Below are 57,671 nucleotides of genomic sequence, written 5' to 3' on the forward strand. Positions count from 1 at the left end.
GCGCCGGAGTCGGTTGTCACCCACCGGTCACGGAGCGAAGGAGAACCATCAGTGGCCGCGACACCCCTTCTGGAACTGCGCGGGATCGACAAGAGTTTCGGTCCGGTCCAGGTCCTGCACGACGTCGGCCTGAGCGTCTATCCGGGCGAGGTCACCGCGCTCGTCGGTGACAACGGCGCCGGCAAGTCCACGCTGGTCAAATGCATCAGCGGCATCTACACGTACGACGCGGGCACGGTCACCTTCGAAGGCCGGCCGGTCACCATCGGCACCCCCCGTGACGCCGCCGCCCTGGGGATCGAGGTCGTCTACCAGGACCTCGCGCTCTGCGACAACCTGGACATCGTCCAGAACATGTTCCTGGGCCGGGAGAAGAAGCGGGGCGTGGTCCTCGACGAGGCGACCATGGAGGAGATGGCCGGCGAGACGCTGCGGAGCCTCTCCGTGCGTACCGTCAAGTCGCTCCGGCAGTTGGTCTCCAGCCTCTCCGGCGGCCAGCGGCAGACCGTGGCCATCGCCAAGGCCGTGCTCTGGAACAGCAAGGTCGTCATCCTGGACGAGCCGACCGCCGCCCTCGGTGTCGCGCAGACCGCCCAGGTGCTGGAGCTGGTCCGGCGGCTGGCCGACAACGGCCTCGGCGTGGTGCTGATCTCGCACAACATGAACGACGTCTTCGCGGTCTCGGACCGGATCGCGGCGCTGTATCTGGGCCGGATGGCCGCCCAGGTCAAGGCCGCCGACCTGACCCACTCCCAGGTCGTCGAGCTGATCACCGGGGGCCGTAGCGGGAACCTCGGCCTGCCCCCGGAACGGCCCTCCGACTTCATCGACATCACGCCGGGAGAGGTCAAGTGACCACCACAATGAAGACGGCCGGTGGCATCCAGGCCGTCAAACCCACGGTCGGCAGCCACTTCCGGGACTACTGGGCCCGGGTTCGCGGTGGTGACCTCGGCACCCTCCCGGCCGTACTCGGGCTGCTGGTCCTGATCCTGATCTTCGGCACCGCCCGCAGCGAGACCTTTCTCAGCGCGCTGAACTTCGCGAACCTGTTCAACCAGAGCGCCCAGATCGTCTTCATCGCCATGGGCCTGGTCTTCGTGCTGCTGCTCGGCGAGATCGACCTGTCCGCCGGTTTCGCCAGCGGCGTGTGCGGCGCGGTGATGGCGATCCTGCTGACCAACCACGGCCTGCCCTGGGCGGTGGCGATCCCCGCGGCGATGGCCACCGGCGTCGTCATCGGCATCGCGCTCGGCCTGCTGGTGGCCAAGCTCGGCATCCCGTCGTTCGTGGTGACGCTGGCCGCCTTTCTCGGCTTCCAGGGTGTCCTGCTGACCCTGCTCGAGGGCGGCAAGAACATCTCGATCAACGACGAGTTCGTGAAGTCGCTGAACAACGGCACCCTGTCGGTGCGCGACAGCTGGATCCTGGCCGTGGTCGGGGTGGCCGGTTTCGGTCTGGCCCAGTTCCTGCGCTGGCGGGGGCGGGTGTCCCGGGGCCTGATCGCCGAGCCGATCGGCATCGTGCTGGCCCGGGTGGCCGGCGTCGCGGTGCTGGCGTTCGCGGCGACCTACGTGCTCACCCAGGAGCGGGCGGTCAACGTGTTGATCACCTCGCTGAAGGGCACCCCGATCGTGGTGCCGGTGATCCTGGCGTTCCTGGTGGTCTGGACCTTCGTGCTGAACCGCACCACCTACGGCCGGCACGTCTACGCGGTCGGTGGCAACGCCGAGGCGGCCCGGCGTGCCGGCATCCCGGTGGACCGGATCCGCATCTCGGTCTTCGCCATCGCCTCGTTCATGGCCTCGATCGGTGGAATCCTCGTCGTCAGCCGACAGAGCTCTGTCGATCCCAACACCGGCGGCAGTAACATCCTGCTCTATTCGGTCGGCGCCGCGGTCATCGGCGGGACCAGCCTGTTCGGCGGCAAGGGCAAGATCATTTACGCGGTCATCGGTGGTGCGGTGATCATCGTCATCGAGAACGGTATGACCCTCTTGGGCCTCAACTCCGGCGTCAAATTCATCTTCACCGGCCTCGTGCTGCTGGCGGCGGCGAGCGTCGACGCGCTGGCCCGGCGCAGAGCAGCGGCATCGGGCGGCTGATGAGGGCGGGGCCGAGCCAGGAGGAGGTACGCCGGCACAACCTCGGGACACTCCTGCGGTACGTGCACGTGAACGGCGCGACCTCCCGGGCCGAACTCACCAACCGGCTCGGCCTCAACCGCAGCACCATCGGGGCACTCACCGCCGACCTGATCGGGGCCGGCCTGGTCAGCGAGGCGGCACCCCGCGAGACCGGCCGGGCCGGGCGGCCATCACTGGTCGTCCGGCCCGAATCCGGACGGGTGTACGCCTACGCGCTCAGCATCGAGGTGGACCGCCTGCGCGCGGCCCGGGTCGGGCTCGGCGGCCGCATCCTGGAACAGTACGAGGCCGAACGCCCACCCGGGATGACCGCCGCCGAGGCGGTCCGCCCACTGGCCCGGTTCGTGGCGACCATGCGCTCCGGGGTGCCCGACGGCGCCCGCTGCGTCGGCAGTGGCGTGGCGGTGGCCGGCATGGTGCGCCGGGAGGACGGCATGGTCCGGCTGGCGCCCACCATCGGCTGGGTCGAGGAGCCGGTCGGCGCCGAACTCCGCTCCGAACTCGGCGGCTTCGGCCAGCTCAGCGTCGGCAACCACGCCGACGTGTGCGCCCTCGCCGAACACGCCCGGGGCGCCGCCGTCGGCTCGGACAACGTCATCCACCTCTACGGCGACGTCGGGGTCGGCGCCGGGATCATCGCCGGGGGACGCCGGATCACCGGGCACGGCGGCTACGGCGGCGAGGTCGGCCACATGGTCGTCAACCCGTACGGCCGCCCGTGCAGCTGCGGCTCGCGCGGCTGCTGGGAGACCGAGATCGGTGAACACGCCCTGCTGCGGCTGGCCGGGCGCGCCGACCGCAGCGGCCGGGACGAGGTGCTGGCCGTGGTGGACGCCGCGATGCGCGGGGACAGCCAGGCCCAGCACGCGTTGCGGCAGGTCGGCGACTGGATCGGCTTCGGCGTCGGCAACCTGGTCAACATCTTCAACCCGGAGGTGGTGATCTTCGGGGGTACGCTGCGCGACGTCTACCTGGGCGCCGCCGCGCAGATCCGCAGCCGCCTCAACGCGATCGGGCTGCCCGCCTGCCGCGAGCACGTCCGGCTGCGCACCCCCGAACTCGGGCCGGACGCCGCCCTGATCGGCGCGGCCGAACTGGCCTTCGACCGGCTGCTCGACGACCCTCTGGTGTCCTAATTAAACGATCATCCGGAGACAGCGCGTAGTCGATGCTTGTTCACGACCGGCCGGGACCAGCGCATCGCCGCAGCTCAGCCGCATTATGTCTACCGTCGTGAATAAGTATCGCCGTGAAAGATCTATGCTGCCGCCCATGCTCCTGGACCCGGCCGCGGCGTACCCGAAAGTCGCCGTTCTGCGTGACGCCCTGGACGCGGGGGACTGGCCGGCCTGCCGGGAGACACTCGACACCGCCGAACCGGTGGAACGCACCTGCCTCACCACCGTCGCCGCGGACACCGAGGGCGTCACCGACTTCCTGCGCGGTGTGCTCTCCGGCGATCCGTCCGACGGGGCGGCCGGGGCGCTGCTGGGCCGCCACCTGGCCGGCGCCGGTGACTTCGTGGGCGCCGAGCGGGTGCTCGTCGACGCCGCCGCCCGCAGCCCCCGCGACCCGGCGATCTGGACCGTCCGGCTGCGCACCGCCCGGAGCCTGCGACTCGGCCCGTCCGAGGCGCGGCGCCGCTACGACCGGCTCGCCGAGATCGACCCGCACCACGTGCCCGGCCAGTCCCAGTTCCTGCGGTACCTGTGCGGGCACGACCCGGCAGCCGCGCACGAATTCGCCCACCAGGCCGCGGACGCCGCCCCGCCCGGCTCGCTCAACCCGGTCCTGGTCGCCGAATACCACCTGGACCGCTACCTGGCCGAGGGCCGCCACCACTTCGACGACACCACCGTCCGCGCCGAACTGACCGAGGCCGCCGACCGCTCGGCCCGGCATCCGGACCACCGCCACACCCACGGGTGGGTGCGGGTGACCAGTACCTTCGCGATGGTGTTCGCTCTCCTCGGCGACCACCCGGCCGCGGCCGGATTCTTCGGGACACTCGGTGACCTGGACTCGGCACAACCGTGGGATCGCCTGGGCGACCCGGCCACGGTGATCGGCAGGTACCGCAAGCGGGCGACGGGAGGCGAGCAGTGATCACGCGACTCGAAGTCGACGGAGTGCCGGCCCTGCTCGCACCCGCGGACGGCCCGATGCACGCCGGCCTGGTCTTCCGGGTCGGCACCGCCGACGAGACACTGCCCCGGCGCGGACTCACCCGACTGGTCGAACACCTGGTCACCGACGAGCCGGGCAGCACCGGAGCGGAACACACCTACTTCCACACCAGAGGTACGCCCGGCGAGATCGCCGACTACCTGAGCACCGTCTGCGCGGCGCTGCGGAACCCGCCCGCCGACCGGATCGCCGAGGTCCGGGACCGGATCGCCCACACCCGGGAACGCGATCCACTGCCGATGTGGCGGTACGGCGCCCGCGCGTACGGCGTCGCCAGCTACCCCGAATGGGCCCTGCCCGGACTCACCGACGAACAGGTCCGGGAATGGATCGCCGGCTACTTCACCCGGGCGAACGCCGCGCTCTGGGTGGCCGGCGACACCATCCCGGACGGCCTGCGCCTCGACCTCCCGGACGGCACCCGGCGGCCCGCGCCCACCTCGGTCACCGTGCTGCCGGCCACCCCGGCCTGGTTCACCGGCCCGGACGGCGCGGTCGGCTGGGACAGCGTGGTACGCCGGGACGCCGCGGCCGCCGTCTTCGCCACCGTCCTGGAACGACGGTTGCAGGACGAACTGTGCGACCGGGCCGCCGTCGCCGACCGGGCCCGCACCGAGTACGAGCCCCGCGCCGACGGCACCGCCCGCGTCCTGGCCACCGTCGAACCCACCACCGGCCGGGCCGACGGCGCGCTCGGCGGACTCGTCGACGTGCTGGCCGCGCTCCGGGCCGGGCGGATCGACCCGGACGAGGTCGGCGCGGTCGTCAAACTCACCGGCGAAGGCCTGCGCGACGCCGAGTGCCGGGGCGCCCGGCTGCCCGGACAGGCGTTCAACCTGCTTGCCGGCCGGCCGGTGCAGACCCTCGACGAGGCACTCGCCGAGGTCCGGGCGGTCACCGCCGACGACGTGGCCGGGGTGGCGGCCGTCGCGTACGGCTCCGGGCTGCTGATGGTCCCCGGCGGTGGTGGAGCCGACTGGGCCGGATACACCGCCGCGCCGACCATGTCGGAGACGGTGCTGGAGGGGCGAACCCACCGCGGCCGGGGTGACCGCAACCTGCGCCTGATCAGCGGCGCGCGGGGGATCAGCGTGGTCGAGGGCGACGTGGTCGGCACCGTCCGCTACGACACCTGCGCCGCCGTGCTGGCCTGGCCGGACGGCGCCCGGCAGCTGATCGGCGAGGACGCGGTGATGGCCCGGGTCGAACCCACCCTCTACCGGGACGCCGAGCAGGTGGTCCGCGACGTCGACGAGTGGATCCCGGCCCGGCTGCGGATCGACATGCCACCCCGCGACCGGGACCGGATCCCGCAACCCCGGCCGGCCACCGACCGGGTGGAGCCGGCGGCGGACAGCCGGCGCCCGCTGATCACCCTGATCGCCGCCGGGATGGCCACCCTGTTCGTGGTGGCCGGCGGTCTCGGCGTGCTCACCATGATGCTCACCCAGCGGCCCGGCGACACCGGTCTGCTGGCCGGTCTGGGCGAATACGGCCTGGTCGCGGCGGCGAGCATCCTCTTCGGAACGTTCGCCGGCCGGATCGCCGTGGACGCCGCCGTGGAACTGCGCCGCCAGCAGGCGGAACGGCGGGCGGCCCGGCCGGACTGAGCACCCGGATCCGGGCTGCCGATTCCATGATCGACGATCTATGCTGCCCGGCATGTTCACAGCCTCCGACGTGGTCTTCGACCGCGCGGCAGTCCACCCCGAGGCGGCCCCGCTGCGCGCCGCCCTCACCGCCCGCGACTGGCCGGGCGCCAAGACCGTGCTCGACGCGGCCGCACCGATGGAGCGGACCGGGCTGATCAGCCTCGCCGCCGACGAGCCGGACATCGAGGACCTCCTGCGCGAGGCGCTGCGCGCCGACCCGGCCGACGGCACCGCGTCCGCGCTGCTCGGCCGGCACCTGATCCACGGTGGCTGGGAGATCCGGACCTCCTACCGGGCGCAGTACGTGAGCCAGGACCAGTTCACCCGGTTCCGCGAATGGCTGTGCCGGGCCGAACAGGTGCTGATCGACGGCGCGCAGCACAACCCCGCCGACCCGGCCATCTGGACCGCCCGGCTGATCTCCGCCCGCGGGCTGGAACTCGGGCTGGCCGAGACCCGCCGCCGGTACGACCGGCTGATCGCCGCCGACCCCGACCACCTGCCCGGCCAGCTCAGCATGGTGCAGAGCCTCTGCCCGAAGTGGAGCGGCACCTGGGAGCTGTTGCACGAGTTCGCCCGCGAGGCGGCGGAAGCGGCACCGCCGGGTGGCGCGCACGGCACCCTCGTCGCGGAGGCGCACATCGAGCATGGACTCGACGAGGTCGGCACGGACCAGAGCAACGCGCACGGGCTGATCACCTACCTGTCGCAGGAGCACGTGCGGGCGGAGATCTACCAGGCCGCGCGACGCTCGATCGGCCACCCCGACTTCTCCGGCGGATACGGCTGGCTCCTCGCCCTGAACATGTTCGCGCTGTGCTTCACGCTGATCGGTGACAAGCCGGCCGCCGCGGCCGCGTTCCAGCAGATGGAAGGGCTGGCCACCAAGGATCCCTGGCACTGGCTGGGCGATGCCGCCACCGAGTTCCGCAAGTCCCGGGACTGGGCGCTGGGCGGTGCCCGATGATCACCGAACTCGAGACCGGTGGCATCCCGGTGCTGCTCGCGCCGTCCACCGGGCCGATGCACGCCGGGCTGGTCTTCCGGGTCGGCACGGTGGACGAGCCGCTGTCCCGACGGGGCATCACCCACCTGGTCGAGCACCTGGCCCTGCACTCGATCGGGGTGGCCGACCACCACTTCAACGGTGCCACCGGGCCGGAGTTCACCTTCTTCCACATGCGCGGCGCGGAGACCGACGTCGTCGGATTCCTCAACGGGGTCTGTGCCGCTCTGCGGGATCTGCCGATGCAGCGCCTCGCGGTGGAGAAGGAGATCCTGCGCACCGAGGAGAACAGCCGTGGCGACGGGGCCGGCGAGGTGCTGGCGCTCTGGCGGCACGGCGCCGTCGGGTACGGGGCCGGCACCTACCCGGAGTGGGGCCTGCGCGGGATCACCGCCGACGACCTGCGGGGCTGGACCGCCCGCTATTTCAACCGACAGAACGCCGCCCTGTGGATCACCGGATCCGAGGTGCCCGCCGGACTGGACCTGGACCTGCCGGACGGCGACCGGCAGCCGGTCCCGGCCCCGTCCTCGGCGCTCCCGGTCCGCCCGGCCTGGTTCCCCGGCCACTCCAACATCGTCGCGTGGGACGCGGTGGTCCCACGTGGGGCGGCGGCCACCGTCTTCGCCGGAGTGCTGGAACGTGTGCTGTTCCGTTCGCTGCGCCAGGAGAGCGGCCTGTCGTACACGGTCAAGAGCGACTGTTCGACGCGTGCCGACGGCACCACGGTGGTCACCGCGCTCGCCGACGCGCTGCCGGAGAAGCAGGGCGCCGTCCTCGGCGCGTTCGTCGACGTGCTGGCCGGGATGCGGCTCGGCCTGGTCGACGAAGCGGACGTCACCGCCGTCGTCAACCGGCGGGCCGCCGAGGTGATCGAGGCCGCGGAGAACGGCGGCCGGTTGCCCGGGCAGGTGTTCAGCCTGCTCACCGGGCAGCCGGTGCAGAAGAGCGACGACGAGTTCCTGGCCGGGCTGCGGGCGGTCAGCCGGGCGGACGTGGTGGCGATCGCCGCGGCGGCCACCGCGGACGGCCTCCTGATGACCCCGGGCCGGCATCGTGCCGACTGGGCCGGATTCACCGCTGCCCCGACCCGCTCGACCGACGTCGTCTCGGGGAAGTCGCACCAGCAGTTGGGTCACCGGTCGGTGGACGAGCCGAAGGTGCTCCTGACCATCGGCGCGGACGGGGTGACCATCGGCACGGACGACGACCCGGCCACCGTCCGATTCGACCAGTGCGTGTTGCTGCTGGCCTGGCCGGACGGTGCACGGCGGCTGATCGGCCCGGACGCCATCCAGGTGCACTTCGAACCCACCCTCTTCCGGAACGGGACGGCGATCACGGCGGAGATCGACGCCGGATTGGATCCCGCGTTGCGAGTCGTGATGCCGGTCCGGAACCCGGAGTCCGTGCCGGTTCCGAGGAAGGCGCCACCCCCACCGAGCCTGGGCGCGCGGGCCCGCTGGATCGCCCGGAACGGGCGCCTCGTCTACTCCCTGATCTTCAACGCGGTGATGACACTGGTGGTCGGAGTCTTGGCGATCGCCGGTACGGTCGCGCTGTTCAGAGACGGTGAATTCGCCTTCGGGCTGGGTGCCGGGGCGGTCTTCCTCGGGTTGGCCGGGGTGTTCGGTTTGTCCCTGCGCAACACGATCCGGGAGATTCGGAGGAGCTGAACGGTCCGCCCGCGAGGGAGGATGGCCGGGTGAATCCTTCGATACGGGCCGGGCTGTCCGGGGTGGCCGCGGCCGGGGCCGCTCTCGGGGTGGCCGAAGTCGTCGCGGCGGTGACCGGGACACGGTCGTCGCCGCTGGTGGCGGTGGCCGGGGTGGTGGTGGATCACGTGCCGGCCGTGGTCAAGGACTTCGGGATCGCCGTCTTCGGGGTGCACGACAAGACGGCTCTGCTGGCCGGGACGGTGGTGCTGCTCGCCGCCTACGCCTTCGGGGTGGGGGTGCTGGCCCGGCGGTGGTGGCCGGTCGCGGTCGGTGGGGTGGCGCTGTTCGGGCTGGCCGGGGCGGCGGCCGCGGTGACCCGGCCGGATGCGGGGGTGGTGGCCGCGATCCCGTCACTGGGTGGCGCGGTGGTGGCCGTCCTGGTGCTGTGGCACCTGACAAGAGTGGCGGCGGCGGTGACCACCGCATCCGGCCCGGAAGCGGTGGACGGTCCGGTGCGCGGCGGACCTGATGAGCCCGGGGCGGGACGCCCCGGTGCGGTCGGTGACCCGCGAACCCCGTACGACATCGAAAGGGATCGTCGTCGTTTTCTCCGTGATCTGGGGATCGTCGCGGCGGTGTCGGCGGCCTCGGGTTTCGGTGGGCGGCTGCTGACCTCGCGGCGCGCGGTGACCGCGGCCCGGGACGGCGTCGTGCTGCCGGCGCCGGTGGAGCCCGCCCCGGCGCTGCCGCCCGGCGTACAGACGGACGGGGCGGTCTCCTGGGTGACCTCCAACCGGGAGTTCTACCGGATCGATACCGCCATCGTCACCCCACAGGTGGACCCCGCCTCCTGGGAACTTCGCATCCACGGAATGGTGCGCAACCCGATCACGGTCACCTGGGCGGATCTGCTGCGGCTGCCGATGATCGAACGGCACCTGACGATCGCCTGCGTTTCGAACGAGGTCGGTGGTGATCTGGTCGGCAACGCGCTCTGGCTGGGCACGCCGATCAAGGCGCTCATCGATCAGGCCGATCCGCTGCCGGGGGCCGATCAGGCGGTGCAGCGGTCGGCGGACGGCTGGACCTGCGGCACCCCGACGGCGGTGCTGCGGGACGGCCGGGACGCGCTGCTCGCGGTCGGGATGAACGGTGTGCCGCTGCCGGTCGAGCACGGATTCCCGGTCCGGATGATCGTTCCCGGGCTGTACGGCTACGTCTCCGCCTGTAAATGGATCACCGAGATCGAGCTGACCCGGTTCGCCGACTTCGACGCCTACTGGGTGCCCCGGGGCTGGTCGGCACAGGCGCCGGTGAAGACGCAGGCCCGGATCGACACCCCGCGGGCGGGTGCGGTGCGCCCGGCCGGCACGGTCACGGTCGCCGGAGTCGCATGGGCGACACATCGGGGGATCGCCAAGGTCGAGGTGCAGGTCGACGAGGGGCCGTGGCAGGAGGCGTCACTCGCCCCGGAGGTCTCCGCGGACACCTGGCGGCAGTGGAGTCTGACCTGGCCCGCCTCGGCCGGTCGGCACACCCTGAGGGTCCGTGCGACCGATCTCGACGGGGTGACACAGACCCCACGGGAGGCGCCGCCGGCACCGGACGGGGCGACCGGATGGCATCAGGTCAGCATCGAGATCGAATAGGGGGAAGCCGCACTTCCGGTCCGACTCGGGAAAGCAAGTCGCTCATACGGTGGCTTGCATGTCCACCAATGCGGTTGAAGAACCGCTGAACCACTCGACACGGCCCTCCGGGGAGGACCGTGTCGGAAGCCGTGTGGTGATGCCGCGCGCCGGCCGGCGTCAGGCCGCTGGGGCCTGCCGCTGCGCGGGCACCGCCGACTTGTGGGGCCGGCCGAGGCGTGCCTCGAGCCGTAGCAGGTCGACGCGTCCGTGACGATCGGCAAGGTCTTCCCAGCCGACCGCGAGCAGCCGCAGCCGCTCCGATTCGCTGAAACCTCCCCAGACCCCGTACGGCTCGCGAACCGCGAGAGCGTGTGCGGCACACTCCGCCCGGACCGGGCAGGCACCGCACATGGTCTTGGCCTTGACCTCACGGCGATTGCGGGACGACCCGCGCTCACCGTCGGGGTGGAAGAACTGCGCGCTGTCCCGGCCACGGCAGAGACCGAGTCGCTGCCAATCCCAGATATCGGCGATGGGACCGGGCAGCCTGCGAACGTTCGACATCTACACCCTCCTCCTGCGCGGCACCGCGGAGCGTTCGTCGTGAGGGGCCTGGCAAAGGCCTGCCGCCGGTTTACCCCGGCAGCACGCGGCTCACACGTAACAGGTCGATGTCTTCGCGAGCGGTATGGCAAAGGGGTGGCAAGTCATACCTTTCTTTCCCGTTTTTTCCATCTAAAGCGCGTAATGCTGCGGCCCTCGCGTGATCTCCTCTGAGAGAGAAGGAGGATCACTGTGCGTACCGTCCTCGTGTGCGTCCGAACCCCGCTGGCGGCCCAGACCGTCGCGTCCACCGCGGCCCGGCTCGGGATGACCGGCGTCGTAAGGACCGCGGTCAGCGAGACCGAGGCCATGATCCGACTGGCGGAACGGCCCGCCGAAGTGGTCCTGGCCGACACCGCCGTGACCCGGCCCGACAGCGTCGGCTTCACCCGGCGCGTACTAGCCCGTGCACCTCAGGCGCAGGTGGTGCTCTTCGGTGCGGAAGACCCCCGGGTGGCCGCGGCAGCCGTCGCCGCCGGTGCCCGCGGCGTCATCCGTGGCGTCGAACACGACCTGGTCAGCGTCGTGGCGAAGGCGCTGCTCCTGCTGCTGTTGCCGGTGCGCCCGCAGGGCATGCCGATCAACGGCGCCAACGCGCAGCCGGCCACCGTGGCCGGTGGCGTCCGGAACACCAACTCGCCCGGAGCCCGGGGGCAGTACCAGCAGGGCCCCGGCGGCATCGGCGTGCACAACGCGGCGGCGGTCCCGGCGATGCTGGGCCCGAACGCGCCGATGGTCCCGGCACAGCGCGGCGACGCTCCGATCGATCCGGCCACCGGCCGGCCGATGGTGGCGTGGCCGGGCAACGAGATGGGCGAGGCGGCCCCGACCGGGCGGCGGCTCACCCTCACCGAACGTGAACTCCAGGTGTTGCGCGGGATGGCCGACGGCAAGAGCAACGCCGAGATCGGCCGGGAGCTCTTCGTCTCCGAGGACACCGTGAAAACCCACGCGAGGCGGTTGTTCCGCAAGCTCGGCGCGCGCGACCGGGCACACGCGGTGGCGGCGGGCTTCAGAGCGGGGCTTGTCGCTTAACCAGCGGCGGGGTGGGTGGTGAAAACCATCCACCCCAATTTTTTGTACGAACACCGTAAAGCGGGCGTGGCTACCCCGCGAGGTGGTCCCTTCCCAAGATCAAGACGCGGCCGCCGGGCTTATGCGGGCTCGTCGTCACTTCCTTCCGTCAAGGTGTCGTGGACGCCGTCGGCATAACCACGCGCGTACTCCCACGTCACGTAGTGGTCCGGGTCCGGGTCGTAGGCCGGCTCGTGCACCCGTGGCCGCCCGCTGCTCAGCAGGTGCCGCAGGTTGCCCCGGAGCAGGTCCCAGTCGAAATAGTGCGGCTCGTGGCAGTCCTCACACTCGATCACCAGCCCGCGGATGCCCGTCGGACTCAGCAGCGCCTGATAGATCTCCAGGTCGGAGAGGTCTTCCAGGACGTCCTGCCGCTCGTCCTCGGTCAGCGGTTCGGACTCGGCGTCCTCGTTGAGGTCGTCGAGTCCGGCGGCCGGGTCGGTCGGGTCGCCGTTGAACGGGTCGATCGGCTCATCTTGCACCCCCATACCGTACTCACCTCTCCCGCAAGTGTGCTGGCCCGCACGTTCTGTCCGCCGCCCGGGTGGCCGTCGCGTGATGGGTAGGATGATGGACTCCGCCTCTTCTCTAGGGATGATTTGTGGAAACTGACAGCGCTCGCACCGTTCCCCTCGGCCTCACCTTCGACGACGTGCTGCTGCAGCCCGGCGAGTCGGACGTGGTGCCCAGCCGGGTCAACACGGTCACGCGACTGACCCGCAACGTCGAGCTCTCCATCCCGCTGCTGTCCGCGGGCATGGACACCGTCACCGAGGCCCGGATGGCGATCGCCATGGCCCGGCAGGGCGGCATCGGCGTGCTGCACCGCAATCTCTCCGTGGAGGACCAGGCGGCCCAGGTCGACCTGGTGAAGCGCTCCGAGTCCGGCATGATCACCAACCCGGTCACCTGCGGGCCGGACGACACCCTGCATCAGGTCGACGCGCTCTGCGCGCGGTACCGGATCTCCGGCGCCCCGGTCGTCGACGCCGAGGGTGTGCTGGTCGGCATCGTCACCAACCGGGACATGCGGTTCGTCAGCGACTTCGACGCCAAGGTCCGCGACGTGATGACGAAGGCGCCGCTGATCACCGCCCCGGTCGGGGTCTCCAAGGACGAGGCGCTGGTCCTGCTCAGTCGGCACAAGGTGGAGAAGCTGCCGCTGGTCGACGAGGCCGGCCACCTGCGCGGGCTGATCACGGTGAAGGACTTCACCAAGTCCGAGCAGTACCCGAACGCCGCGAAGGACCCGCAGGGCCGGTTGCGGGTGGCCGCCGCGGTGGGTGTCGGCGACGACTCCTACAAGCGGGCCCGCGCCCTGGTCGACGCCGGGGTGGACGTGGTCATCGTGGACACCGCGCACGGTCACCAGCGGGCCGTGCTGGAGATGGTCGCCCGGCTGAAGAAGGACGTCACGATCGACATCGTGGGCGGCAACATCGCCACCTACGCCGGCGCCAAGGCGCTGGTCGAGGCGGGCGCCGACGCGGTCAAGGTCGGTGTCGGGCCGGGCGCGATCTGCACCACCCGGATCGTCGCGGGCGTGGGCGTGCCGCAGATCACCGCGATCATGGAGGCCAGCCGGGCGTGCGCCCCGGCCGGTGTGCCGGTGATCGGCGACGGCGGCATCCAGTACAGCGGCGACATCGCCAAGGCGATCGTGGCCGGCGCCAGCACGGTGATGCTGGGCAGCCTGCTGGCCGGTTCCGAGGAGAGCCCCGGCGAGCTGATCTTCGCCAACGGCAAGCAGTACAAGTCGTACCGTGGCATGGGCTCGCTGGGTGCCATGCAGTCGCGCGGTCAGGCCAAGTCGTACTCCAAGGACCGGTATTTCCAGCAGGATGTGAACGAGGACAAGCTGGTCCCGGAGGGCGTCGAGGGTCAGGTGCCCTATCGTGGTCCTCTGTCCAGGGTGGCGCACCAGCTCATCGGCGGGCTGCGCGCCTCCATGGGCTACGTGGGCGCGGAGACCATCCCCGACCTGCAGGAGCGGGGACAGCTCATCCGGATCACCGCGGCGGGTCTCAAGGAGAGCCACCCGCATGACATCCAGATGACGGTCGAAGCTCCTAATTACCACTCTCGCTAGACAAGGGCGCCCCAGACATGCGTGACGTAGTGGAGATCGGCCTCGGCAAGACCGCCCAGCGCGGCTACCACCTGGACGACATCGCCATCGTTCCGAGCCGTCGCACCCGCGACGTGGACGACGTGTCGACCGAGTGGAAGCTCGACGCGTACCCCTTCAAGATCCCCTGTGTCGCGCACCCGTCGGACGCCACCCAGAGCCCCGAGTCGGTGATCGCCCTGGGCCGCCTCGGTGGCCTGGGGATACTGAACGCGGAGGGGCTCTGGACCCGCTACGAGGACCCCACCAAGATCCTCGAAGAGCTGGCCTCGCTGGACGAGGACGCCGACGCCACCAAGCGTCTCCAGGAGGTCTACGCCGAGCCGATCAAGCCGGAGCTGATCGCCGAGCGGGTCCGCCAGATCCGCGCGTCCGGCGTGACCACAGCGGTCCGGGTGTCGCCGCAGCACACCCTGGCGCTCGCCCCGGTGGTGCTCGACGCCGGTGTGGACCTGCTGGTCATCCAGGGCACCCTGGTCTCGGCGGAGCACGTGTCCACCACGGACGAGCCGCTGAACCTCAAGGAGTTCATCGCCGACCTGGACCTGCCGGTGATCGTCGGCGGCTGCACCGACTACAAGACGGCCCTGCACCTGATGCGCACCGGCGCGGCCGGCGTGATCGTCGGGGTCGGCGCCGACGAGTGGTCCACCACCGACACCGTCCTCGGCATCCGGGTGCCGATGGCCACCGCGATCGCCGACGCCGCGGCCGCCCGCCGTGACTACCTGGACGAGACCGGTGGCCGCTACGTGCACCTGATCGCCGACGGCGGCATCGCCACCTCCGGGGACATCGCCAAGGCGATCGCCTGCGGCGCCGACGCGGTGATGCTCGGCGAGCCGCTGTCGCTGGCCGAGGGCGCGCCCGCGGGCGGCGCCTGGTGGCATTCGGCGGCGTCGCACCCGGCCCTGCCGCGTGGTGGCTTCTGCATCGCCGGTGAGCCGGACGGCACCCTGGAAGAGGTGCTGTACGGCCCGGCGAACAGCGCGAACGGCCAGCTCAACCTGTTCGGTGGCCTGAAGCGCGCGATGGCCAAGTGCGGCTACCGTGACGTCAAGGAGTTCCAGAAGGTCTCGCTGGTCCTCGACCACTGACCCACTTCCAGCGTGGTGACAAGCGGTGCGCTCCGCGCCGCAAGTCACCACGCTGCTCTGTGTGCCGCAACGCGGTCCGTTTCGGACCGCAACGCGGCACGCGGTCTCGGTTGTGCCGCGACGCGGTCCGAAACGGACCGGAGTGCGGCACGCGGTCTCGGTTGTGCCGCAACGCGGTTCGTTTCGGGCCGGAGTGTGGCACGCGGTCTCGGTTGTGCCGCAACGCGGTCCGAAACGGACCGGAGTGTGGCACGTGGTTTTGGGTGTGCCGCGGCGCGGTTCGGATCGGACCGCAGTGCGGCACGCGGGTTTGGGGGGCCGCATTTGCCCGGCGGGCGCCGGGCGGTCCGGTGTGCCGCCTGCGTCGCGGGGACGAGGCGGTGGCGTTTTCTGGTGGAACGTACTAAATCTTCGGTCTTGACGTGCCGTTGAGCCACGCCTCGAAGAAGCCGTCCAGGGACCGTCCGGCGGCGGTGTTCGCGGCGGTGATGAACTGCGCGGTGGTCACGTTGCCGTCCCGGTGCTCGGCGGTCCAGCCCTTGACCAGTTTGAAGAACGCCTCGTCGCCGATCTCCTTGCGCAGCGCGTGCACGGTCATGCCGCCGCGCTGGTAGACGGCCTCGCCGAAGAGCCGTCGCGGGGTCGGGTCGCCGGGCGGCTCGGACCAGTTGAAGGCGCGGTACCGCTCGTCGAAGATCTCCTGCGCGGTCTGTTCGCCGGAGTGTTCGGACCAGAGCCACTCGGCGTAGGTGGCGAAACCCTCGTTGAGCCAGATGTCCTGCCAGCGGGTCAGCGCCACGCTGTCGCCGAACCACTGATGGGCGAGTTCGTGCGCGACCACCCCGGTGTTCTCCCCGCCCAGGAAGAACGTGTTGCCGTAGACCGGCCGGGACTGGGTCTCCAGCGCGTAGCGGATCCGCTCGTCGTCGACCACCACACCACCGTTGGCGGCGAACGGGTACGGCCCGAACTGGGTCTCCAGGAAGTCGGTGATCTCGCCGGTGCGGGCCAGGGATTTCGCCGCGGGCCCGTCCTCGGGCATCGACTCGGGGACCGCGGTGACCATCGGGCGGCCGCCGTGGGTGCCACTGGTGATCCGGTACTGACCGATCACGACGGTGGACAGGTAGCTGGCCATCGGCGAGGTCTCCGACCAGCGCCAGGTCGTGCGGCCGCCGCTGGTCTCGTGCGCGCCCGGCACGCCGTTGCTGAGCACCTCGACCCCCTCCGGCACGCTCATCGCCAGCGTGAAGGTGGCCTTGTCGGACGGGTGGTCGTTGACCGGGAACCAGGTGCTGGCCGACTCCGGCTGACCGAGAGCGATCGCGCCGGCCGTGCCGGAGCTGAGCCAGCCGGAGGTGCCGAGCGTGTCGTTCTCGGTCGGGCCGGGTTTGCCGCCGTAGGTCACCACCACGGTGAACGGGCGCCCGTTGACGATCCCGGTGGTCGGGGTGATCACCAGCTCGGCTCCCTCGGCCTTCGACGTCGCGGCGGCGCCGTCCACGGTCACCGCTGAGGCGGTCAGGCCGGCCAGGTCCAGATTGAACCGGGACAGGTCCTGGGTGGCGGTGGCGGTGATGGTGGCGGTGCCGGACAGCTCGTTCGACGACGGCTCGTAGTCGAGGTCGAGGTCGTAGCCGGCCACGTCGTAGCCGCCGTTGCCGTACTTCGGATAGTACGGATCACCGGCCCCGTCGGCGCCGGCCGAGAACACCGGCGCCGGTTTCGGCTGCTCCTCGGGTGTCGAACACCCGGCCAGCATCAACAGCAGAACCAGCCAGCCAGCCCGTCGACTCATGCCCCGAGGTTACTTGTCGACCAGTTTGGGGTGGTCGGCGAGATACTTCACGTGGGTGCCCGCGGCGACCGCCTTGATGAAGCCCTCGCCCTCCGATTTGAGCTGTTCGCCCAGGTAGCGGCCGCCGCTGGTGACCCCGTCGCCGGGCAGGCCGACGGTGGTGATGCCGTCCGGGGTCAGGTCCCGGAGGGCGTACGCGTACTCGAACGGTGTACGCCCGCCGACGTAGACGAGGGTGTCCCCGAGCGTGTTGATCACCGCGCCGAGCTTGACCGGGTCGGACATGTCCTGCGCCAGCGCCTTGTCCAGGATCGCCTCGACCAGCTGCCGGTGGTGGCGCTGCCGGTCGTAGTCACCGTTCGGCAGGCCGTACCGCTGGCGCGCGTAGTCGATCGCCTGCCAGCCCTCCAGGTGCCGCTCGCCGGGCTGGTAGGTGGCCTGCGGCCCGATGTAGTTCCCGCCGGAGAGGGTCCGCATCGAGCCGTCCGGTTTGCGGTGCCGGGACTTGACGGTCCGGTCCACCGTGATGTCGATCCCACCGAGCTGATCGACCAATTTGTCCAAACCGCCGAAATTGAGAATTGCGCCGCCCTGGAATGTCTTGATCCCGGTATACGCACTGAGAGTTTTCGTGAGCAGTTCGTAACCCTGCTGCACGTCCTTCTTCTGCGATCCGGGAATCGCGGCGCCCCGGCTCATCGCCTCAGTGATCTTGTGGCGGCCGCCCTTGAAGCCGGCCGGCTTGTGCGCGGGCATCTCCACCCGGAGGTCGCGGGGCAGCGAGTAGAGGTACGCCGACTTCAGATCGGCCTCCACGTGCAGCAGCATGATCGTGTCCGCGTGCGGTGGGTAACCGGGGATGCTCACCCGGGTGTCCACGCCGACCAGCACCAGGTCAAGTGGCCCTTTGATGTCCGCGCCGGGCGGCGGTGCGGGCGACTGGCTGGGTGTGACGTCGATCGCCGGAGCGGCGCTCGCCGGGGCGCTCGCGGGCTCACCGGAACCTCGGCTGACCGCCACGGCCACCCCCACACCGGCCACCAGGGCCAGCGCTGTTCCGCCGACGATCGACCAAGTGATCTTGCTGTTCCGCATAGCGGAACAGTAAATGACATCGTGTCCACCCTCAATGGCCCGGCAGATCTCGATCAATGCCCGGGTCTATTGCCAGATTTAAGATCGCCGGTACGCTGTCCCGGCGATTCACCGGTCCGCGGTGCGTCGCTCCACGGGGAGGCATGTCCAAGAATGAAATCCCTCCATCGACGGATCGTCGTTGGTCTGTCCGCCACCGCTCTCCTGGCCGGAGGTGGTGTCGCGGCGGTCTCGGCGAACGCCTCGGTGATCAACGCCGCGAACAAGACGGCGTCACCGGTCCGTCTGCTGGTCGGCCTGCGGGCCGGCGTGGCGGCTGACGCCGAAGTGTCCACTCTGGGCCGGTTCGGACTGTCCGACGCCAGTGCCCTGACGAAGAACCTGCTCAGTGAGATCCGGGCGAAGTCGGTCGAGGTTCCGGCCGACCGCGCCGCGGCTGTCACGGCGGCCCTGAAGCTCGACCCGAACGTCTCGTACGTCCAGGTCGACCCGAAGGTCAAGAAGTTCGACGTGGCGCCGACCGACCCGTTCTACACCGCCGGGCGCCAGCCTGAGCTGGCCCAGCTCAACGTGCCCGCCGCGTGGGACAGCGTGAACAGCGCGAAGATCCGGGTCGCGGTCCTGGACACCGGCGTCAACGCCGTCGGTGACCTGGCCGGCAAGGTCGTGGCCGGCAAGTCGTTCGTGTCGGGCGTCAAGTCCACGTCCGACCCGGAGGGCCACGGCACCATCGTGTCCTCGCTGATCGCGGCCAAGCACAACAGCACCGGCATCGCCGGTGTCTGCGCCCAGTGCGAGATCCTCCCGGTGAAGGTGCTGGGACCGGACGGCGGCTACGACTCCTGGGTCGCCTCGGGGATCATCTGGGCGGTCCGGAACAACGCGAAGATCATCAACATGTCGCTCGGCGGCTCGGAGTGGTCGGCGGTCCTGCGGGACGCCGTCAACTACGCCAACGCCAACGGCGTCCTGGTGGTGGCCGCGGCCGGAAACGACGGCAGCTCCACCAAGAGCTACCCGGCGGCGTACGCCGACGTGCTCGCGGTCGGCGCCACCGACACCCGTACCGGCGGCACCGCCCGGACCAGCTGGTCGAACTACGGCAGCTGGGTCGACGTGGCCGCGCCCGGCATCACGGCGGGCATGAACCACAAGGGCCAGTACTGCTGGGACAGTTCGGCCTCGCCGTGCTGGAACGACGAGTACTGGGAGTACGAGGTGCAGGGCACGTCCTTCTCCTCGCCGCTCGTCGCCGGGGCGGCAGCGCTCCTCGCGTCCAAGAACCCGTCGTGGAAGGGCTGGTCGCTGATGCGGGCGATCACCAACTCCGCGATCCCGAACGGCACCTGGAACCAGTACGGCCGGGTGGACGCGGCCGCCGCGCTCACCATGACCACCGACCGCACCAAGCCGACCGCCACCGGCTTCAGCCCGGCGGCCAACGCGAAGGTGCGCACCGGCGCCACGGTCACCCCGAGCGGGCTGAAGGACAACTGGTCCGGCGTCGGCCGGGTCGACCTGTACGTCAACGGCGCGTGGAACAACGTGGACTACGTCGCCCCGTTCGCGCCGGCGCTGAAGGTGCCCGGTAAGAACGGCAAGATCACCGTCCAGCTCAAGGTGACCGACAAGGCCGGCAACGCCCTCTGGCTGCCCAAGCGCACCCTGGTCGCCGACACCAAGGCGCCCTCGGTGTCGATCACCAAGGCTCCGGCCAACAAGAAGAAGGTCAAGGGCACCGTCAAGGTCTACGCCAAGGCCTCCGACGCGTCCGGCATCAGCAAGGTTCAGCTGCTGGTGAACGGCAAGGTGGTCGCGACCGACACCAAGGCGGCATACGTGCTCAGCTTCAAGGTGTCGAGCCAGAAGAAGACGATGAAGGTCCGGGTCCGGGCGTACGACAAGGCGGGGAACTCCAAGTACACCGCCATCCGTACGTACTACCGAGCCTGACCGATCCGGGGTACTCAGCCGGTGAGTAAACTCGCCGGGTGAGTACCCCGCGTCCCGTGCTCGTCGTCGACTTCGGCGCCCAGTACGCTCAGTTGATCGCCCGCCGGGTCCGCGAGGCCCGTGTCTATTCGGAGATCGTTCCGCACTCGATGCCGGTGGCCGAGATGCTGGCGAAGAACCCCGCCGCGATCATCCTCTCCGGTGGCCCCTCCAGCGTCTACGAGCCGGGTGCGCCCACGCTCGACGCCGGGCTCTTCGACAGCGATGTCCCGGTCTTCGGCATCTGCTACGGCTTCCAGGCGATGGCCCAGGCCCTCGGTGGCACGGTGGCCCACACCGGTTCCCGGGAGTACGGCCGGACCCTGCTCTCCTCCGACGGCGGCACCCTGCTCCGGGACCTGCCCGCCGATCTGCCGGTGTGGATGAGCCACGGCGACAGCGTCTCGATCGCTCCCGCCGGGTTCGCCGTCACCGCCTCCACGCCCGGCGCCCCGGTCGCCGCGTTCGAGGACCTGACCTCGCGCCGGGCCGGTGTGCAGTTCCACCCCGAGGTGGCGCACACCGAGCAGGGGCAGGAGATGCTGAAGCGTTTCCTGTACGACATCGCCGGCCTCGAACCCACCTGGACCCCGAGCAACATCATCGAGGAGCAGGTCGCGCGCATCCGGGAGCAGGTCGGGGACAAGCAGGTCCTCTGCGCCCTGTCCGGCGGGGTTGACTCGGCGGTCGCCGCGGCTCTGGTCCAGAAGGCCATCGGTGACCAGCTGACCTGTGTGTTCGTCGACCACGGTCTGCTGCGGTCGGGTGAGGCGACGCAGGTTGAGAAGGACTACGTCGCCGTGACGCAGGTCCGACTTGTCGTGAAAAATGTGGAAGAACAGTTCCTGGGGCATCTGGCCGGTGTCACCGACCCGGAGCAGAAGCGCAAGATCATCGGGCGGGAGTTCATCCGGACGTTCGAAGAGGCCGCCCGTGAGCTGGACGCCGAGCGGCACATCGAGTTCCTGGTGCAGGGCACGCTCTACCCCGACGTGGTCGAGTCCGGTGGCGGCACCGGCACCGCCAACATCAAGTCGCACCACAACGTCGGCGGTCTGCCCGACGACCTCCAGTTCTCGCTCATCGAGCCGCTGCGCACCCTGTTCAAGGACGAGGTCCGGGCGATCGGCAAGGAGCTGGGCCTGCCCGACGAGATCGTGCAGCGGCACCCGTTCCCCGGCCCCGGCCTGGCGATCCGGATCATCGGCGCGGTCGACCGGGAGCGGCTCGACATCCTGCGCGCCGCCGACCTGATCGCCCGCGAGGAACTGGCCGCCTCCGGACTGGACCGGGAGGTCTGGCAGTTCCCGGTGGTGCTGCTCGCCGACGTGCGCAGCGTGGGTGTGCAGGGCGACGGGCGGACCTACGGGCACCCGATCGTGCTGCGCCCGGTCTCCTCCGAGGACGCCATGACCGCGGACTGGTCCCGGCTGCCGTACGACCTGATCGCCAAGATCTCGAACCGGATCACCAACGAGGTCCGGGAGATCAACAGGGTGGTTCTGGACGTCACGAGCAAGCCGCCGGGCACCATCGAGTGGGAGTGACGGACAGTAGTGGATCAATCGCCCAGGGCGGCGTAACCCGCCCTGAGCTGCGATTACAGGCCGTTATCCTACTGTCAGGAACCCGACAGAAGTTCTGGAGAGGTAACATAATCCGGGCAGAATGCCGCCCGTGACCCCCGCACTGGAACCGCTCCGCAGGATCGCCGCCTACGCCGTCGCCCGTGACGGCGAAGGCCGCGTCCTCCTGGTCCGGGCATCGTCCAAATCCGGCACTCCCGGAGTCTGGTCGCTGCCCGGCGGCGCCGTCGATCACGGCGAAGATCCCAACCACACCGTCGTCCGCGAGACCGCGGCGGAGACCGGGCTCTCCGTCGCCGTCACCGGGCTGCACGACGTCCTCGCCGACATGCGGTCCATGCCGCACCGAGGCGTCACCATCCACACCGACCGGCTGATCTACGCCGTGTCGGTGCGCGGTGGCAACCTGGTCGACCGGGTCGGCCGGCCCACCGACCTGGCCCGATGGCACACCCTGGAAGAGGCCGAGAAACTCAAGCTGCGCCCGTTCACCGCGGCCGCACTCGGACTCTCCGACAACGCCGGCGACCTGCGGCCCGAGGAGGCCCCGGTCTTCCCGTCGTTCTACGCCTACGAGGGGCCGGACGGGCTGCACCGGGCACAGCGGTTCGCGGCGTACGCGATCGCCACCGACCCGTACGACAATCTGCTCCTCACCCGGATCTCCGAGGGCTACCCCGGAGCCGGCTGCTGGCACCTGCCCGGCGGCGGCACCGACTACGGCGAACAGCCCGGCACCGCGCTCATCCGCGAACTCGTCGAGGAGACCGGACAGGAGGGCCACCTCGTCGAACTGCTCGGCGTGGCCAGCCACCGGGACGCCGCCTCACTCGGCCCCGAGGGCTACCCGATCGACTGGCACGGCGTGCGGGCCTTCTACCGGGTCGTGGTGGACAAGCCGACTGAAGTGATCATCCACGATGTCGGCGGCTCCACCTGCGAGGCCCGGTGGATGCCGCTCAAGGAGGTCGCCGAGCTGGCCGGCGAGCAGCTCACCGAGGTGACCGCCGATGCGCTGCGGGCGGCGAAGCTAATCTAGGCGCGGTGAGGATCAGAAGACGGGCCGCCGCGTACGGCGTGTGCCGCTCCGCCGACGGCAGTGTCCTGCTCACCCGGGGTTCGGAGGCCTGCGCCTTCCCCGGGGTGTGGTCACTGCCCGGCGGTGGCATCGACCAGGGCGAGCACCCGGATGACACCGTCGTCCGGGAGTTCGTCGAGGAGACCGGCCTCGACGTGCGGATCACCGGTGTCCGGGCGGTCCTCGCTGACCTGGCCCGGCTGCCCGACGACTCGATCGAGCACACCGACCGCATCATCTACGACGTCGAGGTGACCGGCGGCACGCTGCGGCCCGAAGCCGTCGGCACGAGCGACCTCGTCGAGTGGGTCGCCGACCCGTCGTCGCGCCCGCTGCTGCCGTTCGTGGCCGGCGTCCTCGGCGTCCGGTTCGACACCACCGAGTTCCAGGGCCCCTTCGGTGTCCTCGACCGGGCCGAGAAGGTGCAGCGCTTCGGAGCGTACGCGCTGGCCACCGACCCGGCCGGCCGAATCCTGCTGACCCTGATCGCGGACGGCTACCCGGGTGCCGGGCAGTGGCACCTGGCCGGCGGCGGGACCGACTTCGGCGAGACCCCGGAACGCGCGCTGGCACGGGAACTCCACGAGGAGACGTCGCAGCGGGGCCGGATCACCGGGCTGATCGGCGTCTCGCACCGCTACGACCCGGCCGCCCTCGGACCCGAAGGAGTTCCGATGGACTGGCATGTGATTCGCGTCGTATACCGGGTAACAGTGGAGGACCCGGTCGCCGCGGCGGTCACAGAGTCGGCCGGCGGTTCCACCGCGCAAGCCGCCTGGTTCACCCCCGAGGAAGCCCGCAACCTGCCTCTCACTGAACTGGCGCGGGATGCGCTGGTCCACGCGGGCTAAAATCGGGGACGGAAGGCCGAGGGCCCGTCCCTCGGGCGGCCCCACGTAGTGGCACTTCGGGACCGTCCGCCCTCTCGCCAAGGCCGTCCGGCTGTGCGATGGTGTAGTCCGCAATTTCGCCGGGATCGTTATCCAGGCGGAACAACCGAGCTCCATGGAGGAAGCACGTGCCGAGTACCCCTTGGCGCCGGCGTCGATCGACGGATAGTCCCCGTCCCGCCGGGCGTCGTTGGGCAGGCCGGCTACGCCGCGGCGGGACTCTCGCGCGGCAAGCCCTGATGGTTCGGGTGGGCCGCCGCTCCGCAGAGACCGGACGGGCCGCCACCGCGACCCGCGCCGAGGTGCTGCACGTCGGCTCCGACCCGGTGCGGGCCGTGACGATCCCCGCGCCCGGGGTTCCGGCCGACTCGGTCGTCGACACGGAGCCGGCCGCGGCTTCCATCCCCCTGCTGCCCGGTGAGCACACCATGTCCCGCCGTGCGAGTTTCGCGCTGGTCAACGCCTGCACCCTGTCCAGCCTGGCCCTCGGCCTGCTGGCGATCTTCCTGGCGATGGACGGCCAGGTCCAGCTCGCCGCCGCCTGCCTGGTCGCCTGCGTCGTCTTCGACGGCCTGGACGGCGCGCTGGCCCGCAAGCTGGGTGTCGCCAGCCCGTTCGGCGCGCAGATGGACTCGCTCGCCGACATGTGCTCGTTCGGCCTGGCCGCCCCGGTGGTCGTCTACGCGTCCCTCGCCAGCGAGGTGCCGCAGGCCGCCGCCGCGATCGCCACCGCGCTGGTCGCCGGCTGTGCCGCGATCCGCCTGGCCCGCTTCAACGTCTCACCGAAGGACGGCCGCTTCTTCTGCGGCGTCCCCACCACGATGGCCGCCGCGGTCCTCGCCCTGACGGTGCTGATCGGCCTGCCCCTGCCCGGCATGGTCCAGCTCGCCGGTGTGACGCTGCTCGCTTTCGCGATGGTGTCCAGCTTCCCGTACGCGAAGCTCGCCCGCCTGATGAAACTGCCGCTGTGGCTGTGGCTGCTCCCGATCGTCGGCGCCCTGATCCAGCCCCGCATGACGTTCGTCCTGATCGTCGCGACCTACCTGGCCAGCGGCCCGATCCTATGGATGCGGGCCCGCCGCACCACCGCCTGACCCACACAGCACAAAAGGCCGTCTCCCCGCTGGGAGGCGGCCTTTCGCTGTCGATCGCCGGCCACCGCCTTCGGCCCGGCGGCCGCGAGTCGGCCTCGGGCAGGGAAACGCCGCGGGGTAGCCACGGCGCTTTCCCTACCCGTACAGAATCGGTCAGTTCTTCCAGCGGGCGATGACCGTGGCGCCGCCGACCACCCGCTCGTCGACGCTGACCAGGGCCTCCGCCTTGTCAGCGGGGAGGTAGACGTCGGTGCGGGAGCCGAAGCGGATCAGGCCGTAGCGCTCGCCCTTGGCCAGCAGGGTGCCGACGGGGGCCCGCTGCACGATCCGGCGGGCGATCAGGCCGGTGCGCTGGGCCACCACGACCGTGCCGTGCTCGGTGTCGAGCAGCGTGTACGCGGCGACGTTGTGTTCGGCGGCGGCGGTCGCCGCGTTGGCGTAGCCGCCCTCCTCGACGAAGTAGTCGGCGACCCGGCCGGCCACCGGCGCGCGGTTGACGTGCACGTCGAAAACGGACAGGAAGACGGCGATGCGCAGGAACTCGCCGTCACCGAAGCGCTCGTCGCGCAGCCGCTCGACGGACAGGACCTTGCCGTCGGCGGCGGCGATGATGGCCGACGGGTCGCCGGGGACGTCGCGCTCCGGGTCGCGGAAGAACGCGGCGACCGGTGCGGCGGCGAGCGCGGGCAGCAGCCACAGCTTCGACTTCGGCCGGGCGCGGCGGGCCAGGACGGCCAGGCCGAGCGCGATGCCGGCGGCGGCCACCCCGTTGGAGTCGATGTGCATGCTGCGGGTCAGCGGCACGCTGGACGTCCGGAACGCCGGGGCGAGCGCGGCGGTGGTGGACACCTCGGCGGGGCTGAAGCGCAGCTTGTGCACCCGCAGCGGCGGCTGGTTGCGGACCACCAGGTCGGAGCCGACACCGAAGAGGGCGCCCTGCCGGAACAGCTCGGCGGCGGCGCCCTGGGTGCGGCCGGGGCCGGCCGGAACGGCGATGGAGAGCACGGCGCCGTCGGCCAGATATTTGGAGAGGCGCTCGATCAGGGTGCGGGCCTCGTCGGCGGTGCCGGTCAGGGGCTCGCCCACGATCAGCACGTCGGCGGGCTGGGCCTCGTCGAGGGACTCGACGACCTTCACCCGGTCGGCGACCCAGCTGCCCAGGCCGGTGATGTGCCCACGGAGCAGGTCGCTGCTGCTGTTGACACCCGGCACCAGGGTGAGGGTGTCGCCGGGGAGCAGCGCCTCGACGGCGGCGGCCACCACGGCCGAGGCGTGGTCGGCGCTGACCAGCAGAGCGGACGTCGCCGCGTTCTGCCGGGCGAACTCGGCGGTCAGGGCGCGGGCGGCCCGGGCACCCACGCCGGGGACGGGCGCGACGGAAACACTCGGAAACGCGGTCATCCGTCGAGCATATTGCCCCGCCCACCGGAGTCGTTCCCGTGGGCGGGGCAAACAGGTCCGCTCAGTGCCCGGCCGGGCGGTCCGTGGCGGGATGCTCGCGGGTGAACTTCTCGGACGGGTCGTCCAGCAGCTCCTTGACGATCGAGGCGTGCATCTCCGGCGGGAGATCACCGGGCGTCTCGACGGTGGCGGCGGCCGGGACCGGTGCGGACGGCACCTCGCGCCGGCCGGAGCGGATCGCCCCGAGCAGGCCGGCCACGCCGAAGAAGATCAGTCCGCCGGCCACGATCCAGCCCACCGCCGGGAGCTGGAGGGTGATCACCTGGGAGAGCGCCCACCAGAAGGCGATCAGCAGGAAGATCAGGCCGAAGCTGAGGGAGACTCCGTCCATGCGGTGCGGCTTCATCGGATCACCTCCAGGTTCCCGGCTTCCATCCGGATGTCGAGCACGAGCGTGCCGTCGTTGGTGCCCTGCGAGCCGGCGTTGGTCACCTCGTGCAGGGCGCTGTCGTTGAACTCCTCGTTGAAGAGGACCATCCGGCCGCCGTCGACACCGGCGGTGACCGTGGTGTCGACCGCGTCGGGCAGCAGCACCCTCAGCTGGCCGAGTTTCATGCCGATGCCGATGGTCTGGCTCTGGCCGGTGAAGTCGACGGCGCGCAGGTCCAGCGTGACGTTGCCGACGTTGAAGTCGTACTGATCGGCGACGGCGGTGATCGCGGCCGGGCGGTAGACGCTGGGCGTCCAGTCCTGGCCGAACCGCTCCAGCCCGGACGAGACGCCGAGGGCGAAGCTGAGCACCAGGGCCAGCGCGATCAGGCCCCGGGCCCGGCCGAACCAGGTGCCGACGATCAGGCCGAGCGCGGTGGTGACCAGGGCGGCGGCGAAGTAGGCCGAGATGCTGACGTCGACACCGCTCATGTCGACCGCGGCGATCAGGCCGGTCACCATGACGACCGCGAAGAAGGTCAGCCGGCCCAGGATGGAGCGCTCCTTCGGCGGTTTCGGCGCCTTCGGCGGGGCCGTCGGCGCGGGTGGCGGCGGTGGCGGGCCGGCGAACGGGCCGTGCGGTGCGAACGGCGGGCGGAAACCACCGGTGGGCGGGGCCGCCGGAGGTGGCGGGGTGTACGCCGGAGGTGTGTACGCGGGCGGCGGGGTGTACGCCGGAGGTGGCGTCGCCGGCGCACCGGCCGGTGCGGACGCGGGCGCCGCCGCGAACGGCACGGTCGGCTCCGCCGGGGCGGCCGGGCCCGGTGCGGGACCGGGCGGCGCGGGTGGCGCGGGTGGCGGCTGTGGCGCCGAGCCCGGGAAGGACACCGCACCACCCCGCTTGATCAGCAGGAACGCCCCGAGGACCACGACCGCGGCGAGCATGCTGGCCCGGGCGCCGGAGTTGACGATGAAGGCGAAAGTCAGCAGGGCGCCACTGCCGAGCAGCACCACCGAGAGCGGTGCCATCCCGGACTGGCCCTTGCCGAGCAGGGACTCGATCGGGGATGCGGTGTCACCCTCGGACGGGATGATCAGCCAGCCGATCAGATAGAGCAGGACCCCGGCGCCGCCGAGGACACCGAGCACGGCGAGCAGAACCCGCCAGAGCACCGGGTCGGTGTTGGTGGCCCGGGCGACGGCGCCGCAGACACCGGCCACATAGCGCCCCTGATGAGGGCGGACCAGTTGCTGACGGGCCCAGGCCGCCGAGGCCGCGGACACCCAGGGCGGCACGTTGGAGCCGGGCGGAAAGCCGCCGGGCTGGTCGGAAGGTGCCTGGTCGCCCTTCGCGGGACCGGCACCGGACGCTTCGTCGTTCATGCTTTCGATCCTGCTCGCGCCGCCACCCGAGCCGCTTCCGGAACCGACCCTGAGGCCACCCTGAGAAATAGGGCCGCTAGACCGGGGAACATCCCCGTGGCCCGAGCCCGGCTCACGTGTGACGATCGGAGGGTGACCACCACTGCCGTGAACCCACCGCGCCGGCTCTACCGGCCCCGCGACCAGCGCATCGTCGCCGGAGTCGCGACCGGGCTGGCGCGCCATCTCGGCATCCCGGTGCTGGCCGTGCGCATCACGCTCGTCGTCCTGCTCGGCTTCAACGCCCTCGGCCTGCTGCTCTACGCCGCCTACTGGGCGGTGCTGCCGCAGGAGGCGCGCGCCGACGAGGAGGCGCCCCGCCGTGACATCGGCGCCCTGCTGCCGTTCGCGGCGATCGGCATGGGCGTGATCCTGTTGCAGGCCCTGGTCTTCGAGGACCAGGTGGCCACCACGGCCGGCTGGATGATCGCGGTGATCGCGGTCGGCGCCGGCGTGATCTGGCACCAGTCCGACCCGAGCCGCCGCGACCTGCGCTCGGAGAATCTGGCGGCCACCCCCTGGTTCACCGCGATGGTGTCGGAGAACGACAGGCGCTCCTTCCTGTTCCGGTTCATCGGCGGCGGCATCCTGGTCGCGGTCGGGATCATCGGGGTGGTCGCGGTCTACTCGCCGTCCGAGTCGATCGGCGCGGTGTTCAACGGTGTGATCTTCGCCTTCGTCGGTCTGCTCGGCGTCGGTGTGGTGGTCGCCCCGCTGGTCTGGCGCACGTTCGGCCAGCTGCGGGCCGAGCGCGAGGGCCGGATCCGGGAGCAGGAGCGGGCCGAGCTGGCCGCGATGATCCACGACCAGGTGCTGCACACCCTGGCCCTGATCCAGCGCAACTCCACCGACATCAAGGAGGTGCAGCGGCTGGCCCGGGGGCAGGAGCGCAGCCTGCGCAACTGGCTCTACCGGCCGACCGCCTCGCCGGCCGAGCGGTTCGCCGCCGCGCTGGAGCAGGCCGCGGCCGAGGTGGAGGACACCTACGCGATCACCGTGGAGACGGTGGTGGTCGGCGACACCCAGTGCGACGAGAAGGTGGCGGCGCTGGTGGCGGCGGCCCGCGAGGCTCTGGTGAACGCGGCCAGGCATGCCGGGGTGCAGACGGTTTCGCTCTATGCCGAGGTGGAGGAGGATGAGCTGAGCGTGTTCGTCCGGGATCGGGGCGCGGGCTTCGATCTCGGCGGCGTGGCGGAGACCCGCCACGGGGTCCGGGGGTCGATCATCGGGCGGATGCAGCGCCACGGAGGGCGCGCCGAGATCCGGAGTGCCCCCGGAGACGGTACGGAGGTGCGGCTCATGCTTCCCGTGATGAGGGAGAGCGTGACCGCTGGTAAGGAGTCAGTGCGATGACCGAGCCCGTGATCGAGCCGGAGGCCCGGCGACTGAACGTCTTCCTGGTCGACGACCACGCGATGTTCCGCGCCGGAGTGCGTGCGGAGCTGGGTGCCCACGTCGACGTGGTGGGGGAGGCGAGCACGGTGAGCGAGGCGATCAGCCGGATCGGCGCGATCCAGCCGGATGTGGTCCTGCTCGACGTGCACATGCCCGACGGCGGTGGCCGTGCGGTGCTGGAGTCGGTGCGCCGCACCCACCCGCAGGTGCGGTTCCTGGCCCTGTCGGTGTCGGATGCCGCGGAGGATGTGATCGGTCTCATCCGGGCCGGGGCCCGTGGCTATGTGACGAAGACGATCTCGCCGGACGAGCTGGCCAAAGCGGTGCGCAGAGTGGCCGACGGCGACGCGGTGTTCAGCCCGCGGCTGGCCGGTTTCGTGCTCGACGCGTTCGCTTCCCGGCCCGATGTGCCGGTCGCGGACCCCGAGCTGGACCAGCTCACCAACCGCGAACGTGAGGTGCTGCGGCTGCTGGCGCGGGGTTATGCATACAAGGAGATCGCTAAAGAGCTCTACATCTCCATCAAAACCGTTGAGACGCACGTCTCCAATGTGCTGCGTAAATTGCAGATGAGTAACCGTTACGAACTGTCACGCTGGGCGGCCGATCGGCGCCTTGTCTGACCCCTCAACGGTTGCTCATCGGAGCCATTCGGCTAGGCTGCGCTCCGTGCCGTGATGAAAGCCCCCCGGAGTTTTCCCAGCTCAGAAGCGACGAAAACGGCTTGACGGGATCTATGAGGCTAATATCGGCTTGATAACGGGGCTCCGGGTTTTCGTGTCTCTGTGTCACAGTGGCAGCTACTCACACACCCCCTCGTGAGCGCTCCTGAAGGAGGCACCCCCGATGCTCGGGAAACGCCCATGGAAGCTGGTGGCCGTTCTGGCCGCCATCTCCCTGATGATCGCCGGTTGCGGCGGTGGTGACTCGGATGACGAGGCCGCCAACTCCAACACGGTGGTGATCGGTCTCTCCGAGCCGTTGCACCTCCTTCCCACGAACGCCACCGACGTCAACGCCACCACGGTGCTGTACTCGCTGTTCTACCCGCTCGTCGAGTTCAACTCGCGCAAGGAGGCGATCGAGGTCGCCGCGGAGTCGATCACGCCGAACGCCAGCAACCGGGTCTGGACGATCAAGCTGAAGCCCGGTTTCACGTTCCACAACGGCGAGCCGGTGACCGCGCAGAACTACGTCGACGCCTGGAACTACGGCGCCTACGCGCCGAACGCTCAGACCGGCAGCTACTTCTTCCAGCGCATCGCCGGCTACACCGACGTGAACCCGGAGGACCCGGACAAGAACGGTCCGCTGAAGGCGCCGGCGCCGACCACGGACAAGATGTCGGGTCTGCAGGTCATCGACGACCTGACCTTCAAGGTCACCCTCTCCGCGCCGTTCTCCAGCTTCAAGACGGTGCTCGCCTACTCGGTCTTCTACCCGCTGCCGAAGGCCGCGTTCGCCTCGCCGGGCGTGATCGCCGAGGGCTTCGAGGAGTCGATCATCGGTAACGGCCCCTTCAAGATGAAGGGCAAGTGGGAGCACGACAACCAGATCGTGGTGGAGAAGGTCGCCGACTTCAAGGGCAAGGTCCCGAAGATCGACGGTGTCACCTGGAAGATCTACCAGGACGAGCAGACCGAGTACGCGGACCTGGTCACCGGCAGCCTGGACGTGCAGACCAGCATCCCGATCGAGGCGCTCTCCAGCGCGCCGGCCGACCTGGGTGAGCGGTTCCAGCGCAGTGAGAACTCGGGCTTCGACGCCCTCGGCTTCCCGGTCTACGAGAAGGCGTACCAGAACAAGGACGTCCGCCGGGCCATCTCGATGGCCATCAACCGCGATGAGATCGCCGAGCAGATCTTCCTCGGCTCCCGGTCGTCGGCGACCGCGTTCGTCTCCCCGGTGGTCCAGGGCTACCGGGAGAACAGCTGCGGCGAGGCCTGCGTCTACAACCCGAAGAAGGCCAAGGACCTCTACGACGCCGCCAACGGCCCGAAAGAGATCCAGATCACCTACAACGTCGACGGTGGTCACAAGGCCTGGGTCGACGCCACCTGCAACCAGATCACCGCCGCGCTGAGCGTCAACTGCGTCGGCAACCCGGTGGCGAAGTTCGCCGACCTGCAGACCATGGCCAAGGCTCGAGAGCCGATCGGCATGTTCCGTCTCAGCTGGTCGATGGACTACCCGCTGATGGAGAACTACCTGGGCCCGCTGTTCAGCACCAACGGCTCGTCGAACTTCTCCGGCTACTCCGACGCCACCTTCGACAACCTGATCAAGCAGGGTTCGGCGGCGAGCACCCCGGCGCAGGCGATCAAGAAGTGGCAGCAGGCCGAGGACATCCTGGTCCGGGACATGCCGTTCATCCCGCTGCGCTTCTCCAACAACGTGTACGGCTACTCGGAGAAGGTGCAGAACGTCGAGGTCGACCTGTTCATGAAGGTGAACCTGTACGACATCGAAACGGTCGCCTGATCTGACCGCCTGAACACTGGTGGCGTCACGGGGAGCATGCGACCGTGGCGCCACTACTGTGTCGTCGCCCCACTGATCTCCGTCGCGAGGCTTAACCCGAATGTTCCGCTACATCGTGCGGCGCTTACTACAGATGATCCTGACCTTCTTCGGGGCCACCTTCGTAGTCTTCGCGCTGATGTTCGCCAACCAGGACGACCCGATCCAGGCGCTGGCCGGCGAGAAACCGGTCAGTGACAGCGTCCGCGCCGTGCTGACCGAGCGCTACCACTTGGACGAGAGTTTCCTGGTCCAGTACTGGTACTACATGAAAGGCCTGCTCACCGGCGACCTGGGTCGTTCGATGACCGGCCGGGACATCTCCGACATGCTGCTGGACGCCTGGCCGGTGACGCTCAAGCTGGCCCTGCTGGCGGTCGGCATCTCGGCCCTGATCGCGGTCACCGCCGGTGTCTGGTCGGCGATCCGGCGCGGCGGCCTGTTCGACAACGGCACCCTGCTGGTGACGCTGCTGCTGCTGGCCATGCCGATCGTGGTGCTCGCCCCGGTGGCCCAGCTCGTCTTCGCCATGGAGTTGCAGTGGTTCCCGGCGACCACCACCCGCAACGCCACCCTGTACGCGTTGCTGCTGCCCGCCCTGGTGCTCGCCACCACGGTGGTGGCCACCGAGCTGCGGGTCACCCGTACCTCGGTGGTGGAGAACCTCCGGGCCGACTATGTGCGCACCGCCCGGGCCAAGGGCCTGTCGCCGCGCCGGGTGACCTGGGTGCACGTGCTGCGCAACTCGCTGATCCCGGTGATCACCCTGATCGGTGTCGACCTGGGCGCCCTGATGTCCGGCGCGATCATCACCGAGGAGGTCTTCAACATCCCCGGTGTCGGGTTCAACCTGGCCCGGGGCATCCGCACCGAGGACGGGCCGCTGGTGGTCGGTTTCGTCAGCGTCCTGGTCATCGTCTTCCTGGTCGTGAACCTCATCGTCGACCTGCTCTACGCCGCCCTCGACCCCAGGATCCGTTATGAGTGACCCCAACATGATCGCCGCGGCCGAGGTTCCCGCGAGGACGCGCAGTCTGGCCGGGGACGCCTGGGCCGACCTGCGTACCAACAAGATCTTCTGGGTCTCCGGGGTGCTGGTCGTCCTGATCCTGCTGATGGCGGCCGTCCCGTCGCTGTTCACCTCGGCCGACCCGGCCTCGTGCGCGCTGTCCAACCAGCACAAGGGCCCGGGCGGCGGAGCCTGGTTCGGGTACGACTTCCAGGGCTGCGACGTCTTCGCCCGGACCGTGTACGGCACCCGCAACTCGATCGAGGTCGGGCTGCTCGCCACCCTGCTGGCCGGGGTGATCGGGATGTTCTTCGGGCTGACCGCCGGCTACTTCGGCGGTGTGGTCGACGCGGTGCTGTCCCGGCTGACCGACGTCATGCTCGGTGTGCCGCTCCTGCTCGCCGCGGTGGTCCTGTCCGGCCGGCTGACCGGTCCGGCCGACGACGGGGTGAGCGCGGTGACGCTCACTCTGGGCGTGCTCACCTGGACCGCCTCGGCCCGGGTGATGCGGTCGGCGGTGATCGCGGCGAAGAACCAGGACTACGTGGCGGCGGCCCGGATGCTCGGCGCCGGCCCGGCCCGGCTGATGTTCCGGCACATCCTGCCGAACTCGATCGCCTCGTTCATCGTGGTGCTCACCATTCTGCTGGGCACCAACATCGCCGCCGAGGCGACCCTCTCCTACCTCGGGGTCGGCCTCAAGGGCCAGGCGATCAGCTGGGGACTGCAGATCGCCGAGGCCCAGGACTACGCCCGGATCGCGGCGCACCCGCTGGTCTGGCCGTCCGTCTTCCTCGCCGCCACTGTGCTGGCCTTCATCATGCTGGGCGACGCGATCCGCGACGCCTTCGACCCGAAGCTGCGGTGACCCGACCCATGACCGACCTCAAGGCGCAGATCGACGCCCTGCCCGGGCTGGACCCGCGCGCGCCGCTGCTCCAGATCAACGATCTGCACGTCGAGTTCCGCACCCGCGACGGCGTGGCCAAGGCCGTCAACGGGGCGAACTTCTGGCTGAACCCGGGGGAGACCCTGGCCATCCTGGGCGAGTCCGGCTGCGGCAAGTCGGTGACCGCCCAGGCGATCATGGGCATCCTGGACAGCCCGCCCGGCTTCATCACCAGGGGCGACATCCGCTACCGCGGTGTCGACCTGCTCAAGCTGCCGGAGGCCGAGCGCCGGAAGGTGCGGGCCAACCGGATCGCGATGATCTTCCAGGACGCGCTGTCCGCGCTGAACCCGGTCTACAGCGTCGGCTTCCAGCTGGCCGAACTGTTCCGGGTGCACCGGGGGATGTCGCGCCGGGACGCCAAGAGCCGGGCGATCGAGCTGCTCGACCAGGTGCGGATCCCGGGGGCGCGCAGCCGGGTGAACGACTACCCGCACCAGTTCTCCGGCGGCATGCGGCAGCGCGTGATGATCGCGATGGCGCTGGCCCTGGACCCCGAGGTGCTGATCGCCGACGAGCCGACCACCGCGCTCGACGTCACCGTGCAGGCGCAGATCATGGGCCTGCTCGCCGAACTGCAGCGCGAACGCAACATGGGCCTCATCCTGATCACCCATGACATGGGTGTGGTCGCGGACGTCGCCGACCGGATCTCGGTCATGTACGCCGGCCGCGTGGTCGAGGAGGCGCCGGTCTACGACATCTACGCGCGCCCCGGTCACCCGTACACCCGGGCGCTTCTCGAATCGATTCCGCGTCTTGATCTCAAGGGCCGGCAGCTCAGCGTGATCCGGGGATTGCCGCCCGTGCTGACCGACATCCCGGCCGGGTGCGCGTTCAACCCCCGTTGCCGGTACGCCAAGGATCCGTGCCGTCAGGATCCGGCGCCACCGGCGTACTCGATCGCCCCGCATCGCACCGCCCGCTGCCACTTCTTCCGGGAGGTCCTCGGTGAGTGACGTCGTCCTCGAGACCAGGGGCCTGGTCAAGCACTTCCCGGCCAGGAAGAGCGCGGTCCGGGCGGTCGACGGGGTGGATCTGCAGCTGCGGCGCGGCGAGACCCTCGGTGTGGTCGGCGAGTCCGGCTGCGGCAAGTCCACACTGGCCAAGCTGCTGGTCGGCCTGGAGAAGCCGACCGACGGCTCGATCGTGGTGCGCGGTCAGGACATGACCCGGCTCAAGGGCGGTGACCTGCGCCGGGCCCGCCGCAACATCCAGATGGTGATGCAGGACCCGTACACCTCGCTCAACCCGCGGATGACGGTCGGCGAGATCATCGGCGAGCCGTTCGCGATCCATCCCGAGGTGGTGGCGAAGGACAAGCGGCGACAGGCCGTGCAGGATCTGCTGGACACCGTCGGCCTGAACCCGGATCACGCCAACCGGTACCCGCACCAGTTCTCCGGCGGCCAGCGGCAGCGCATCGGCATCGCCCGCGCGCTGGCGCTCAAACCGGAGATCATCGTCTGCGACGAGCCGGTGTCGGCGCTCGACGTGTCCATCCAGGCTCAGGTGATCAACCTGCTGGAGCGGCTGCAGGACGACTTCGGGCTGTCGTACATCTTCATCGCCCACGACCTGTCGGTGGTCCGGCACATCTCCGACCGGGTGGCCGTGATGTACCTCGGCAAGATCGTCGAGCAGGGTCATGACGTGGCGATCTACGATCAGCCGACCCACCCGTACACGCAAGCCCTGCTCTCCGCCGTGCCCGTGCCGGACCCGCGGCTGCGGGGCCGCCGCAACCAGATCGTGCTGGAGGGTGACGTCCCGTCGCCGGCCGACCCGCCGTCCGGATGCCGGTTCCGCACCCGCTGCTGGAAGGCCGAGCACATCTGTGGCGAGCGGGAGCCGGTGCTGCAGATCCGGGACCGGTCGCCGCATCCGAGTGCCTGCCACTTCGCGGCGGTCGACACCCGGTTCCAGGGTCGCTGACCGGCTGCGCAACGAGGCAGCCGCACGATTGTTACTACTTAGAGGATCAAGCGAACTAGTAAGTATTGGTGACCGAAAGGGCTACTTACTGAGCTTTGTCCTTTTCGCCCGATAAGGCATTGTCTGTTCCAGCGCTACCCGACTGAGAGGAAACGGTAAGCAGCATGAACAAGACGATGCGTTCGGTGACGATGGCCGGACTCGGCCTCCTCGCCGGTGCCACCATGGCGGCCGGCCCGGCCATGGCCTCCGGCAGCGACGCCGCCGCCACGGCGAAGCCGGAGAAGACCGCGGCCCAGCAGCACCGTCAGTACGGGACCGCGGTCGTCGGCTACTACGGCTCGCGGAGCGGTTGCCAGCAGGCCGCCGTCTTCGGCGGCAAGCGCGGGTTCTGGGCGGCGTCCGCCTACTCCTGCGACACGGTGCGCGTCATCCCGGCCGGCGTGGTCGGGGTCCGCCCGGGTGCGTACGCCCTGATCGTCGACCCGGACGCCTGCAACTGGGGCGCGGCGGGCTTCCAGAGCTACTACACCACCTCGGCGTTCCGCTTCGCCGGTGACGGCTTCCTGGCGTACGGGCCGCAGTGGCGGGCCTGGGTCGCCAGCCCGGTCGGCGTCAGCCCCTTCGGGTACCGCGGCGGCCGTTTCGTGGACTGGTACCGCTTCGGTAACCGCGGTCACGGCTGGGGCAAGCACTGGGGCAACTGGGGCGGCCAGTACGGCGGCGGCCACCACGGTGGCGGCAGCTACGGCGGCGGCAAGCCGGGCGGCAGCTACGGTGGCGGCAAGCCGGGCGGTAACTACGGCGGCGGCAAGCCGGGCGGCAGCTACGGCGGCGGCAACCCCGGTGGCAGCTACGGTGGCGGCAACAAGCCCGGTGGCGGCAAGCACGACGGTGACTACCGCGGTGGCAAGCCCGGCGGCGGCAAGAACAACAACGGCTACGGCGGCAACGCCAACGCGGGCTACGGGGGTGGCTCCAAGAGCCGTTGAGCAACAGTCACGGAGTACGCCTGACCTGAACGGATGCCCGGGTCCGGCAGCACTCCCGTGACGGCAAGACCTTTCGCTGGTGTCTTCTTTCCGCTGCGGCCGGGCTCATCAGAGCCCGGCCGCGGTCGTATCCGGCCGCTCAGAGCGGGCCGCGGCCGGACCGCAGCAGCAGCAGCGCGACCTGGGTGCCGTCCGGGCCGAGCGCCTCCCGGAAGTGCTCGATGATCTCCCGCTCGCGGGCCAGCACCAGGCGGGTGCCGCCGCTGGCCATCCGGGTCTTGCCGACCTCCTGGGAGAGCGCCGAGCGCTCCAGCCAGAGATCGATGATCGTTTTGTCGATCTCGTTGATCCGTTCCCGGATGCCACGGATCTTGTCGGCGGCCGCGTCCTCGCCCGCGCCGGTGGCCTGGTCCATCACGTCGGCGGTCATGTCGTGCTCCTCGGGTGCTGGCGTCCCGGGCTGCCCGGCCCGGACAGCATCAAGCCCCGAGCTGGAGAGCCCGGGGCTTGATGTAGGTCTGGGAATCAGGAGCGACCCACGGCTGCCGGGCGTCCGGTGCCATAGGTAAAAAATCGCGCCTGCTGGATCACGAGCCGAGTATGCCCCCGCCCCGGACGGTCCCGCAAGAAAACCGCCCGAGTGTTGGGACGAAAGTTTGACCTGATCAGGAGGTCGTCGATATGCGGTCCGCCGGTCCGGGCGGGATCGGGCCGCCGGCCAGGTACGCCACGAGCGCGTCCACGTCGAAGCCCGGCGCGGTGACCCGCCCGGTGCCCACGGTCAGGTTGCTGAACCCGTCACCGCCGTTGGCCAGGAAGTCGTTGGTGGTGACCAGATAGCTCGCGGCCGGGTCGATCGGCGTGCCGTTCAGGGCCAGCGCGCCGACCTTCGCACCGGCCGGGGCCGAGGCGCTCCAGGTGTACGTCAGACCCGCCGACACCTGCAGGATCCGCTGGGTGGTCTGCCCGCCGAAACCGGGGAACTGCTGCTCCAGCACGTTCTTCAGCTGGGCGCCGGTGAACGACTGGGTGACCACCAGGTTGTTGAACGGCTGCACGGTGAACGCCTCGCCGTAGGTGACCTGGCCGTACGCCTCACCACCGGAGGACTGGTCGGCGTCCAGGTCGGCGCGGATGCCGCCCGGGTTCATCAGAGCGATCTGCGCGTCGGTGTACGCGAGTTGCGCGTCGGCGATCACGTCACCGAGCGGGCTCTCCCCGGCCGGGGTGGCGGTCCGGGTGATGTCCGCGCTGATGCTGCCGACCAGCCGGTTCGCGATCGGCGCGACAGCCGTGCGGTACTTGTCGGCGACCTTCTTCGCGGCCGCGTCCACAGTGTCCGGGTTGCGCAGGAAGTTGCCGGCGGCGTCGCGCCGCCAGCCGCCGTCGCCGTCCGGCACACCGTTCTCCACGATCACGTTCTTCGCGGTGACGCCGGTGAACCTCCCGGTGCGCCGGTCCAGGGTGTAGTCGATGTCGGTGACCAGCTGCCCGTTGGCGCCGGCGCTGGTCACGACGGTGTCGGCGCCGGTGCTGTTGGGCAGCTTGCACGAGTAGAACCGGTGCGTGTGCCCGGAGATCACCACGTTGATCTCCGGGTTGAGCCCGGCCACGATCGGCACCAGCGGCCCGGTGAACCCGGTGCAGTCGGAGACCCCCGGCGTCGGGCCGGCCGCGGCCTGCGTGCCACCCTCGTGCAGCAGCAGGACCTGAGCCCGCACCCCCAACCGCTTGAGTACGCCACTCCACTTGTTCGCCGTCTCCACCTCGTCGGTGAAGGTGACCTCGGTGATGCCGGCCGGGTTGACGATGCCCGGGGTGCCCTCCAGCGTCATCCCGATGAACCCGACGGGCACGCCGTCGACGAACCTGATGTCGACCGGCGGCAGGATCGGCAGCTTCGTCCTCTTGTCGATGGTGTTCGCCGCCAGATAGGTGAACTTCGCCCCCCGGTACGGGTCACCGTCCTGGCATCCGTCGACCGGGTGACATCCGCCGCGCTGGATGCGGATCAGCTCGTCCACACCCTCGTCGAACTCGTGGTTGCCGACCGAACTGACCTGCAGCCCGATCTGGTTCATCAACTCGATCGTCGGCTCGTCGTGGAAGGCCGCACTGACCAGCGGAGTCGCCCCGATCAGGTCACCGGCCCCGGCGGTGATCGTGTGCTTGCCGCCGGCCCGCAGCCTCTTCAGGGTGGTCGCCAGGTACTCCACCCCACCGGCCGGGGTGCTGGTGCCGCTCGCGTTCACCACCGCGCCGCTGCCGGTGGGCGGGTCGATCGCGCCGTGGAAGTCGTTGTAGCTGAGGAACTGGCCGGTGACCACCGGCCCGGTGGGCTTGCCGAAGGAAGCGGTGACCGGGGCGAACTCGGCCGCCGTCGCGGTGCTCGGAATCGCGGTGACCACACCGGCGGCGGCCAGCACGGCCACCGGAAGGGCGAGGTGCCGCCGTCGAGGTAGAGGCATCCCCGCAGGCTATCGCCGAACATCGATCGACGGGCCGGTCGGCGGCGAAAAGGTGTCGGGGGGTCGGCATACACTGGCTCCCGCGATGCGACCTTCCTCAGAACCTTCCGACGCACTGTTCTCCCTCCCCGCGGTGCGGGTGCCGGAGACACCACGGCCGGCGCCCCGGCCCGCGGCTCCGCGGCTCGACCCGGAGTCGCTGCTGACCGGCCTGAACGGGCCGCAGCGGGACGCGGTCACCCACTCCGGGGGACCGTTGCTGATCGTGGCCGGCGCGGGTTCCGGCAAGACCCGGGTGCTGACCCATCGGATCGCCTACCTGCTGGCCGAGCGCCACGTGCACCCCGGCGAGATCATCGCGATCACGTTCACCAACAAGGCCGCCGGGGAGATGAAGGAGCGGGTCTCCCAGCTGGTCGGCCCACGGGCCCGGATGATGTGGGTGTCGACGTTCCACTCGGCGTGCGTGCGCATCCTGCGCGCCGAGCACGAGCACGCCGGGCTGAAGAGCACCTTCTCGATCTACGACGCCGACGACTCCCGCCGGCTGATGACGCTGGTCGCCCGCGAGCTCGACCTGGACCCCAAGCGGTACACCGCCCGTGGCCTGGCCGCCCAGGTGTCGAACCTGAAGAACGAGCTGGTCGAGCCGGAGGAGTTCAAGGCCGGTGCGAAGGGCCCGAACGAGCGGGCCGTCGCCGAGGCCTACGAGCTGTACCAGCGGCGGCTGCGCGAGGCGCACGCACTGGACTTCGACGACATCATCATGACCGTGGTGCACCTGTTCCAGTCGCATCCGCACCTGGCCGAGGCGTACCGTCGCCGCTTCCGGCACGTGATGGTCGACGAGTACCAGGACACCAACCACGCGCAGTACACCCTGATCCGCGAGCTGGTCGGCACCGGCGAGGAGGCGTCCGAGCTGTGCGTGGTCGGTGACGCGGACCAGTCGATCTACGCCTTCCGCGGCGCCACCATCCGCAACATCCTGGAGTTCGAACGGGACTACCCCCAGGCCCGGACCATCCTGCTGGAGCAGAACTACCGCTCCACCCAGACCATCCTCACCGCGGCCAACGCGGTCATCGACCGCAACACCTCCCGCAAACCCAAGCGGCTCTGGAGCGATCAGGGGCAGGGCGAACAGATCGTCGGCTACGTCGCCGACACCGAGCACGCCGAGGCCGACTGGGTGGCCCGCGAGATCGACCGGCTCACCGACAACCATGACGTACGCCCCGGCGACGTGGCCGTCTTCTACCGGACCAACGCGCAGTCCCGGGTGTTCGAGGAGGTGTTCATCCGCGTCGGCCTGCCGTACAAGGTGGTCGGCGGGGTCCGCTTCTACGAGCGCAAAGAGGTCCGCGACGCGCTGGGCTACCTGCGCGCGATCGTGAACGACGACGACACGGTCAGCATCCGGCGGGTGCTGAACACCCCGAAACGGGGCATCGGCGACCGGGCCGAGGCGTGTGTCGAGGCGCTCTCCTCGCGGGACCGGATCTCGTTCGGCCAGGCGCTGCGCCGGGCCAAGGAGGCGCCCGGCATCTCCACCCGGGCGGTCAACAGCATCACCGACTTCGTGCAACTGCTCGACGACCTGCGGGTGCTGGCCGTGACCGCCCCGCCGGAGGAGGTGCTGGAGGCGGTGCTCCAGCGGTCCGGCCTGCTCAGCGAGCTGGAGGAGAGCCTGGACCCGCAGGACCAGGGCCGGGTGGAGAACCTTCAGGAGCTGGTGAGCGTCGCCCGGGAGTACACCGAGCGCGTCGAATCCCTCGCCGACGAGGGGGAGGAGCAGGTGGCCACCCTGGCCGGGTTCCTGGAGCAGGTGGCGCTGGTCGCCGACGCCGACCAGATCCCCGACGACGACCCGGACCACCAGGGCGTGGTCACCCTGATGACCCTGCACACCGCCAAGGGCCTGGAGTTCCCGGTGGTGTTCCTGACCGGCCTGGAGGACGGCGTCTTCCCGCACATGCGGGCGCTCGGCGACAACTCCGAGCTGGAGGAGGAGCGCCGCCTGGCGTACGTCGGGATCACCCGGGCCCGGCAGCGGCTCTACCTGTCCCGGGCGGTGACCCGGTCGGCGTGGGGTCAGCCGCAGTACAACCCGCCCTCCCGGTTCACCGACGAGCTGCCGGCCGAGCTGGTCCGCTGGGAGCGCACCGGTGGGTCGTACACCTCATGGTCCGGCACCGGCGGCGGGGTCGGCGGACGCGGTGGTTACGGCGGCGGCGACCGCCAGCGCGGCGGCGGTTTCTCCGGCGGTACGCCCAAGGCCCAGCGCATCGCCGAACGGCTCGGCATCGACGCCAGCAAGCTCACGACGGCGAGTGAGATGAAGCAGGCGCCGAAGGTCGATCCGGGTGACCGGGTGAACCATCAGCGCTACGGCTTGGGCCGGGTGCTGGCGGTGGAGGGGCAGGGACCGGGGACGCGGGTGCAGATCGACTTCGGCGATCAGGTGATGTGGCTGATCCTCCGGCATGCTCCGATCGAGAGACTGTAGGAGCCGGGTTCTCGCACCCGGGGATCGGCACGCCGTGCGCCCGCATCCAGGCGGTCGGCTCGACCGGGTTCTGGAAATACCCTCGATGCACCTCGAAGTGCAGGTGGGGTCCGGTGGAGTGCCCGGTGGAGCCCACCTCGCCGACCGGTGCGCCGGCCGCCAGCACCTGACCGGCCCGGACCAGGATCGTCTGCATGTGGGCGTAATGGGTCAGCCAGCCGTCCCGGTGGTCGATCAGCACCGCGTTGCCGTACCCGCCGTTCGGCCCGGCCGCGACGACCATCCCGGCCCCGGCCGCGAGGATCGGGGTGCCGAGCGGGGCGGCCAGGTCGATCCCGGCGTGCAGCCGGCCCCAGCGCGGCCCGAAACAGGAGGTCAGCCAGGCCGTCGGGGTCGGGTGCACCCATCCGGCGGCCGGCTTCAACCGGGCCGGGTTCAGCCGCGCCGGGTTCAGCCAGGCCGGTTTCCGCCGGACCGGGGAGGCGGCCCGCACCCGGGTCTTCGGCAGCGGGTCGAGCCGGGGATGGCGTTTGCCGGGGGCGTCGTCACCGGCGGGCGGGACGATTGGCCAGGCGGCCGGCGCGTGCGCTGCGGTCGGTAACCGGCGGCCGTCCCGGGCGGTCCCGGGCGGGGACGCCGACGCGGCGACACTCGCGGCCCCGGCGGCGACGGCCAGGACGGCGGTCAGCGCGGTCATCGCGACGGTGGTGCGGCCTCGCCGGAACTGCCGACGGTGTCTGCCGACGTAACCGGACGAGGCATGGCTGGATGGGGCATGGCTGGATGAGGCATGGCTGGATGGGACGTGGCTGGATGGGACGTGGCCGGACGGCGAGTGCTGGCGCACGCTGACTGCTCCTCCCGACCGGGGGTGACCTGGTGCTGTCACCTAACCTGTCGGCCGGAGGGCCGGAAGCGATGAGTTTTCCCGCGAGGTCGCCGGTTTGAAGCCGGTCCGGTGGGAAAGAGGAGAGATCAGGAAGCCTCTGCCGCGGCGATGCCGGCGTAGACGGACTCCATGTTGAGCTTGATGTCGACGCCGCGATCCCGCAGGAAGGTGATCGGGTCGGTCGGTGTGCCCTTCACGTGCACTTCGAGGTGCAGGTGGTAGCCGTACGAGAAGCCGGTGTTGCCCACCTCGCCGATCACCTGACCGGCCTTGACCTGCTCGCCGACCTTGGGGATGACCCGGCGGGAGTGGGCGTAGATGATCTCGGTGCCGTCGTCCTGCTTGACCGTGATCGAGTTGCCGTAGCCGCCGTTGTAACCGGACTGGGTCACCACACCGGCGTGCACCGCCTTGTAAGGGGTGCCGTCCGGGGCGGCCAGGTCGATCCCGGCGTGCAGCTGGCCGAAGCGGACTCCGTAGCCCGAGGTGAACTCGTAGTCGTCGAGCGGCAGGAGGTAGACCTCCTCCGCCGAGACCTCGGCGCTGAGCTCGGTGTTCGCTCCCCGGTCCTCACTACGGGAGGCGGCGCCCTCGCCGGAACGGTTCTCCAGGGCCTCGGTGGCGACCGAGGAGTTGTGCGAGAGACCCTGCAGGGCCTCGGGGTCGATCGTCTTCGAGTCCGGGAGGTTCGAGGCGGCGCCCAGAGCGACCACGCCGGCGCCGACGAAGGCGGAGGTGACGACTGCCGCGTAACGGCTGCGGGGAGGGGTTGGTACGCGACGCCGGCCGCGATAGCGATCGGGCTCAGACGACAAGCGCTGGCGCACGAAGGATCCTCCGTCAGTGGCATTACGGCGGCGCGGCACAGGTTCGGACCCCGGGAATTGGGTTGAACAGGAGACCGGCCGGGCTGTCACTGTGGGGGAACCTGCGTGACAGCCGTGGCCACGGTAACGAAACGGCAGCCCCGTCACAAGTCGCAGCGCCAATTTCGTGACAGTTCCTGGTCAGCATTGATCAGCTATTGTCCGAATTGGTTACCTTTCCCGAACCCCGTTCTGACAACCCTCGGTAATGGAGTTGGAAACGGAAAGTAATGTGACCCAGGCAACTATTTCGCCCCGGGGCGGTCCTGGCCGCCCGCTTCCAGCGCTCCGCGCCGCGGGTTAACCTTCGTTCAGGTGACCGAGGAGGGCCGGCATGCAAGCACGGATCAGAGTGGTCGTCGCCAAGCCTGGGCTGGACGGACACGACCGCGGCGTCAAGGTCATCGCGCGCGCGCTGCGCGATGCCGGCATGGAGGTGATATACACCGGTTTGCATCAAACGCCCGAGCAGATCGTCGAGACCGCGATTCAGGAGGACGCCGACGGCATCGGGCTGTCGGTCCTCTCCGGGGCGCACATGACGCTCTTTCGCAGAGTGCTGGAACTGTTGGCGGAGCGTGACGCCGGCGACATCGTGGTATTCGGCGGAGGCATCATTCCGGAGGCCGACATCACCGAATTGCAATCACTCGGCGTAGCCGCGCTATTCACACCCGGTGCGTCACTGGAATCCATCGTCGAATGGGTCCGCGCCAATGTGGTGACCCCGGTCGCCTGAAAGAACAGGTCAGCGCAAGGGGAGAGGCCGGACGCACCCCTCACACGTCCGGCCTCTCTATGCGCGATGCCCCGCCGCCACCCCTCGACCGACAGGGCATCGGCCGCTTGCTCGCCGGGCGCCCGAGCGCTCCGACAACACACTCAACGACACCCCGCCGAGCGGGTTACGGCGCTTTCCGGCGACTTTTGCGGCAGGTCTTCCGGCAATCCCCACCGGCACTCCGTACCCGCCGGCCCCAACCGCCCCGGAGCAGCGAATTCGTCCCTCTGGTGTGTGGTCTTGCACACCGTGTACCCGCGCGGGCACGAAGCCCGATTCGGTCGCTAGTCTGCGAATGAAGGCCGTTCGGCAGGTTCCTGCCGTCCGGCCGGACGATCCTCACGCTGGCGGCGCAGGAGCGACGCGCCGCGCACACAACAGGTCGGGACGCAATGGTGCGGCTTGCCGGCGCTTGGCGTCGCGAGCGAAAGGAGACACGTGGACCTGTTCGAGTATCAGGGGCGCGACCTGTTCGAACGGCACGGGCTGCCCGTGCTGGGCGGCGGCGTCGCCGAGACCCCGCAGGAGGCCCGGGCGATCGCCGAGCGTCTGGGCGGCAAGGTCGTCGTCAAGGCGCAGGTCAAGGTCGGAGGCCGCGGTAAGGCCGGCGGCGTCAAGCTGGCCGACGGCGCAGACGAGGCCGAAGCCCGCGCGACCGACATCCTGGGCATGGACATCAAGGGCCACACGGTCCACAAGGTGATGCTGGCCGAGACGGCCGACATCAAGGAGGAGTACTACTTCTCCTACCTGCTGGACCGGGCCAACCGCACCTTCCTCTGCATCGCCAGCGTCGCCGGCGGTATGGAGATCGAGACGGTCGCCGAGGAGGACCCGGACCGGGTCGCCAAGGTCGCCATCGACGCCAGCAAGGGCGTGGACGAGGCCAAGGCCCGGGAGATCGTCGCCCTCGCCAAGTTCCCGGCCGAGGTCGCCGAGCAGGTCGTCGACATCGCGGTCAAGCTGTGGGCCGCCTTCGTCGCCGAGGACGCCACCCTCGTCGAGGTCAACCCGCTGGCCAAGGTCGGCGACGGCCGGGTGCTGGCCCTCGACGCCAAGGTCACCCTGGACGAGAACGCCGGCTTCCGGCACCCCGACCACGAGGCCCTCGAGGACAAGTCCGCCGTCGACCCGATCGAGCAGGCGGCCAAGGCCAAGAACCTCAACTACGTCAAGCTGGACGGCGAGGTCGGCATCATCGGCAACGGCGCCGGCCTGGTCATGTCGACCCTGGACGTGGTGGCGTACGCGGGTGAGAAGCACGGCGGCGTCAAGCCGGCCAACTTCCTCGACATCGGCGGCGGCGCCAGCGCCCAGGTGATGGCGAACGGCCTGGAGATCGTCCTCGGCGACCCGTCCGTCAAGTCGGTGTTCGTGAACGTCTTCGGCGGCATCACCGCCTGCGACGCGGTGGCCAACGGCATCATCCAGGCCCTCGCCCTGCTCGCCGAACGCGGCGAGACCGTCACCAAGCCGCTCGTGGTCCGCCTCGACGGCAACAACGCCGAGGCCGGCCGCGCCATCCTCGACGGTGCCAACAACCCGCTTGTCGAGCGGGTCGACACGATGGACGGAGCGGCCGCTCGCGCCGCCGAGCTCGCGGCTGCGGGGAAGTGAACTAATGGCTATCTGGCTCACCAAGGACTCCAAGGTCATCGTCCAGGGCATCACCGGTGGCGAAGGTTCCAAGCACACCAAGCGGATGCTCGCCGCGGGCACCACCGTGGTCGGCGGCGTCAACCCGCGCAAGGCCGGCACCAAGGTCGACTTCGACGGCACCGAGCTGCCCGTCTTCGCGACCGTGGCCGAGGCGATCAAGGAGACCGGCGCCGACGTGTCGGTCATCTTCGTGCCGCCGGCGTTCACCAAGGCCGCCGTGGTCGAGGCGATCGACGCCGAGATCCCGCTCGCCATCGTGATCACCGAGGGCGTGCCGGTGCAGGACTCGGCGTCCTTCTGGTCGTACAACGTGGCCAAGGGTGAGAAGACCCGCATCATCGGCCCGAACTGCCCCGGCATCGCCTCGCCGGGCGCCTCCAACGCCGGCATCATCCCGGCCGACATCACCCCGGCCGGCCGGATCGGCCTGGTCAGCAAGAGCGGCACGCTGACCTACCAGCTGATGTACGAGCTGCGGGAGTTCGGCTTCTCCACCGCCGTCGGCATCGGTGGCGACCCGATCATCGGCACCACCCACATCGACGCGCTCAAGGCCTTCCAGGAAGACCCGGAGACCGACGCGATCGTGATGATCGGTGAGATCGGCGGCGACGCCGAAGAACGGGCCGCCGAGTTCATCAAGGCCAACGTCACCAAGCCGGTCGTCGGCTACATCGCCGGCTTCACCGCCCCGCCCGGAAAGACGATGGGCCACGCCGGCGCCATCATCTCCGGCTCGGCCGGCACCGCCGACGCCAAGAAGACCGCCCTGGAGGCGGCCGGCGTCAAGGTCGGCAAGACGCCGTCCGAGACCGCCCAGCTCATGCGGGACATCTTGAGCTGAGCACCGCCATGGTTTCGGCGCGCCGGCGATCAGGGAACTGTCCTTGATCGGCGGCGCGCCGTGCTTTCTGCGTCGCCGTAGTGGCCACGGCATGGAAAAGTAGGCGCGATGTCCAGCACAACCGACCGGCCCGGCGGCTCGGAGGACCCGTTCGCGGTCGCCGAGGCGCTCCAGTCCGTGGTGCGGGACACCGCGGCGATCGACCGGACCACCCAGGAGCTTCCCCCCGACGAAGGGGAGACCCGGGACACCGTCGTCGTCGACGACGCGATGCTCGGCCGCCGCGACACCGTCCGGGTGCCCACCCAGCGCCGCCCACCGGCCGGCCGCCGCGCCCCACTGGTGGTCGCGGCACTCTTCGCCACCCTCTGGGCGGCCCTGCTCTCCTACCTGCCGGTGGCCGCGGTCATCGGACTGGCCCGCACCCTCGAAGGCTCCGGCGGCCTGCTCGGCGCGGCACACGCCGGACTCGCCGGCTGGCTACTCGGCCACGGAGTCCCGATCGGCACCTCGATCGGGCCGCTGGCACTCGCGCCACTCCTGCTCACCGTGCTGATGATCTGGCGGCTCAACCGGGCCGGCCTGCACGTCACCCGGGCGATAGGAGCACGCCACACCGGATCGCCCGGCCGGGCACTGCTGGTCGCCACGGTGGTCGGGGTGGCGTACGCAATCCTCGGCGCCCTGGCCGCCCTCCTCGTCGACGGCCGCGGCACCGAGATCTCCACCGCCCGCGCCGCGTCGCACTTCCTGGCCATCGGCCTGCTCGGCGCGCTGCTCGGAGCACTGCGCGGCACCGGCGCGGTCAGCACCGTGGCCCGCCGCCTCCCGCCCGCCCTCCGGCACGGCGTCCGGACCGGCCTGATCGCGTCCTTCCTGATCCTCGGCGCCGGCGCGGTCATCGGCGGCCTCGCGGTCGCCCTCGGCGGCGCCCAGGCCGCGAAGATCATCTCCGGCTATCAGACCGGCGTCGCCGGCCAGGCCGGCATCACCCTGGTCAGCATCGGGTACGCGGTCAACGCCGCCATCTGGGCCTCCTCCTACCTGCTCGGGCCGGGATTCGCCCTCGGCACCGGCACCGCGATCAGCCTGACCGAGGTCTCCTACGGCGTACCACCGATGGTCCCCCTCGTCGCCGGCCTGCCCGACGGCCCGATGGGCGCCGCCGGCACCCTGCTGCTCGCCCTCCCGGTGATCGCCGGCGCCGTCGCCGGCTGGAGCCTCACCCAACGGCTGCGCTTCGGCCGGGACAGCGCCTGGCGCGCCGGGCCCCGCACCGGCACCGCCCCCGCCGAACCCGGATGGTCCCTGGTCGTGCTCTCCGGCGTGCTCGCCGGACCCGTCGGCGGCATCATCCTGGCCATGCTCGCCTGGATCTCCGGCGGATCGCTCGGCTCCGGGCGGCTCTCCCGGATCGGCCCCGACCCGATACAGGTCGGTGTGGTCGCCGCGATAGTGGTGGCCGTGTCGGTGAGCATCGGCGCGGCCGCCACCCGTGCCTTCTCCCGCCGGGGCTGACCCGTTCCACGGCGGCCGCCCTCGCGCCCTCTCCCGTCCGGGCCATTTTCCGCCCGGGGCCTTCGCCCGGGGCCTCGCCCATTCCGCGGCGGCCGCCCCCGCGCCCTCTCCCGTCCGGGCCTCTTTCCGATCGGGGCCTTCGCCCGGCGGGGCTGGCCCGTTTCGCACGCGATAGGGTGTGCAAACGTGACAGACCCCGCGCCCGCCCGCCTGGTCATCCTGATCTCCGGATCGGGCAGCAATCTGCAAGCACTCCTCGACGCGACCGCCGATCCGGCGTACGGCGCGGTCGTGGTCGCCGTCGGCGCCGACCGGGACGGCATCGCCGGCCTGGACATCGCCACCGCCGCGGGCATCCCGACATTCGTCGACTCGGTGAAGGCCCACCCGACCCGCGACGACTGGGACGCCGCCCTCACCGAACACGTCGCGGCCCACCGCCCCGACCTGGTGATCTCGGCCGGCTTCCTCAAACTGGTCGGCAAACAGTTCCTGGACGCGTTCGGCGACCGCTACATCAACACCCACAACGCGCTGCTCCCCGCCTTCCCCGGCATCCACGGGCCGCGGGACGCGCTCGCCTACGGGGTGAAAGTGGCCGGAGCGACACTCTTCTTCGTGGACGCCGGCGTCGACACCGGGCCGATCATCGCGCAGACCGTGGTCCCCGTGCTCGACGACGACACGGAGGACACACTCACCGAGCGCATCAAGGTGGCCGAACGGGCCCAGCTGGTCGACCACGTCGGCCGCCTGGTCCGGGACGGCTGGACCATCGAGGACAGGAAGGTACGGATCCCGTGAGCACCTCTACCGAGGGGCGTCGTCCGATCAAGCGGGCGCTGCTGAGCGTCTGGTACAAGGACGGCATCGTCGAACTGGCCCAGGCCCTGCACGCCGCCGGGGTGCAGATCGTCTCCACCGGCTCGACCGCGTCGACCGTTGAGAAGGCCGGCGTGCCGGTCACCCGCGTGGAGGAGCTGACCGGCTTCCCCGAGATCCTCAGCGACCGGGTCAAGACCCTGCACCCCAAGGTGCACGCCGGCCTGCTCGCCGACCTGCGGCTGGACAGCCACGTGCAGGAACTGGCCTCGCTGGACATCGAACCGTTCGACCTGCTGGTCAGCAACCTCTACCCGTTCACCGAGACGGTCGCGTCCGGCGCCGGCGTCGAGGACTGCATCGCCAAGATCGACATCGGTGGCCCGGCCATGGTCCGCTCAGCCGCCAAGAACCACGCGTCGGTCGCCGTCGTCACCTCCGCCGCGGCATACCCGCTGGTTGCCGAAGCCGTCGCAGCCGGCGGCTTCACCCTCGCCGAACGCCAGGTGCTCGCCGCCCGCGCCTTCGCCGACATCGCCGAATACGACGTGGCCGTCGCCCGCTGGACCGCCACCGCGCTCACCGAATCCGTCGAATGGCCGGCCTTCGACGGGCTCGCCCTCAAACTCGAGAACACCCTGCGGTACGGCGAGAACCCGCACCAGAAAGCCGCCCTCTACCTCGACCCGTCCGCGCCAGCCGGCCTCGCCCAAGCCGAACTGCTGCACGGCATCGAGATGTCGTTCAACAACTACGTCGACGCCGACGCCGCCTGGCGCAGCGCCAACGACTTCACCGAACCGTGCGTGGCGATCATCAAGCACGCCAACCCGTGCGGCATCGCGATCGGCGCCGACGTGGCCGAAGCACACCGCAAAGCACACGCCTGCGACCCGCTGTCCGCGTACGGGGGCGTCATCGCGGTCAACCAGGAAGTCACCGTCGAACTCGCCAAACAGCTCGACGGCATCCTGACCGAGGCGATCGTGGCACCCTCGTACCAGCCGGAAGCCCTTGAAGTCTTCCGGGCCAAGAAAAAACTGCGTGTCCTCGCGGCGCCCGCCTGGAACCCGCCGCCCACCGAGATCAAGCAGGTCAGCGGTGGTGTGCTGGTGCAATCCGCGGACCGGGTCGACGCCACCGGCGACGACCCGGCCAACTGGACCCTGGCCACCGGCGAGGCGCTCACCGGCGATGACCTGGCCGACCTGGTGTTCGCGTGGCGTGCCGTCCGCGGAGTGAAGAGCAACGCGATCCTGCTGGCCAAGGACGGTGCCACCGTCGGCGTCGGGATGGGCCAGGTCAACCGGGTCGACTCGGCGCACCTCGCGGTGAACCGGGCCGGCGAGGACCGGGCGAAGGGCAGCGTGGCGGCGTCCGACGCGTTCTTCCCGTTCCCGGACGGCCTGCAGGTGCTGATCGACGCGGGGGTGAAGGCGGTGGCCCAGCCCGGCGGCTCGATCCGGGACGCCGAGGTCATCGAGGCGGCAGCCAAGGCCGGCCTCACCGTCTACCTAACCGCCACCCGCCACTTCTACCACTAACCCACCCCACACCCGTCGGCTAGCCGAACCTCACGCAGGTAATTCGGCTAGCCGTACCTCAGGCAGGTTCTAAGGGGTCCATTACCTGCCTGAGGTACGGCTCGGCTTCACCGGCTGTACGTCAGGCAGGTAATGCACCCGCCAGAACCTGCCTGACGTACGGCTAGCCGAAAAACACGGGGTGAGGGGCGTGTGGGTGGGGTGGGGCTCAGGACGGTCGGGCTGACCTTGTGCGGCGTGCCTCGGTGATCGCTGTAGTGATCAACTGCGCGGTTTCGTCCGGCCAGCGCATCACGTCGTCCGCGGTGAACCGGAGTACGGTCCACCCCGCCATCCGCAGTGCGTTCAGCCGTCCGACGTCGCGCCGGTACTGCCCGCGTTCACGATGATGGTCCCCGTCGTATTCGACGGCGAGCCGGATATCCGGCCACGCGAAGTCCACGCGTCCGACGAATTCGCCGGCCGTGGTGTGCACCGGGTGCTGGACGGCGACGGGTGACAGCCCCGCATCGATGATCACCAGCCGTAAGCGGCTTTCCATCGTCGACTCGGACAGTGGTTCGGCGAGGTCGACCAGTTCTGCGAGCCGGGCGGCGCCGGGCCAGGTACGCCGGTCGGCCAGCATGCCACGTAGGTCGTTCTCGTTGAGCAGGCCGCGGTGCAGCATCGCGTCGAGGACGGCGAGGGTGTCGGCGCGCCCGTGGCGTCGTCCGAGGTCGAAGACGGTTCGTGCGGGTGTGGTGAGGCGGGTGCCGTCGTGGACTGTCACGTCTGTTTCGGCGAGGGTGGTGTAGTGCACGGAGAGCCGTCGTAGTGGGCGTATCCGTGAGTTGCGGGGTGTGACCACCGTGACCGGCGCGTGTGGTGGCAGGGTGCCGACTCCCCACAGGGTGGCGGCGCTGGGGCCTCCGACCGCGGTGTCGTCGGGTAGGGCGAGCATGGCGGCGGCGCACCAGGCCGGGTGGTCGAGTCTGGTATCGCGGTGTGTGTACACGTCGGGGAAGAGCCGGCGCCAGTTTGGTCCGGCGAGCATGGCGCGGCTGATGAGGCCGTCGCTGATTGCTTGTGTTCCTCGGAAGGGCTGTCGGCGGAGTGGTTGTGGCGTCAGGGGAGGGCGGGACACGCGGTAAGGATGCTGCGGTCTTGACTCGGTTGATGGTTGGGCCTGTGGATGGACCGGCGATGTGGACAACCGATGCTGGATAGTGGCTTAGGTCCCGTTCAGCGGACCGGCTGGTAACCGGACGTTAACCGGCTGATACGGTCGCGAAAAAGTCGCCAGGACACTGGGAGAGCAGAGCTATGGGCAAGAAGGTAACCGTCGTAGGCGCCGGTTTCTACGGGTCCACGACCGCGCAGCGTCTCGCCGAGTACGACATCTTCGAGACGGTGGTCCTCACCGACATCATCGACGGCAAGCCGGCCGGCATCGCGCTCGATCTCAACCAGTCCCGCGCGATCGAGGGCTTCGAGAGCAAGGTCGTCGGTGTCTCGACGGATCCGGCGACGGGTGCGGGCTACGAGGCCATCGAGGGTTCGGACGTGGTCGTGGTGACCGCGGGTCTGCCGCGTAAGCCGGGTATGAGCCGGATGGACCTGCTCGAGGTCAACGCCAAGATCGTTCGGCAGGTCGCCGAGAACATCAAGAAGTACGCGCCGAACGCCGTCGTGATCGTGGTGTCGAACCCGGTCGATGAGATGACCGCGCTGGCGCAGCTGGCCACCCAGTTCCCGAAGAACCAGGTGTTCGGCCAGGCCGGTGTGCTGGACACCGCCCGGTTCACCAACTTCATCGCCGAGGAGCTGAACGTTCCGGTGGCCAGTGTGAAGGCGCTGACCCTGGGTTCGCACGGCGACACCATGGTGCCGGTTCCGTCGCGTTGTACGGTCGACGGCAAGCCGCTGTCCGACCTGCTGCCGGCCGACAAGATCGAGGAGCTGGTGGTCCGGACCCGTAACGGTGGCGCCGAGGTGGTGGCGCTGCTGAAGACCGGTTCGGCGTACTACGCGCCGTCGGCTGCCGCGGCCCGGATGGCGAAGGCCGTGGCCGAGGACTCCGGTGTGGTTCTGCCGGTGTGTGCCTGGGTGGACGGCGAGTACGGCATCTCCGGCGTCTACCTGGGTGTCGAGGCTGAGCTGGGCGCGCAGGGCATCAAGAAGGTCGTCGAGGACAAGCTGACCGAGACCGAGCTGGCCGGCTTGAAGGAGGCCGCCGAGGCGGTCCGGGCCAAGCAGGCGGACGTCGCGAACCTCTGAGTGTGCGGAGAAAGGGCCAGGGCGATGCTCTGGCCCTTTTCCATGGGGCCAGAACGACGGCGGCTTTCATGGGGCCAGAACGACGGCGGCGATCAGGGTCGCCGTCAGGACGGCCACCACCGGCGCGATCATCATCAGGCGCAGGGTCCGGTCGTCGAACCGGACGCGCAGGTTCTCGTTGAAGAGCACGAACGGGACGAGCACGGTCGGGATGAGGCCGCCGAGGACGGCGTTGCGTGCCCCGGCCACGAAGGCGCCGCCGCCGGGCCCGGTGATGGCGTCGGCGAGGGTCTCGTTGTAGCCGGCTGGGAAGGTGTGCGCGACGATCGGCACCAGCAGGATCAGCAGGGCGAGGCAGACGGCGGTGAGGTTGGTTCCGGCCTTCCGCTCGATGAACAGCGCGACCGCCCAGAGCAGGGCGAACGGGATGAAGTAGAAGATCCAGCCGGCGATCGCCATGCCGGTGAGCTGTCCGCCGGTGAGCAGGCGGGACAGGGCGACGGCCTGTTCGACGATGAGTCCGGCGGCGAAGAACGCCGCGATGACGAGGATGATGAACGGGATCATGACCCACTTGCGGGGGCGTCTCCACATGACATCGAAAAGCACCGTCAGAGGCTAAACCGCCGTGCCGATTCCGTCAGTCCTGGGATGGTAGAGCGGGGCCGCCCGGCGATCTCCGGCGGGCGGGCAGTACGCTCGTACTGCTAAGCATGTGTTTCGGGAGAGGAGCGCCGGCCGATGGCGAAAATCAAGGTCAAGAACCCGGTCGTGGAGATCGACGGCGACGAGATGACCCGGATCATCTGGAAGCAGATCCGTGAGCAGCTGATCCTGCCGTATCTCGACGTCGAGCTCGAGTACTACGACCTGTCGATCCAGTACCGGGACGAGACCGACGACCAGGTCACGATCGACGCGGCGAACGCCATCAAGCGGCACGGCGTCGGCGTCAAGTGCGCCACGATCACGCCGGATGAGGCGCGGGTCGAGGAGTTCGGCCTGAAGAAGATGTGGCGGTCGCCGAACGGCACGATCCGCAACATCCTCGGCGGTGTCGTGTTCCGTGAGCCGATCATCATGAGCAACGTGCCCCGTCTGGTCCCGAGCTGGACCAAGCCGATCATCATCGGCCGGCACGCGCACGGCGACCAGTACAAGGCGACCGACTTCGTCGCGCCCAGCGCCGGCAAGATGACCGTCACCTTCACCCCGGCCGACGGTTCGGAGCCGATGGAGTTCCTGGTCTCGGACTTCCCGGCCGGTGGCGTGGGCATGGCGATGTACAACTACGACGAGTCGATCCGCGACTTCGCGCGCGCCTCGTTCCGGTACGGCCTGGCCCGCAACTACCCGGTCTACCTCTCCACCAAGAACACCATCCTGAAGGCGTACGACGGGCGCTTCAAGGATCTGTTCGCGGAGGTCTTCGAGACCGAGTTCGCCGAGCAGTTCAAGGAAGCCGGCCTGATCTACGAGCACCGCCTGATCGACGACATGGTCGCCGCCGCGATGAAGTGGGAGGGCGGCTACGTCTGGGCGTGCAAGAACTACGACGGTGACGTGCAGTCCGACACCGTGGCGCAGGGTTTCGGGTCGCTCGGCCTGATGACCTCGGTCCTGATGACCCCGGACGGCCAGAGTGTCGAGGCGGAGGCCGCGCACGGCACCGTCACCCGGCACTACCGGCAGTGGCAGAAGGGCGAGAAGACCAGCACCAACCCGATCGCCTCGATCTTCGCCTGGACCGGTGGCCTCAAGCACCGCGGCAAGCTGGACGGGACCCCCGAGGTCACCATGTTCGCCGAGACGCTGGAGCAGGTCTGCATCGAGACCGTCGAGGGCGGCCAGATGACCAAGGACCTCGCCCTGCTGATCAGCAAGGACGCTCCGTGGCTGACCACCGATGAGTTCATGAACGCGCTGGACGAGAACCTGGCGCGCAAGCTCAGCGCCTGAATGAAGAGCCTGAACAAGTATTAACTAGCAGAAGGTCCCGCCTGTGGCGGGACCTTCTGCACTCTCAGGCCACGCACCCTCCGGACGACGATTGAGTCGACGAAGGAGCGTGAGATGAACGAGATCGACGGCCTGGTCGGTAACGCGGAGAAGGCACTGGCCGCCTACGCCGATTTCACCCAGGAGCAGGTCGACTACATCGTCGGCAAAGCCTCGGTGGCGGCGCTGGACAAGCACGGTGAACTGGCCCGGCTCGCGGTCGAGGAGACCGGGCGCGGGGTGTTCGAGGACAAGGCCGTCAAGAACATCTTCGCCTGTGAGCACGTCACCAACAGCATGGCCGGGATGCGGACGGTCGGCATCATCCACCGTGATGACGTCAACGGCATCACCGAGATCGCCGACCCGGTCGGTGTGGTCTGCGCCGTGACCCCGGTGACCAACCCCACCTCGACCACCATCTTCAAGGCGCTGCTCGCGCTGAAGACCCGCAACCCGATCATCTTCGCCTTCCACCCGAACGCGCAGAAGTGCAGCTCGGAGGCGGCCCGGGTGGTCCGGGACGCGGCGATCGCGGCGGGCGCCCCGGAGAACTGTGTGCAGTGGGTCGAGCAGCCGTCGATCGAGGCCACCTCGGCTCTGATGAACCACCCCGGGGTCGCGACGATCCTGGCCACCGGCGGCAACGCGATGGTCCGGGCCGCGTATTCGACCGGCAAGCCGGCTCTCGGGGTGGGCGCCGGCAACGTCCCGGCGTATGTGCACCCGACCGCCGACGTGGTCCGGGCGGCGCACGACATCGTGCTGTCGAAGACCTTCGACAACGGCATGATCTGCGCCTCCGAGCAGGCCGTCATCCTGGACAAGTCGATCGCCGGCAAGGCGATCAAGGAGTTCAAGCGGCTGCACGCCTACCTGGTGACGGCCAAGGAGAAGAAGCTCCTGCAGGACTTCATCTTCCCGCCGGCCGGCGGCGAGGGCACCGACTGCGTGGGCGAGAAGCTGAACGCCGCGGTGGTCGGGCAGTCGCCGGTGTGGATCGCCGAGCAGGCCGGGTTCAGCGTCCCCGAGGACACCTCGATCCTGCTCGCCGAGATCAGCGAGGTGGGACCGGCCGAGCCGTTGAGCCGGGAGAAGCTGTGCCCCGTCCTGGCGGTGCTCAAGGCCCAGGACGAGGAGCAGGGGATTCGGTACGCCGAACAGATGGTCGAGTTCCACGGGCTCGGTCACAGCGCGGTCGTGCACGCCAAGGACGCCGAGTTGTCGGAGCGGTTCGGCAAGCGGATGAAGGCGGTCCGGATCATCTGGAACGCGCCCGCCTCGCAGGGTGGCATCGGTGACATCTACAACGGCTTCCGCCCGTCCCTGACCCTGGGCTGCGGCAGCTACGGGCACACCTCGGTCTCCGACAACGTGTCCGCCCTCAACCTGCTCAACATCAAGCGGATCGGCCGTAGGACGAACAACATGCAGTGGTTCAAGGTGCCGGCGAAGATGTACTTCGAGCCGCACGCCATCCGCTACTTCCGGGACATGCCCGAGGTCAGCCGGGTCACGATCGTCACCGACCACACCATGACCAAACTGGGGTACGTGGACCGGATCAGCAACGTGCTGCGTGAGCGGCCCGAGCCGGTCACGATCCAGGTGATCGACGGGGTGGAGCCGGAGCCGAGCATCGAGACCGTCCGTACCGGCGCGGCTCTGATGCGCTCCTTCCGCCCGGACACGATCATCGCGCTGGGCGGTGGCTCGCCGATGGACGCGGCGAAGGTGATGTGGCTGCTCTACGAGCACCCGGACGTCGACTTCGCGGACATGAAGGAGAAGTTCTTCGACGTCCGCAAGCGGGCCTTCAAGTTCCCCACCCTGGGCAACCTGGCCAAGCTGGTGTGTGTGCCGACCACGTCCGGCACCGGCGCCGAGGTCACCCCGTTCGCGGTGATCACCGACACCGCCACCGGCCAGAAGTATCCGCTGGCCGACTACGCGCTCACCCCGAGCGTGGCGATCATCGACCCGCACCTGACCGCGGACCTGCCGCCGGTGGTGACCGCGGACAGCGGCTTCGACGCGCTCACCCACGCCACCGAGGCGTACGTGTCGGTCTACGCCAGCGACTTCACCGACGGTCTGGCCCTGCACGCGATCAAGCTGATCTTCCAGAACCTGGAGCGTGCGGTGAAGCAGGGCGGCGACGACCCGCTGGCCCGGGAGAAGATGCACAACGCGGGCACCATCGCCGGCATGTCGTTCGGCAACGCGTTCCTCGGCATCGTGCACGCGATGGCCCACACCCTGGGCGCCAGCTTCCACGTGGCGCACGGGCGGACCAACGCGATCCTGCTCCCGCACGTGATCCGGCACAACGGCACCGTTCCGGCGAAGCTGAACAGCTGGCCGAAGTACGAGCGGTACGTCGCCCCGGAGCGGTTCCAGGAGATCGCCCGCCACCTCGGACTGCCGGCCGACACTCCGGAGCAGGGTGTGGAGTCGTACGCCAAGGCGGTGGAGAAGTTGCGGGACGCGGTCGGGATCCCGCCGTCGTTCCAGGGTGCCGGTGTCGACGAGAAGGACTTCCTGGAGGCGCTGCCGCAGCAGGCGATGAACGCCTACCTCGACCAGTGCGCGCCGGCCAACCCGCGGATGCCGATGCTGGAGGACATGAAGCGGATCATGAAGAACGCCTACTACGGGGCGTAACCCGCAGGTCGTGACACTCGTTGACAGCGTTGGGGAGGCCTTGTCCCGGGCCTCCCCAACGTTTGGCGTTCGTCGAGTGGTCTTC

46 protein-coding genes and 1 pseudogene are annotated in these 57,671 nt (G+C 69.8%); 34 read left to right on the top strand and 13 right to left on the bottom strand.

Features of this window, described 5'->3' with window-relative positions:
- Positions 1 to 51 precede the first annotated feature (51 nt).
- From ACQ0O7_RS04805 to ACQ0O7_RS04840, 8 genes are all read left to right on the top strand, one after another.
- Positions 52 to 855: an ATP-binding cassette domain-containing protein gene (locus ACQ0O7_RS04805; protein ID WP_430780504.1), complete on the top strand. Its 804-nt coding sequence runs from the start codon at positions 52 to 54 to the stop codon at positions 853 to 855.
- Positions 852 to 2,105, top strand: coding sequence for a sugar ABC transporter permease (locus ACQ0O7_RS04810; RefSeq protein WP_430780505.1), 1,254 nt, complete (start codon positions 852 to 854; stop codon positions 2,103 to 2,105). Before ACQ0O7_RS04805 ends, ACQ0O7_RS04810 begins: the two co-directional genes overlap by 4 nt.
- Positions 2,105 to 3,283 (top strand): ROK family protein, encoded by a 1,179-nt coding sequence (locus ACQ0O7_RS04815; RefSeq protein ID WP_430780506.1) that lies wholly within the window; start codon positions 2,105 to 2,107, stop codon positions 3,281 to 3,283. Before ACQ0O7_RS04810 ends, ACQ0O7_RS04815 begins: the two co-directional genes overlap by 1 nt.
- A 136-nt stretch (positions 3,284 to 3,419) precedes the next feature.
- Complete coding sequence (locus tag ACQ0O7_RS04820; protein ID WP_430780507.1) at positions 3,420 to 4,253, top strand: tetratricopeptide repeat protein; 834 nt, start codon at positions 3,420 to 3,422, stop codon at positions 4,251 to 4,253.
- Positions 4,250 to 5,944 carry an insulinase family protein gene (locus ACQ0O7_RS04825; protein WP_430780508.1) on the top strand — a complete coding sequence of 565 codons (1,695 nt, stop codon included), beginning with the start codon at positions 4,250 to 4,252 and terminating at the stop codon, positions 5,942 to 5,944. The genes ACQ0O7_RS04820 and ACQ0O7_RS04825 overlap by 4 nt, the downstream gene beginning before the upstream one ends.
- A gap of 52 nt (positions 5,945 to 5,996) precedes the next feature.
- A complete protein-coding gene (locus ACQ0O7_RS04830; protein WP_430780509.1) occupies positions 5,997 to 6,953 on the top strand; it encodes a hypothetical protein in 957 nt (318 codons plus the stop codon).
- A complete protein-coding gene (locus ACQ0O7_RS04835; RefSeq protein ID WP_430780510.1) occupies positions 6,950 to 8,668 on the top strand; it encodes a M16 family metallopeptidase in 1,719 nt (572 codons plus the stop codon). The genes ACQ0O7_RS04830 and ACQ0O7_RS04835 overlap by 4 nt, the downstream gene beginning before the upstream one ends.
- 29 nt (positions 8,669 to 8,697) lie before the next feature.
- Positions 8,698 to 10,299, top strand: a complete 1,602-nt coding sequence (locus ACQ0O7_RS04840; RefSeq protein WP_430780511.1) for a molybdopterin-dependent oxidoreductase — start codon at positions 8,698 to 8,700, stop codon at positions 10,297 to 10,299.
- A 159-nt stretch (positions 10,300 to 10,458) separates the two neighbouring features.
- On the opposite strand, the gene ACQ0O7_RS04845 is transcribed toward ACQ0O7_RS04840, so the two are convergent.
- On the bottom strand, positions 10,459 to 10,845 hold the full coding sequence (locus ACQ0O7_RS04845) for a WhiB family transcriptional regulator (RefSeq protein ID WP_430780512.1): 387 nt from the start codon (positions 10,843 to 10,845) through the stop codon (positions 10,459 to 10,461).
- A 231-nt stretch (positions 10,846 to 11,076) separates the two neighbouring features.
- Here ACQ0O7_RS04845 and ACQ0O7_RS04850 point away from each other — a divergent pair, with 231 nt between their 5' ends.
- Entirely contained in the window at positions 11,077 to 11,919 is an 843-nt protein-coding gene (locus tag ACQ0O7_RS04850) for a response regulator transcription factor (RefSeq protein WP_430780513.1), read from the top strand.
- A gap of 119 nt (positions 11,920 to 12,038) precedes the next feature.
- Here ACQ0O7_RS04850 and ACQ0O7_RS04855 read toward each other — a convergent pair whose 3' ends face one another.
- The gene (locus ACQ0O7_RS04855; protein WP_430780514.1) at positions 12,039 to 12,440 is read right to left on the bottom strand and encodes a DUF5319 domain-containing protein; all 402 of its coding nucleotides are present in this window, start codon (positions 12,438 to 12,440) and stop codon (positions 12,039 to 12,041) included.
- Positions 12,441 to 12,559: 119 nt separating this feature from the next.
- Here ACQ0O7_RS04855 and guaB point away from each other — a divergent pair, with 119 nt between their 5' ends.
- Both guaB and ACQ0O7_RS04865 read left to right on the top strand, forming a co-directional pair.
- Entirely contained in the window at positions 12,560 to 14,047 is a 1,488-nt protein-coding gene (gene guaB / locus ACQ0O7_RS04860; protein ID WP_430780515.1) for an IMP dehydrogenase, read from the top strand.
- Positions 14,048 to 14,064: 17 nt separating this feature from the next.
- Positions 14,065 to 15,183: a GuaB3 family IMP dehydrogenase-related protein gene (locus ACQ0O7_RS04865; protein ID WP_430780516.1), complete on the top strand. Its 1,119-nt coding sequence runs from the start codon at positions 14,065 to 14,067 to the stop codon at positions 15,181 to 15,183.
- 403 nt (positions 15,184 to 15,586) lie between these two features.
- On the opposite strand, the gene ACQ0O7_RS04870 is transcribed toward ACQ0O7_RS04865, so the two are convergent.
- Positions 15,587 to 16,981, bottom strand: coding sequence for a M1 family metallopeptidase (locus ACQ0O7_RS04870; RefSeq protein ID WP_430780517.1), 1,395 nt, complete (start codon positions 16,979 to 16,981; stop codon positions 15,587 to 15,589).
- Between the two features lie 9 nt (positions 16,982 to 16,990).
- Positions 16,991 to 18,076, bottom strand: a complete 1,086-nt coding sequence (locus ACQ0O7_RS04875; protein WP_430780518.1) for an LCP family protein — start codon at positions 18,074 to 18,076, stop codon at positions 16,991 to 16,993.
- 153 nt (positions 18,077 to 18,229) lie between these two features.
- Here ACQ0O7_RS04875 and ACQ0O7_RS04880 point away from each other — a divergent pair, with 153 nt between their 5' ends.
- From ACQ0O7_RS04880 to ACQ0O7_RS04900, 5 genes are all read left to right on the top strand, one after another.
- A complete protein-coding gene (locus ACQ0O7_RS04880; RefSeq protein ID WP_430780519.1) occupies positions 18,230 to 20,029 on the top strand; it encodes a S8 family serine peptidase in 1,800 nt (599 codons plus the stop codon).
- Between the two features lie 38 nt (positions 20,030 to 20,067).
- A complete protein-coding gene (gene guaA / locus ACQ0O7_RS04885) occupies positions 20,068 to 21,615 on the top strand; it encodes a glutamine-hydrolyzing GMP synthase (RefSeq protein WP_430780520.1) in 1,548 nt (515 codons plus the stop codon).
- A gap of 130 nt (positions 21,616 to 21,745) precedes the next feature.
- A complete protein-coding gene (locus ACQ0O7_RS04890) occupies positions 21,746 to 22,693 on the top strand; it encodes an NUDIX domain-containing protein (RefSeq protein WP_430780521.1) in 948 nt (315 codons plus the stop codon).
- A 5-nt stretch (positions 22,694 to 22,698) separates the two neighbouring features.
- Positions 22,699 to 23,583: an NUDIX domain-containing protein gene (locus ACQ0O7_RS04895; RefSeq protein WP_430780522.1), complete on the top strand. Its 885-nt coding sequence runs from the start codon at positions 22,699 to 22,701 to the stop codon at positions 23,581 to 23,583.
- Between the two features lie 167 nt (positions 23,584 to 23,750).
- Entirely contained in the window at positions 23,751 to 24,716 is a 966-nt protein-coding gene (locus ACQ0O7_RS04900; RefSeq protein WP_430780523.1) for a CDP-alcohol phosphatidyltransferase family protein, read from the top strand.
- 153 nt (positions 24,717 to 24,869) lie between these two features.
- Here the strand turns inward: ACQ0O7_RS04900 and ACQ0O7_RS04905 are convergent, their stop codons facing one another.
- The 3 genes from ACQ0O7_RS04905 to ACQ0O7_RS04915 all read right to left on the bottom strand — a co-directional run bounded on the left by ACQ0O7_RS04905 (position 24,870) and on the right by ACQ0O7_RS04915 (position 27,929).
- On the bottom strand, positions 24,870 to 26,117 hold the full coding sequence (locus ACQ0O7_RS04905) for a phosphatidylserine decarboxylase (RefSeq protein WP_430780524.1): 1,248 nt from the start codon (positions 26,115 to 26,117) through the stop codon (positions 24,870 to 24,872).
- A 61-nt stretch (positions 26,118 to 26,178) separates the two neighbouring features.
- Entirely contained in the window at positions 26,179 to 26,523 is a 345-nt protein-coding gene (locus tag ACQ0O7_RS04910) for a phage holin family protein (RefSeq protein ID WP_430780525.1), read from the bottom strand.
- Positions 26,520 to 27,929, bottom strand: a complete 1,410-nt coding sequence (locus ACQ0O7_RS04915; protein WP_430780526.1) for a PspC domain-containing protein — start codon at positions 27,927 to 27,929, stop codon at positions 26,520 to 26,522. Before ACQ0O7_RS04915 ends, ACQ0O7_RS04910 begins: the two co-directional genes overlap by 4 nt.
- A gap of 132 nt (positions 27,930 to 28,061) precedes the next feature.
- On the opposite strand from ACQ0O7_RS04915, the gene ACQ0O7_RS04920 reads away from it, so the two are divergent.
- The 8 genes from ACQ0O7_RS04920 (at position 28,062) to ACQ0O7_RS04955 (ending at position 36,768) form a co-directional block, all read left to right on the top strand.
- Positions 28,062 to 29,321 carry a PspC domain-containing protein gene (locus tag ACQ0O7_RS04920; protein WP_430780528.1) on the top strand — a complete coding sequence of 420 codons (1,260 nt, stop codon included), beginning with the start codon at positions 28,062 to 28,064 and terminating at the stop codon, positions 29,319 to 29,321.
- A complete protein-coding gene (locus ACQ0O7_RS04925; protein WP_430780529.1) occupies positions 29,318 to 29,986 on the top strand; it encodes a response regulator in 669 nt (222 codons plus the stop codon). The genes ACQ0O7_RS04920 and ACQ0O7_RS04925 overlap by 4 nt, the downstream gene beginning before the upstream one ends.
- Positions 29,987 to 30,209: 223 nt before the next feature.
- The gene (locus ACQ0O7_RS04930; protein WP_430780530.1) at positions 30,210 to 31,844 is read left to right on the top strand and encodes a peptide ABC transporter substrate-binding protein; all 1,635 of its coding nucleotides are present in this window, start codon (positions 30,210 to 30,212) and stop codon (positions 31,842 to 31,844) included.
- 100 nt (positions 31,845 to 31,944) lie between these two features.
- Complete coding sequence (locus ACQ0O7_RS04935) at positions 31,945 to 32,871, top strand: ABC transporter permease (RefSeq protein ID WP_430780531.1); 927 nt, start codon at positions 31,945 to 31,947, stop codon at positions 32,869 to 32,871.
- The gene (locus tag ACQ0O7_RS04940) at positions 32,864 to 33,760 is read left to right on the top strand and encodes an ABC transporter permease (RefSeq protein WP_430780532.1); all 897 of its coding nucleotides are present in this window, start codon (positions 32,864 to 32,866) and stop codon (positions 33,758 to 33,760) included. The genes ACQ0O7_RS04935 and ACQ0O7_RS04940 overlap by 8 nt, the downstream gene beginning before the upstream one ends.
- Positions 33,761 to 33,768: 8 nt before the next feature.
- A complete protein-coding gene (locus tag ACQ0O7_RS04945; RefSeq protein ID WP_430780533.1) occupies positions 33,769 to 34,800 on the top strand; it encodes an ABC transporter ATP-binding protein in 1,032 nt (343 codons plus the stop codon).
- On the top strand, positions 34,793 to 35,776 hold the full coding sequence (locus tag ACQ0O7_RS04950) for an ABC transporter ATP-binding protein (protein ID WP_430780534.1): 984 nt from the start codon (positions 34,793 to 34,795) through the stop codon (positions 35,774 to 35,776). Before ACQ0O7_RS04945 ends, ACQ0O7_RS04950 begins: the two co-directional genes overlap by 8 nt.
- Before the next feature lie 164 nt (positions 35,777 to 35,940).
- On the top strand, positions 35,941 to 36,768 hold the full coding sequence (locus tag ACQ0O7_RS04955; protein WP_430780535.1) for a hypothetical protein: 828 nt from the start codon (positions 35,941 to 35,943) through the stop codon (positions 36,766 to 36,768).
- A gap of 139 nt (positions 36,769 to 36,907) precedes the next feature.
- Here the strand turns inward: ACQ0O7_RS04955 and ACQ0O7_RS04960 are convergent, their stop codons facing one another.
- Complete coding sequence (locus tag ACQ0O7_RS04960) at positions 36,908 to 37,198, bottom strand: chorismate mutase (RefSeq protein WP_430780536.1); 291 nt, start codon at positions 37,196 to 37,198, stop codon at positions 36,908 to 36,910.
- Positions 37,199 to 37,433: 235 nt separating this feature from the next.
- The gene (locus ACQ0O7_RS04965) at positions 37,434 to 39,236 is read right to left on the bottom strand and encodes a bifunctional metallophosphatase/5'-nucleotidase (RefSeq protein WP_430780537.1); all 1,803 of its coding nucleotides are present in this window, start codon (positions 39,234 to 39,236) and stop codon (positions 37,434 to 37,436) included.
- An 85-nt stretch (positions 39,237 to 39,321) separates the two neighbouring features.
- On the opposite strand from ACQ0O7_RS04965, the gene pcrA reads away from it, so the two are divergent.
- Complete coding sequence (gene pcrA / locus ACQ0O7_RS04970; protein WP_430780538.1) at positions 39,322 to 41,745, top strand: DNA helicase PcrA; 2,424 nt, start codon at positions 39,322 to 39,324, stop codon at positions 41,743 to 41,745.
- Positions 41,746 to 41,836: 91 nt separating this feature from the next.
- Here the strand turns inward: pcrA and ACQ0O7_RS04975 are convergent.
- Together ACQ0O7_RS04975 and ACQ0O7_RS04980 are read right to left on the bottom strand one after the other, a co-directional pair.
- A pseudogene (locus tag ACQ0O7_RS04975) lies at positions 41,837 to 42,442 on the bottom strand (M23 family metallopeptidase); the annotation flags it as partial.
- Positions 42,443 to 42,720: 278 nt separating this feature from the next.
- Positions 42,721 to 43,461 carry a M23 family metallopeptidase gene (locus tag ACQ0O7_RS04980; RefSeq protein ID WP_430780539.1) on the bottom strand — a complete coding sequence of 247 codons (741 nt, stop codon included), beginning with the start codon at positions 43,459 to 43,461 and terminating at the stop codon, positions 42,721 to 42,723.
- 373 nt (positions 43,462 to 43,834) lie between these two features.
- Here ACQ0O7_RS04980 and ACQ0O7_RS04985 point away from each other — a divergent pair, with 373 nt between their 5' ends.
- The 6 genes from ACQ0O7_RS04985 to purH all read left to right on the top strand — a co-directional run bounded on the left by ACQ0O7_RS04985 (position 43,835) and on the right by purH (position 50,668).
- Positions 43,835 to 44,239, top strand: coding sequence for a cobalamin B12-binding domain-containing protein (locus ACQ0O7_RS04985; protein WP_430780540.1), 405 nt, complete (start codon positions 43,835 to 43,837; stop codon positions 44,237 to 44,239).
- Between the two features lie 480 nt (positions 44,240 to 44,719).
- Positions 44,720 to 45,898, top strand: coding sequence for an ADP-forming succinate--CoA ligase subunit beta (sucC, locus tag ACQ0O7_RS04990; RefSeq protein WP_430780541.1), 1,179 nt, complete (start codon positions 44,720 to 44,722; stop codon positions 45,896 to 45,898).
- Between the two features lie 4 nt (positions 45,899 to 45,902).
- A complete protein-coding gene (sucD, locus tag ACQ0O7_RS04995; protein WP_430780542.1) occupies positions 45,903 to 46,784 on the top strand; it encodes a succinate--CoA ligase subunit alpha in 882 nt (293 codons plus the stop codon).
- A 108-nt stretch (positions 46,785 to 46,892) separates the two neighbouring features.
- The gene (locus tag ACQ0O7_RS05000; RefSeq protein WP_430780543.1) at positions 46,893 to 48,302 is read left to right on the top strand and encodes a cell division protein PerM; all 1,410 of its coding nucleotides are present in this window, start codon (positions 46,893 to 46,895) and stop codon (positions 48,300 to 48,302) included.
- Positions 48,303 to 48,488: 186 nt separating this feature from the next.
- A complete protein-coding gene (gene purN / locus ACQ0O7_RS05005; protein WP_430780544.1) occupies positions 48,489 to 49,106 on the top strand; it encodes a phosphoribosylglycinamide formyltransferase in 618 nt (205 codons plus the stop codon).
- Complete coding sequence (gene purH, locus ACQ0O7_RS05010; protein ID WP_430780545.1) at positions 49,103 to 50,668, top strand: bifunctional phosphoribosylaminoimidazolecarboxamide formyltransferase/IMP cyclohydrolase; 1,566 nt, start codon at positions 49,103 to 49,105, stop codon at positions 50,666 to 50,668. The genes purN and purH overlap by 4 nt, the downstream gene beginning before the upstream one ends.
- 208 nt (positions 50,669 to 50,876) lie before the next feature.
- On the opposite strand, the gene ACQ0O7_RS05015 is transcribed toward purH, so the two are convergent.
- On the bottom strand, positions 50,877 to 51,701 hold the full coding sequence (locus tag ACQ0O7_RS05015; protein WP_430780546.1) for a DUF559 domain-containing protein: 825 nt from the start codon (positions 51,699 to 51,701) through the stop codon (positions 50,877 to 50,879).
- 269 nt (positions 51,702 to 51,970) lie between these two features.
- Between ACQ0O7_RS05015 and mdh the strand changes: the two genes are divergently transcribed.
- Positions 51,971 to 52,924, top strand: coding sequence for a malate dehydrogenase (gene mdh, locus ACQ0O7_RS05020; RefSeq protein WP_430780547.1), 954 nt, complete (start codon positions 51,971 to 51,973; stop codon positions 52,922 to 52,924).
- Positions 52,925 to 52,990: 66 nt separating this feature from the next.
- Here mdh and ACQ0O7_RS05025 read toward each other — a convergent pair whose 3' ends face one another.
- Complete coding sequence (locus ACQ0O7_RS05025) at positions 52,991 to 53,533, bottom strand: hypothetical protein (protein ID WP_430780548.1); 543 nt, start codon at positions 53,531 to 53,533, stop codon at positions 52,991 to 52,993.
- Between the two features lie 132 nt (positions 53,534 to 53,665).
- Here ACQ0O7_RS05025 and ACQ0O7_RS05030 point away from each other — a divergent pair, with 132 nt between their 5' ends.
- The gene (locus tag ACQ0O7_RS05030; protein ID WP_430780549.1) at positions 53,666 to 54,883 is read left to right on the top strand and encodes an NADP-dependent isocitrate dehydrogenase; all 1,218 of its coding nucleotides are present in this window, start codon (positions 53,666 to 53,668) and stop codon (positions 54,881 to 54,883) included.
- A gap of 90 nt (positions 54,884 to 54,973) precedes the next feature.
- The gene (gene adhE, locus ACQ0O7_RS05035; protein ID WP_430780564.1) at positions 54,974 to 57,586 is read left to right on the top strand and encodes a bifunctional acetaldehyde-CoA/alcohol dehydrogenase; all 2,613 of its coding nucleotides are present in this window, start codon (positions 54,974 to 54,976) and stop codon (positions 57,584 to 57,586) included.
- Positions 57,587 to 57,671: the final 85 nt, after the last annotated feature.

The sequence above is a fragment of the Actinoplanes sp. G11-F43 genome (assembly GCF_050589265.1).
Lineage (GTDB): Bacteria > Actinomycetota > Actinomycetes > Mycobacteriales > Micromonosporaceae > Actinoplanes.

What these genes read in the sequence shown, in the direction of transcription:
- ACQ0O7_RS04925 (WP_430780529.1), top strand. Translation starts at nt 29,318, where the DNA reads ATGACCGAGCCCGTGATCGAGCCGGAGGCCCGGCGACTGAACGTCTTC.
- ACQ0O7_RS05015 (WP_430780546.1), bottom strand. Translation starts at nt 51,701, where the DNA reads ATGCTCGCCGGACCAAACTGGCGCCGGCTCTTCCCCGACGTGTACACA.
- ACQ0O7_RS04835 (WP_430780510.1), top strand. Translation starts at nt 6,950, where the DNA reads ATGATCACCGAACTCGAGACCGGTGGCATCCCGGTGCTGCTCGCGCCG.
- ACQ0O7_RS04880 (WP_430780519.1), top strand. Translation starts at nt 18,230, where the DNA reads ATGAAATCCCTCCATCGACGGATCGTCGTTGGTCTGTCCGCCACCGCT.
- pcrA (WP_430780538.1), top strand. Translation starts at nt 39,322, where the DNA reads ATGCGACCTTCCTCAGAACCTTCCGACGCACTGTTCTCCCTCCCCGCG.
- ACQ0O7_RS04870 (WP_430780517.1), bottom strand. Translation starts at nt 16,981, where the DNA reads ATGAGTCGACGGGCTGGCTGGCTGGTTCTGCTGTTGATGCTGGCCGGG.
- ACQ0O7_RS04875 (WP_430780518.1), bottom strand. Translation starts at nt 18,076, where the DNA reads ATGCGGAACAGCAAGATCACTTGGTCGATCGTCGGCGGAACAGCGCTG.
- ACQ0O7_RS04985 (WP_430780540.1), top strand. Translation starts at nt 43,835, where the DNA reads ATGCAAGCACGGATCAGAGTGGTCGTCGCCAAGCCTGGGCTGGACGGA.
- ACQ0O7_RS04865 (WP_430780516.1), top strand. Translation starts at nt 14,065, where the DNA reads ATGCGTGACGTAGTGGAGATCGGCCTCGGCAAGACCGCCCAGCGCGGC.
- ACQ0O7_RS05030 (WP_430780549.1), top strand. Translation starts at nt 53,666, where the DNA reads ATGGCGAAAATCAAGGTCAAGAACCCGGTCGTGGAGATCGACGGCGAC.
- ACQ0O7_RS04910 (WP_430780525.1), bottom strand. Translation starts at nt 26,523, where the DNA reads ATGAAGCCGCACCGCATGGACGGAGTCTCCCTCAGCTTCGGCCTGATC.
- ACQ0O7_RS04935 (WP_430780531.1), top strand. Translation starts at nt 31,945, where the DNA reads ATGTTCCGCTACATCGTGCGGCGCTTACTACAGATGATCCTGACCTTC.
- ACQ0O7_RS04915 (WP_430780526.1), bottom strand. Translation starts at nt 27,929, where the DNA reads ATGAACGACGAAGCGTCCGGTGCCGGTCCCGCGAAGGGCGACCAGGCA.
- ACQ0O7_RS04905 (WP_430780524.1), bottom strand. Translation starts at nt 26,117, where the DNA reads ATGACCGCGTTTCCGAGTGTTTCCGTCGCGCCCGTCCCCGGCGTGGGT.
- ACQ0O7_RS04830 (WP_430780509.1), top strand. Translation starts at nt 5,997, where the DNA reads ATGTTCACAGCCTCCGACGTGGTCTTCGACCGCGCGGCAGTCCACCCC.
- ACQ0O7_RS04940 (WP_430780532.1), top strand. Translation starts at nt 32,864, where the DNA reads ATGAGTGACCCCAACATGATCGCCGCGGCCGAGGTTCCCGCGAGGACG.
- ACQ0O7_RS04965 (WP_430780537.1), bottom strand. Translation starts at nt 39,236, where the DNA reads ATGCCTCTACCTCGACGGCGGCACCTCGCCCTTCCGGTGGCCGTGCTG.
- ACQ0O7_RS05000 (WP_430780543.1), top strand. Translation starts at nt 46,893, where the DNA reads ATGTCCAGCACAACCGACCGGCCCGGCGGCTCGGAGGACCCGTTCGCG.
- ACQ0O7_RS04845 (WP_430780512.1), bottom strand. Translation starts at nt 10,845, where the DNA reads ATGTCGAACGTTCGCAGGCTGCCCGGTCCCATCGCCGATATCTGGGAT.
- ACQ0O7_RS04930 (WP_430780530.1), top strand. Translation starts at nt 30,210, where the DNA reads ATGCTCGGGAAACGCCCATGGAAGCTGGTGGCCGTTCTGGCCGCCATC.
- ACQ0O7_RS04945 (WP_430780533.1), top strand. Translation starts at nt 33,769, where the DNA reads ATGACCGACCTCAAGGCGCAGATCGACGCCCTGCCCGGGCTGGACCCG.
- ACQ0O7_RS04820 (WP_430780507.1), top strand. Translation starts at nt 3,420, where the DNA reads ATGCTCCTGGACCCGGCCGCGGCGTACCCGAAAGTCGCCGTTCTGCGT.
- ACQ0O7_RS04815 (WP_430780506.1), top strand. Translation starts at nt 2,105, where the DNA reads ATGAGGGCGGGGCCGAGCCAGGAGGAGGTACGCCGGCACAACCTCGGG.
- sucD (WP_430780542.1), top strand. Translation starts at nt 45,903, where the DNA reads ATGGCTATCTGGCTCACCAAGGACTCCAAGGTCATCGTCCAGGGCATC.
- mdh (WP_430780547.1), top strand. Translation starts at nt 51,971, where the DNA reads ATGGGCAAGAAGGTAACCGTCGTAGGCGCCGGTTTCTACGGGTCCACG.
- ACQ0O7_RS04955 (WP_430780535.1), top strand. Translation starts at nt 35,941, where the DNA reads ATGAACAAGACGATGCGTTCGGTGACGATGGCCGGACTCGGCCTCCTC.
- ACQ0O7_RS04960 (WP_430780536.1), bottom strand. Translation starts at nt 37,198, where the DNA reads ATGACCGCCGACGTGATGGACCAGGCCACCGGCGCGGGCGAGGACGCG.